General features: G+C 71.9%; 59 protein-coding genes (1 of these 59 cut by a window edge). 32 read left to right on the top strand and 27 right to left on the bottom strand.

Annotation, left to right across the window (positions count from 1 at the left end; genetic code table 11):
* Positions 1-713 carry the end of a DEAD/DEAH box helicase gene (locus ABCS02_RS19720; RefSeq protein WP_345837396.1) on the top strand. It extends 766 nt beyond the left edge of the window, so 713 of the gene's 1,479 nt are visible here — the last part of the coding sequence; the start codon falls outside the window, past its left edge; it ends in the stop codon at positions 711-713.
* On the opposite strand, the gene ABCS02_RS19725 is transcribed toward ABCS02_RS19720, so the two are convergent.
* Positions 710-1,582: a DUF817 domain-containing protein gene (locus ABCS02_RS19725; protein WP_345837397.1), complete on the bottom strand. Its 873-nt coding sequence runs from the start codon at positions 1,580-1,582 to the stop codon at positions 710-712. The two genes, ABCS02_RS19720 and ABCS02_RS19725, sit on opposite strands and share 4 nt — an antisense overlap.
* 58 nt (positions 1,583-1,640) lie before the next feature.
* Between ABCS02_RS19725 and ABCS02_RS19730 the strand changes: the two genes are divergently transcribed.
* Positions 1,641-2,102 (top strand): SHOCT domain-containing protein, encoded by a 462-nt coding sequence (locus tag ABCS02_RS19730; RefSeq protein WP_345837398.1) that lies wholly within the window; start codon positions 1,641-1,643, stop codon positions 2,100-2,102.
* A gap of 75 nt (positions 2,103-2,177) precedes the next feature.
* On the opposite strand, the gene ABCS02_RS19735 is transcribed toward ABCS02_RS19730, so the two are convergent.
* A complete protein-coding gene (locus ABCS02_RS19735; protein WP_345837399.1) occupies positions 2,178-3,047 on the bottom strand; it encodes a PHP domain-containing protein in 870 nt (289 codons plus the stop codon).
* Between the two features lie 64 nt (positions 3,048-3,111).
* Between ABCS02_RS19735 and ABCS02_RS19740 the strand changes: the two genes are divergently transcribed.
* Together ABCS02_RS19740 and ABCS02_RS19745 are read left to right on the top strand one after the other, a co-directional pair.
* Positions 3,112-4,125 (top strand): endonuclease/exonuclease/phosphatase family protein, encoded by a 1,014-nt coding sequence (locus ABCS02_RS19740; protein WP_345837400.1) that lies wholly within the window; start codon positions 3,112-3,114, stop codon positions 4,123-4,125.
* A gap of 21 nt (positions 4,126-4,146) precedes the next feature.
* Positions 4,147-5,547, top strand: a complete 1,401-nt coding sequence (locus ABCS02_RS19745; protein ID WP_345837401.1) for an aminopeptidase P family protein — start codon at positions 4,147-4,149, stop codon at positions 5,545-5,547.
* 25 nt (positions 5,548-5,572) lie between these two features.
* On the opposite strand, the gene ABCS02_RS19750 is transcribed toward ABCS02_RS19745, so the two are convergent.
* Positions 5,573-6,268: a general stress protein gene (locus ABCS02_RS19750; RefSeq protein WP_345837402.1), complete on the bottom strand. Its 696-nt coding sequence runs from the start codon at positions 6,266-6,268 to the stop codon at positions 5,573-5,575.
* 76 nt (positions 6,269-6,344) lie between these two features.
* Between ABCS02_RS19750 and ABCS02_RS19755 the strand changes: the two genes are divergently transcribed.
* Genes ABCS02_RS19755 through ABCS02_RS19765 form a run of 3 tightly spaced genes read left to right on the top strand, consistent with a single transcriptional unit; the run spans position 6,345 to position 9,305 of the window.
* Entirely contained in the window at positions 6,345-7,616 is a 1,272-nt protein-coding gene (locus ABCS02_RS19755) for a CBS domain-containing protein (RefSeq protein ID WP_345837403.1), read from the top strand.
* Positions 7,616-8,170: a DUF1003 domain-containing protein gene (locus ABCS02_RS19760; RefSeq protein ID WP_345837404.1), complete on the top strand. Its 555-nt coding sequence runs from the start codon at positions 7,616-7,618 to the stop codon at positions 8,168-8,170. Before ABCS02_RS19755 ends, ABCS02_RS19760 begins: the two co-directional genes overlap by 1 nt.
* Positions 8,160-9,305: a P-loop NTPase gene (locus ABCS02_RS19765; RefSeq protein WP_345837405.1), complete on the top strand. Its 1,146-nt coding sequence runs from the start codon at positions 8,160-8,162 to the stop codon at positions 9,303-9,305. The genes ABCS02_RS19760 and ABCS02_RS19765 overlap by 11 nt, the downstream gene beginning before the upstream one ends.
* Positions 9,306-9,680: 375 nt before the next feature.
* Here ABCS02_RS19765 and ABCS02_RS19770 read toward each other — a convergent pair whose 3' ends face one another.
* Positions 9,681-10,082 carry a Sec-independent protein translocase TatB gene (locus ABCS02_RS19770; protein ID WP_345837406.1) on the bottom strand — a complete coding sequence of 134 codons (402 nt, stop codon included), beginning with the start codon at positions 10,080-10,082 and terminating at the stop codon, positions 9,681-9,683.
* A gap of 84 nt (positions 10,083-10,166) precedes the next feature.
* Between ABCS02_RS19770 and ABCS02_RS19775 the strand changes: the two genes are divergently transcribed.
* Positions 10,167-10,802, top strand: coding sequence for a class I SAM-dependent methyltransferase (locus tag ABCS02_RS19775; RefSeq protein ID WP_345837407.1), 636 nt, complete (start codon positions 10,167-10,169; stop codon positions 10,800-10,802).
* Between the two features lie 54 nt (positions 10,803-10,856).
* On the opposite strand, the gene ABCS02_RS19780 is transcribed toward ABCS02_RS19775, so the two are convergent.
* Genes ABCS02_RS19780 through dapE form a run of 3 tightly spaced genes read right to left on the bottom strand, consistent with a single transcriptional unit; the run spans position 10,857 to position 13,335 of the window.
* Positions 10,857-11,027 (bottom strand): DUF3117 domain-containing protein, encoded by a 171-nt coding sequence (locus tag ABCS02_RS19780; protein WP_345837408.1) that lies wholly within the window; start codon positions 11,025-11,027, stop codon positions 10,857-10,859.
* Positions 11,028-11,071: 44 nt separating this feature from the next.
* Entirely contained in the window at positions 11,072-12,262 is a 1,191-nt protein-coding gene (locus ABCS02_RS19785) for a hypothetical protein (RefSeq protein WP_345837409.1), read from the bottom strand.
* 8 nt (positions 12,263-12,270) lie between these two features.
* The gene (gene dapE, locus ABCS02_RS19790; protein WP_345837410.1) at positions 12,271-13,335 is read right to left on the bottom strand and encodes a succinyl-diaminopimelate desuccinylase; all 1,065 of its coding nucleotides are present in this window, start codon (positions 13,333-13,335) and stop codon (positions 12,271-12,273) included.
* 38 nt (positions 13,336-13,373) lie between these two features.
* Between dapE and dapD the strand changes: the two genes are divergently transcribed.
* Entirely contained in the window at positions 13,374-14,330 is a 957-nt protein-coding gene (dapD, locus tag ABCS02_RS19795; RefSeq protein WP_345837411.1) for a 2,3,4,5-tetrahydropyridine-2,6-dicarboxylate N-succinyltransferase, read from the top strand.
* Positions 14,327-15,136 (top strand): polyphosphate kinase 2, encoded by an 810-nt coding sequence (ppk2, locus tag ABCS02_RS19800; protein ID WP_345837412.1) that lies wholly within the window; start codon positions 14,327-14,329, stop codon positions 15,134-15,136. Before dapD ends, ppk2 begins: the two co-directional genes overlap by 4 nt.
* 73 nt (positions 15,137-15,209) lie before the next feature.
* On the opposite strand, the gene ABCS02_RS19805 is transcribed toward ppk2, so the two are convergent.
* Positions 15,210-15,776 carry a helix-turn-helix domain-containing protein gene (locus ABCS02_RS19805; RefSeq protein ID WP_345837413.1) on the bottom strand — a complete coding sequence of 189 codons (567 nt, stop codon included), beginning with the start codon at positions 15,774-15,776 and terminating at the stop codon, positions 15,210-15,212.
* Positions 15,777-15,892: 116 nt separating this feature from the next.
* Here ABCS02_RS19805 and ABCS02_RS19810 point away from each other — a divergent pair, with 116 nt between their 5' ends.
* Positions 15,893-17,332 (top strand): MFS transporter, encoded by a 1,440-nt coding sequence (locus ABCS02_RS19810; protein WP_345837414.1) that lies wholly within the window; start codon positions 15,893-15,895, stop codon positions 17,330-17,332.
* An 18-nt stretch (positions 17,333-17,350) separates the two neighbouring features.
* On the opposite strand, the gene ABCS02_RS19815 is transcribed toward ABCS02_RS19810, so the two are convergent.
* The 5 genes from ABCS02_RS19815 to typA form a co-directional block, all read right to left on the bottom strand.
* Complete coding sequence (locus ABCS02_RS19815; RefSeq protein ID WP_345837415.1) at positions 17,351-18,646, bottom strand: citrate synthase; 1,296 nt, start codon at positions 18,644-18,646, stop codon at positions 17,351-17,353.
* Positions 18,647-18,773: 127 nt separating this feature from the next.
* The gene (gene dapC, locus ABCS02_RS19820) at positions 18,774-19,889 is read right to left on the bottom strand and encodes a succinyldiaminopimelate transaminase (protein WP_345837416.1); all 1,116 of its coding nucleotides are present in this window, start codon (positions 19,887-19,889) and stop codon (positions 18,774-18,776) included.
* Between the two features lie 13 nt (positions 19,890-19,902).
* Positions 19,903-20,226, bottom strand: a complete 324-nt coding sequence (gene fdxA, locus ABCS02_RS19825) for a ferredoxin (RefSeq protein ID WP_345836123.1) — start codon at positions 20,224-20,226, stop codon at positions 19,903-19,905.
* A 10-nt stretch (positions 20,227-20,236) separates the two neighbouring features.
* Positions 20,237-20,611 carry a DUF6113 family protein gene (locus ABCS02_RS19830; protein ID WP_345837417.1) on the bottom strand — a complete coding sequence of 125 codons (375 nt, stop codon included), beginning with the start codon at positions 20,609-20,611 and terminating at the stop codon, positions 20,237-20,239.
* Between the two features lie 35 nt (positions 20,612-20,646).
* Positions 20,647-22,557, bottom strand: coding sequence for a translational GTPase TypA (gene typA, locus ABCS02_RS19835; RefSeq protein WP_345837418.1), 1,911 nt, complete (start codon positions 22,555-22,557; stop codon positions 20,647-20,649).
* Positions 22,558-22,653: 96 nt separating this feature from the next.
* Between typA and ABCS02_RS19840 the strand changes: the two genes are divergently transcribed.
* On the top strand, positions 22,654-23,451 hold the full coding sequence (locus tag ABCS02_RS19840; protein WP_345837419.1) for a CPBP family intramembrane glutamic endopeptidase: 798 nt from the start codon (positions 22,654-22,656) through the stop codon (positions 23,449-23,451).
* A gap of 211 nt (positions 23,452-23,662) precedes the next feature.
* A complete protein-coding gene (locus ABCS02_RS19845) occupies positions 23,663-24,652 on the top strand; it encodes a hypothetical protein (RefSeq protein ID WP_345837420.1) in 990 nt (329 codons plus the stop codon).
* A gap of 108 nt (positions 24,653-24,760) precedes the next feature.
* Here ABCS02_RS19845 and ABCS02_RS19850 read toward each other — a convergent pair whose 3' ends face one another.
* Positions 24,761-25,942, bottom strand: coding sequence for a MarP family serine protease (locus tag ABCS02_RS19850; protein WP_345837421.1), 1,182 nt, complete (start codon positions 25,940-25,942; stop codon positions 24,761-24,763).
* Positions 25,943-26,032: 90 nt separating this feature from the next.
* Between ABCS02_RS19850 and ABCS02_RS19855 the strand changes: the two genes are divergently transcribed.
* The 7 genes from ABCS02_RS19855 to ABCS02_RS19885 all read left to right on the top strand — a co-directional run bounded on the left by ABCS02_RS19855 (position 26,033) and on the right by ABCS02_RS19885 (position 32,972).
* The gene (locus ABCS02_RS19855; protein WP_345837422.1) at positions 26,033-26,776 is read left to right on the top strand and encodes an NUDIX domain-containing protein; all 744 of its coding nucleotides are present in this window, start codon (positions 26,033-26,035) and stop codon (positions 26,774-26,776) included.
* 13 nt (positions 26,777-26,789) lie between these two features.
* The gene (gene nadA / locus ABCS02_RS19860; protein ID WP_345837423.1) at positions 26,790-28,118 is read left to right on the top strand and encodes a quinolinate synthase NadA; all 1,329 of its coding nucleotides are present in this window, start codon (positions 26,790-26,792) and stop codon (positions 28,116-28,118) included.
* Positions 28,115-29,698 carry an L-aspartate oxidase gene (gene nadB, locus ABCS02_RS19865; RefSeq protein WP_345837424.1) on the top strand — a complete coding sequence of 528 codons (1,584 nt, stop codon included), beginning with the start codon at positions 28,115-28,117 and terminating at the stop codon, positions 29,696-29,698. The genes nadA and nadB overlap by 4 nt, the downstream gene beginning before the upstream one ends.
* Positions 29,692-30,546: a carboxylating nicotinate-nucleotide diphosphorylase gene (gene nadC, locus ABCS02_RS19870; RefSeq protein ID WP_345837425.1), complete on the top strand. Its 855-nt coding sequence runs from the start codon at positions 29,692-29,694 to the stop codon at positions 30,544-30,546. Before nadB ends, nadC begins: the two co-directional genes overlap by 7 nt.
* Positions 30,547-30,550: 4 nt before the next feature.
* Positions 30,551-31,684 (top strand): cysteine desulfurase family protein, encoded by a 1,134-nt coding sequence (locus ABCS02_RS19875; protein WP_345837426.1) that lies wholly within the window; start codon positions 30,551-30,553, stop codon positions 31,682-31,684.
* Between the two features lie 110 nt (positions 31,685-31,794).
* Positions 31,795-32,757 carry a glycosyltransferase family 2 protein gene (locus ABCS02_RS19880; RefSeq protein WP_345837427.1) on the top strand — a complete coding sequence of 321 codons (963 nt, stop codon included), beginning with the start codon at positions 31,795-31,797 and terminating at the stop codon, positions 32,755-32,757.
* A gap of 26 nt (positions 32,758-32,783) precedes the next feature.
* Positions 32,784-32,972 carry a hypothetical protein gene (locus ABCS02_RS19885; protein ID WP_345837428.1) on the top strand — a complete coding sequence of 63 codons (189 nt, stop codon included), beginning with the start codon at positions 32,784-32,786 and terminating at the stop codon, positions 32,970-32,972.
* Positions 32,973-32,978: 6 nt separating this feature from the next.
* Here the strand turns inward: ABCS02_RS19885 and ABCS02_RS19890 are convergent, their stop codons facing one another.
* Positions 32,979-33,620, bottom strand: a complete 642-nt coding sequence (locus tag ABCS02_RS19890; RefSeq protein WP_345837429.1) for a DUF1345 domain-containing protein — start codon at positions 33,618-33,620, stop codon at positions 32,979-32,981.
* Between the two features lie 124 nt (positions 33,621-33,744).
* On the opposite strand from ABCS02_RS19890, the gene ABCS02_RS19895 reads away from it, so the two are divergent.
* A complete protein-coding gene (locus ABCS02_RS19895) occupies positions 33,745-35,244 on the top strand; it encodes a DHA2 family efflux MFS transporter permease subunit (protein WP_345837430.1) in 1,500 nt (499 codons plus the stop codon).
* A 39-nt stretch (positions 35,245-35,283) separates the two neighbouring features.
* On the opposite strand, the gene ABCS02_RS19900 is transcribed toward ABCS02_RS19895, so the two are convergent.
* From ABCS02_RS19900 to ychF, 8 genes are all read right to left on the bottom strand, one after another.
* On the bottom strand, positions 35,284-36,105 hold the full coding sequence (locus tag ABCS02_RS19900; protein WP_345837431.1) for a DNA-formamidopyrimidine glycosylase family protein: 822 nt from the start codon (positions 36,103-36,105) through the stop codon (positions 35,284-35,286).
* A gap of 42 nt (positions 36,106-36,147) precedes the next feature.
* Positions 36,148-36,531 (bottom strand): VOC family protein, encoded by a 384-nt coding sequence (locus tag ABCS02_RS19905; protein WP_345837432.1) that lies wholly within the window; start codon positions 36,529-36,531, stop codon positions 36,148-36,150.
* An 88-nt stretch (positions 36,532-36,619) separates the two neighbouring features.
* Positions 36,620-38,284 carry an ABC-F family ATP-binding cassette domain-containing protein gene (locus ABCS02_RS19910; protein ID WP_345837433.1) on the bottom strand — a complete coding sequence of 555 codons (1,665 nt, stop codon included), beginning with the start codon at positions 38,282-38,284 and terminating at the stop codon, positions 36,620-36,622.
* Positions 38,285-38,288: 4 nt separating this feature from the next.
* Positions 38,289-39,137 carry a transposase gene (locus ABCS02_RS19915; RefSeq protein WP_345837434.1) on the bottom strand — a complete coding sequence of 283 codons (849 nt, stop codon included), beginning with the start codon at positions 39,135-39,137 and terminating at the stop codon, positions 38,289-38,291.
* Complete coding sequence (locus tag ABCS02_RS19920) at positions 39,130-39,954, bottom strand: alpha/beta hydrolase (protein ID WP_345837435.1); 825 nt, start codon at positions 39,952-39,954, stop codon at positions 39,130-39,132. The genes ABCS02_RS19915 and ABCS02_RS19920 overlap by 8 nt, the downstream gene beginning before the upstream one ends.
* Before the next feature lie 21 nt (positions 39,955-39,975).
* A complete protein-coding gene (locus tag ABCS02_RS19925; protein ID WP_345837436.1) occupies positions 39,976-40,557 on the bottom strand; it encodes an alpha/beta fold hydrolase in 582 nt (193 codons plus the stop codon).
* A complete protein-coding gene (locus ABCS02_RS19930; RefSeq protein ID WP_345837437.1) occupies positions 40,554-41,018 on the bottom strand; it encodes a hypothetical protein in 465 nt (154 codons plus the stop codon). The genes ABCS02_RS19925 and ABCS02_RS19930 overlap by 4 nt, the downstream gene beginning before the upstream one ends.
* A gap of 61 nt (positions 41,019-41,079) precedes the next feature.
* On the bottom strand, positions 41,080-42,153 hold the full coding sequence (ychF, locus tag ABCS02_RS19935; protein WP_345837438.1) for a redox-regulated ATPase YchF: 1,074 nt from the start codon (positions 42,151-42,153) through the stop codon (positions 41,080-41,082).
* A gap of 110 nt (positions 42,154-42,263) precedes the next feature.
* Between ychF and ABCS02_RS19940 the strand changes: the two genes are divergently transcribed.
* Both ABCS02_RS19940 and ABCS02_RS19945 read left to right on the top strand, forming a co-directional pair.
* Complete coding sequence (locus ABCS02_RS19940) at positions 42,264-42,854, top strand: 3'-5' exonuclease (protein ID WP_345837439.1); 591 nt, start codon at positions 42,264-42,266, stop codon at positions 42,852-42,854.
* A gap of 55 nt (positions 42,855-42,909) precedes the next feature.
* Positions 42,910-44,136 carry a DNA recombination protein RmuC gene (locus tag ABCS02_RS19945; protein ID WP_345837440.1) on the top strand — a complete coding sequence of 409 codons (1,227 nt, stop codon included), beginning with the start codon at positions 42,910-42,912 and terminating at the stop codon, positions 44,134-44,136.
* Between the two features lie 4 nt (positions 44,137-44,140).
* Here the strand turns inward: ABCS02_RS19945 and ABCS02_RS19950 are convergent, their stop codons facing one another.
* Together ABCS02_RS19950 and glpX are read right to left on the bottom strand one after the other, a co-directional pair.
* A complete protein-coding gene (locus ABCS02_RS19950) occupies positions 44,141-44,359 on the bottom strand; it encodes a UDP-N-acetylmuramyl pentapeptide phosphotransferase (protein ID WP_345837441.1) in 219 nt (72 codons plus the stop codon).
* Between the two features lie 94 nt (positions 44,360-44,453).
* Positions 44,454-45,443, bottom strand: coding sequence for a class II fructose-bisphosphatase (glpX, locus tag ABCS02_RS19955; protein ID WP_345837442.1), 990 nt, complete (start codon positions 45,441-45,443; stop codon positions 44,454-44,456).
* Positions 45,444-45,599: 156 nt separating this feature from the next.
* Here glpX and fbaA point away from each other — a divergent pair, with 156 nt between their 5' ends.
* Positions 45,600-46,628 carry a class II fructose-bisphosphate aldolase gene (fbaA, locus tag ABCS02_RS19960; RefSeq protein WP_345837443.1) on the top strand — a complete coding sequence of 343 codons (1,029 nt, stop codon included), beginning with the start codon at positions 45,600-45,602 and terminating at the stop codon, positions 46,626-46,628.
* Positions 46,629-46,652: 24 nt separating this feature from the next.
* Here fbaA and ABCS02_RS19965 read toward each other — a convergent pair whose 3' ends face one another.
* Together ABCS02_RS19965 and ABCS02_RS19970 are read right to left on the bottom strand one after the other, a co-directional pair.
* A complete protein-coding gene (locus ABCS02_RS19965; RefSeq protein ID WP_345837444.1) occupies positions 46,653-47,228 on the bottom strand; it encodes a DUF6264 family protein in 576 nt (191 codons plus the stop codon).
* The gene (locus tag ABCS02_RS19970) at positions 47,225-48,286 is read right to left on the bottom strand and encodes a 4-hydroxy-3-methylbut-2-enyl diphosphate reductase (RefSeq protein WP_345837445.1); all 1,062 of its coding nucleotides are present in this window, start codon (positions 48,284-48,286) and stop codon (positions 47,225-47,227) included. The genes ABCS02_RS19965 and ABCS02_RS19970 overlap by 4 nt, the downstream gene beginning before the upstream one ends.
* Before the next feature lie 84 nt (positions 48,287-48,370).
* On the opposite strand from ABCS02_RS19970, the gene xseA reads away from it, so the two are divergent.
* The 8 genes from xseA to ABCS02_RS20010 all read left to right on the top strand — a co-directional run bounded on the left by xseA (position 48,371) and on the right by ABCS02_RS20010 (position 55,087).
* Entirely contained in the window at positions 48,371-49,702 is a 1,332-nt protein-coding gene (gene xseA, locus ABCS02_RS19975) for an exodeoxyribonuclease VII large subunit (RefSeq protein WP_345837446.1), read from the top strand.
* Complete coding sequence (locus tag ABCS02_RS19980; protein WP_345837447.1) at positions 49,699-49,938, top strand: exodeoxyribonuclease VII small subunit; 240 nt, start codon at positions 49,699-49,701, stop codon at positions 49,936-49,938. Before xseA ends, ABCS02_RS19980 begins: the two co-directional genes overlap by 4 nt.
* The gene (locus tag ABCS02_RS19985; RefSeq protein ID WP_345837448.1) at positions 49,938-50,576 is read left to right on the top strand and encodes a DUF4245 family protein; all 639 of its coding nucleotides are present in this window, start codon (positions 49,938-49,940) and stop codon (positions 50,574-50,576) included. Before ABCS02_RS19980 ends, ABCS02_RS19985 begins: the two co-directional genes overlap by 1 nt.
* A gap of 47 nt (positions 50,577-50,623) precedes the next feature.
* Positions 50,624-51,226 carry a carbonic anhydrase gene (locus tag ABCS02_RS19990; RefSeq protein ID WP_345837994.1) on the top strand — a complete coding sequence of 201 codons (603 nt, stop codon included), beginning with the start codon at positions 50,624-50,626 and terminating at the stop codon, positions 51,224-51,226.
* Between the two features lie 24 nt (positions 51,227-51,250).
* Complete coding sequence (locus tag ABCS02_RS19995) at positions 51,251-52,645, top strand: class II fumarate hydratase (protein ID WP_345837449.1); 1,395 nt, start codon at positions 51,251-51,253, stop codon at positions 52,643-52,645.
* Between the two features lie 20 nt (positions 52,646-52,665).
* On the top strand, positions 52,666-53,700 hold the full coding sequence (locus ABCS02_RS20000) for a HAMP domain-containing sensor histidine kinase (RefSeq protein WP_345837450.1): 1,035 nt from the start codon (positions 52,666-52,668) through the stop codon (positions 53,698-53,700).
* On the top strand, positions 53,697-54,353 hold the full coding sequence (locus tag ABCS02_RS20005; protein WP_345837451.1) for a response regulator transcription factor: 657 nt from the start codon (positions 53,697-53,699) through the stop codon (positions 54,351-54,353). Before ABCS02_RS20000 ends, ABCS02_RS20005 begins: the two co-directional genes overlap by 4 nt.
* Before the next feature lie 524 nt (positions 54,354-54,877).
* Entirely contained in the window at positions 54,878-55,087 is a 210-nt protein-coding gene (locus tag ABCS02_RS20010; protein ID WP_345837452.1) for a hypothetical protein, read from the top strand.
* Positions 55,088-55,172 lie beyond the last annotated feature (85 nt).

The raw sequence follows: 55,172 nt of genomic DNA on the forward strand, positions 1-55,172 counted from the left end.
CCCAGAAGCTCACGGACGAGCTCAGCGACCGCGGCTTCAACACCGCGGCGGTCCACGGCGACATGAGCCAGGAGGCGCGCGAGCGCTCGATGGCCGCCTTCAAGGCCGGCAAGAAGGAAGTGCTGATCGCGACGGACGTCGCCGCGCGCGGCATCGACGTCGACGACGTGACGCACGTCATCAACCACACGATCCCGGATGACGAGAAGACGTACCTGCACCGCGCCGGCCGCACCGGCCGCGCCGGGCGCACCGGCATCGCGGTGACGTTCGTCGACTGGGAGGACCTGCACAAGTGGGCCCTCATCGACCGCGCGCTCGAGTTCGGCCAGCCTGAGCCAGTCGAGACGTACTCGTCCAGCCCGCACCTGTACACGGACCTCGACATCCCCGCCGGCACGAAGGGCCGCATCCGCACCGCCCCGGTCGCGGAGCGCGAGCCCCGTCCCGCGTCCGCATCGGCGTCCGCCGAGGGCGAGAGCGGACCGCGCCGGCGCCGCCGGCGCGGCGGGAGCGGATCGGGCGCCGCGGCCGAAGGCGCCCCGAGCGTCGAGGCCGGCGATGTCACGGTCGCCACGGAGCGCACCCAGGGCGGCGGCACGCACGACGGCGGCGGGACCGAGCACCGCGACGGAACCGCAGCTCCCGCCCGCCGGCGTCGCCGGCGGCGTCGCCCGTCCTCGGGCGCGGCAGGCGCGACCGGGGTCGCCTAGCTCCGCCGTCGGCGCATCCCCGCGCTCGGCGGGCGGGGTGGGTAGACGAACGTCACGAGCACGACCGAGACGATCATCAGCAGGAACCACGACACGAGCTTCGTGATCGCGACCGGCTCCCATCCCCCGATCTGATCGGGATACGTCCACGCGCCGGCCCACGTGCCGATGTTCTCGGCGAGATAGATGAACACCGCAACGCCGGCGAAGGCGGCGAGGACCGGCATCCGGACCACTCGCCGCCAGGAGCGGGCGTACATCGTCGTCGGCGCCCAGAGCACCAGCACCGCGACGACGAGGATCCAGCGCAGGTCCCACCAGAAGTGGTGGAAGAAGAAGTTCGCGTAGATCAGCACCGCGACCACGATCGTGAGCCATCGGCGTGGGTACCGCGTGAACGACAGGTCGAACAGCCGGTACACACGCACCATGTAAGAGCCGACTGCGGCGTACATGAACCCGCTGAACAACGGCACCCCGGCGATGCGGAGGACGCCCTCGCCGTCGTATGCCCACGAGCCGACGTCGGTCTTGAACAGCTCCATCGCGGTCCCCGTCACGTGGAAGAGGATCACGACCCACAGCTCGCGACCGGACTCCAGGCGTCCGGCGAGCATCGCGATCTGGATGAGGACCGCTGCGATCGTCAGCGCATCGTTGCGGGCCAGCACAGCGTCGCCGGGATACCAGAGCCGCGCGGCGACGATCACCGCGAGCAGCAGCGCACCGAACACGCAGGCCCAGGCCTGCTTCGCGACGAAGACGCCCGCCTCGACGAGGAATCCGCGGACGCCCGTGGTCGGCGCGCGGGCGAGCCGACGGGAGGCGAAGAGGTCGATCCGCCGTTCGAGAGACGTCCGTTGCCGCACGGGACGAGCCAACGGGACTCAACCTGAGTGTTTGCCGAGGGGTTGGCTAGAGTAACGAATGCGCCGCACCTTCGCCGCGCTCCCTCGAGAGAAAGGCACGACCGTGCACCTCATTTCGACTGCGGTCGAGTACCAGGGATTCTGGGGCTCGTTCTGGGACTTGATCTGGTGGTTCCTCTGGATCTTCGTCTTCGTGGCGTACCTGTTCGCGCTGTTCGCGATCATCGGTGACCTGTTCCGCGACCACAAGCTCAACGGCTGGTGGAAGGCCGTCTGGATCATCTTCCTCATCTTCGTGCCGTTCCTGACGGCGCTGATCTACCTCATCGCGCGCGGCCGCGGCATGGCCGAGCGCAGCCAGAAGGAAATGCGCCAGGTCCAGCAGGCGCAGGATGACTACATCAAGCAGGTCGCCGGCGCGAGCCCGTCGGAGGAGATCGCGAAGGCGAAGTCGCTCCTCGACGCCGGAACCATCACGCAGGCGGAGTACGACCAGATCAAGGCCAAGGCCCTCGGTTGATCTGACCCCCACCGCGCGAGAACGCGCGTATGTCCTCGACACGCCGTGCGTGCAGGACATACGCGCGTTCTCGCGTTAGGGGTAGACCGGGGCCGAGCCCGTTCCGCGCTCGAGGATCCGCGCCACCATGGCGTCGGACGTCGTGTTCTCGCCGGGCAGGTTCGGCTTCCCGCGGCCGTGGTAGTCGCTCGACCCGGTCACGATGAGGTCGTGGCGCCGCGCTAACTCACGGAGGGTGCGCTTGCCGGCCTCCGTGTTCTCGCGATGGTCGATCTCGAAGCCCGCGAGGCCCAGCTCGACGAGCTCGGCCATCACGCCGAGCGGCATCATCCGGTCCCGTCCGCTGGTGGCCGGATGCGCGATGATCGGCACTCCCCCGGCCGCGACGACCAGCCGCACGGCGGTCCAGGGGTCGGGCGCGTCGTGCGGCACGAAGTACCCCTCACGCGGATGGAGGATGCCGGCGAACGCCTCGCCGCGGTCGCGCACGAACCCGCGCGCGACGAGCGCGTCAGCGATGTGCGGGCGGCCGACCGTCGCCCCGGCGGAGGTCTGCGCGAGGACGTCCTCCCACTGCAGGTCGTAATCGCGGGAGATGTTCGCGACGATGCGCTCGGCCCGCCCCACCCGGTCCTCGCGAATGCGCTCGGTCTCGGCGCGCAGCTCGGCGTCGTCGGGGTCGATCAGATAGGCGAGGACGTGCACGTTGCGCCATCCGTGCGCGGCGCTCAGCTCCATCCCGGGGATGAACGTCATTCCGAGCGAGGCGGATGCCTCCGCGGCCTCGGCCCAGCCGTCGGTCGTGTCGTGGTCCGTCAGCGCGATCGTGCGCAGCCCGTGGTCGTGCGCGGCCTGGACGACCATCTGCGGGGGCTCGGTCCCGTCGGAGCGGGTCGAGTGGAGGTGGAGGTCGCTCGGTCCCTCGAACCTGCGCCGCTCCTGCATCCTCTGAGGGTAGCGCGGGGTGCCACCGGCCGATCTCTCAGCCGCGTGTCCTAGAGTCGCCGACGTGCGGCGGCTGCTCGGGATCCTCGTGACGATCGTGGTCGCGATCCCGGCCATCATCCTCACCTGGCCCGGCTTCTTCCACCTCGAGCGCACGTTTCCGCTGGCCCAGATCATCTCGTTCCGCACGATCGTGGTGCTCGTGCTCGGCGCCCTGCTCGTCGTGTGCCTGCTGCTGGCGCTCGCCCGTCCGATGCGTGCCCTGATGCTTGCCTTCGCGGTCGTGTTCGCCGTCACCGCCGGCGTCGGCGGATTCATCCTTCTGCAGCGCGGCGTGGGATCGAATCAGCTGCCGAGCCCGACCGACACGAGCCTGCGGATCATGACGTGGAACACCGCGGGCACGGCCACGTCCGCCCAGGTGATCGCCCAGACCGCGGTCGCGATGAGCGCCGACGTCGTGACCCTGCCGGAGACCACGGTCGACACCGGCGAGGCCGTCGCCGTCGCGATGCGCAACCTCGGACGGCCCATGTGGGTGCACCACACGACGCTCGGTCCCTGGGCGGCCGACTCCACCACGATCCTCATCAGCCCGGAACTCGGCGACTACTCCGTCATCGAGTCGTCCGCCGACGGCTCCAGCAACACCTCGACCGTGCCGAGTGCCGTCGCCATGCCCATCGACGGCAAGGGCCCGACGATCGTCGCCGCGCACGCGGTGGCCCCGCGCCAGGAGGACATCCAGCACTGGCGCGACGACCTCCAGTGGCTCGCCGACCAGTGCGCCGGCGGCAACGTCATCATGGCGGGCGACTTCAACGCGACGCTCGACCACATGACCGGCCTCGGGACGGACGGTGGCACTCTCGGCGACTGCCGCGACGCGGCGGCCGCCACCGGCAACGGCGCCGTCGGCACGTGGCCGACGAGCCTCCCCGAGCTCGTCGGCGCGCCGATCGACCACGTCATGGCGACGCCGAACTGGAAGGCAACCGGATCCATCGTCCTGGACGCGCTCGACGACTCCGGATCCGATCACCGTCCGCTCGTGGTCCAGCTCGAACCCGCCGGATGACGCGCGTGCGACACTGAGGGGATGGACGACACTCAGGGGACGGACGACACCGAGCCGGTGACCCAGAACCGCCGCCAGCCCTTCCCCGCCGGGTTCCTCGCGACGATCTCCGAGGGCTGGGCGCCGCGCGACGACGTGTCCCCCGCTCCGCGCGACGGCGCCGCATCGGCCGCGCGCCGCCGCGACGCCGTCTCCGCCGCGTTCCCCGGCCGCCGCCTCGTGATCCCGGCCGGCGACCTGCGGCAGCGCAGCAATGACACGGACTATCCGTTCCGGCCGCACTCCGCCTTCGCGCACCTGACCGGATGGGGATCGGATGCCGAGCCGGGCGCCGTGCTCGTGTTCGAGCCCCGCGACGGCGCGGGCCACGACGTGACCCTCTACTTCCGCGAGCGCGCCGACCGCACTTCGCCCGAGTTCTACGCGAACGCCTCGATCGGCGAGTTCTGGATCGGCCCGCGCCCGGCGCTCGACGCCGTCGCCGCGGACCTCGGCATCGCGACCGCGCACGTCGACGCGTTCCGCCCCGGCCCCGACGACCTCCAGGTCGACCGGGATCCGGAGCTGACCGGGTTCGTCTCCGAGCTGCGCCTCGTGAAGGACGCCGACGAGATCGCGCAGCTGCGCCTCGCGGTCGAGGCGACCGCACGCGGCTTCGACGACATCGTCCGGGCGCTTCCGGAGGCGATCGCGCACCGCCGCGGCGAGCGCGTCGTGGAGGGCGTGTTCCACCGCAGGGCCCGCCAGGACGGCAACGCCGAGGGGTACGACACCATCGCGGCATCCGGTGCCCACGCCTGCTACCTGCACTGGACCCGCAACGACGGCGCCGTCGAGGACGGCGACCTCATCCTGATCGACGCCGGGGTCGAGGTCGACAGCCTCTACACGGCGGACATCACCCGCACGCTCCCGGTCTCCGGCCGCTTCTCGCCCGTGCAGCGGCGCGTGTACGAGACCGTGCGGGAGGCCGCGGATGCCGCGTTCGCGGCCGCCCGGCCGGGCGTGCCGTTCCGCACCGTGCATGAGGCGGCCATGGCCGTGATCGCCGCGCGGGTCGCGGAGTGGGGGCTCCTCCCGGTCACGGCCGAGGAGGCGCTCGACGCCGACCGCGGCGGACAGCATCGCCGGTACATGGTGCACGGCACGAGCCACCACCTGGGCCTCGACGTGCACGACTGCGCGCAGGCGCGTCGCGACATGTACTACGACGGGCTCCTGGAGGAGGGTATGGTCTTCACGATCGAGCCGGGCCTCTACTTCCAGGCCGACGACCTCACCGTGCCCGAGGAGCTCCGCGGCATCGGCGTGCGCATCGAGGACGACGTGCTCATGACGGCATCCGGCCCCGTGAACCTCTCCGCCGCGATCCCCCGCACGGCCGACGAGGTCGAGGAGTGGGTCCAGCGCCTGCGCGCCTGACCCTTGGCCCGCACCTCGGGCCGGACTACGGCGCGGAGTCGCCTCGGCGCGGGTCGGGCTCGTCGCCCGGCGAACCCGCGGAGTCCGGCGAACCCGGGGAGTCCGAACCCGAGTCCGGTGAACCCGGGGCCCCCGACGGCGGCGCGTCCTCAGCGGGCGGCGCGGGCCGCGCGGAACGGTCGGGAAGGCGCTCGCCGTAGCGGGGCGGCTCGTGCGCGGATGCGGGCGGGGCCGGGCGGGCAGGCGCCGCAGCGACGGGCCCGAGCACGTCACGGGCGCGCAGGACGTTCCCAGCGGAGACGTTCACCTCGTACCGGTCTGCGACGAACTGCATGACCGACGCGAAGTCGCGCCGGCGACGCAGGAGGACGTAGAGGAGAAGGTTGAACAGCATCCCAATCGCGATGCCGACGAACATCACCCCGAGAAAGACCTGGATCTGCACGTTCGGGCTGCCGAGCACGAAGAACGCGGAGAGGACGAGACCGAGCAGCACACCGTTCACGGCGCCCGCACGGGCCGCGGACGCGTAGCCGAGGCGTCCGGTCACGCGCTCGACGGAGCGGATCCCGATGCCGACGATCACGATCTCGCGCGCCGGGATCTCCCCCGCGATCAGCGCCGAGACCGCCTTCTGCGCCGCCTCGTACGTCGGGAACGCGGCCACGGTGTGCCCGACATCGCTGGGTCCGGGCGGGAATGCTCCGCGCGGCATGCTCATCCGTCCATCTTGCCACGCGCCTCGCGAAGCCCGACGTCCCCGGCCGCAGGGAGGGGCGCGGACTACGCTTAGTCGAGTGAGCACGCAACGGGTCTTCATCGCGCGCCTGGCCGGATGCGGGGTCTTCGATCCCGCGGGCGATCGCCTCGGCCGAGTGCGCGACGTCGTCGTGATCTATCGGCGAAGCGACGCGCCCCGCGTCGTCGGACTCGTGATCGAGATCCCGGGCAGACGCCACGTGTTCGTGTCGATCGGGCGCGTGACCTCGATCGCCGCGGGGCAGGTCATCACGACCGGTCTCATCAACGTGCGCCGCTTCCAGCAGCGCGGCGGCGAGGTACGCGTGCTCGCCGAGATGCTCGGTCGGCGCGTGCAACTCGTCGATGGATCCGGCCAGGCCGTCATCGAGGATGTCGCGATCGAGCGCAACCGCGTCGGCGAGTGGGATGTCGGGCAGCTGTTCCTCCGCCGCCCCAAGACGAGCGCGTCCCCGTTCGCGAAGGGCCCCACGACGTTCGCGGAGTGGTCGGACGTGCGCGAGGTGCAGGATCCCGCCTCTCCCCAGACGGCCGAGCTCCTCGTCGCGAGCTTCTCCGAGCTCAAGCCCGCCGACCTCGCCACGACCCTCCTCGACCTCCCCGAGCACCGGCTCATCGAGGTGGCGGAGGAGCTCTCCGACGACCGGCTTGCGGACGCGCTCGAGGAGATGCCGGAGGACGAGCAGGTGCACATCCTCAACCGCCTCGGCGACGAGCGCGCCGCCGACATCCTCGACGCGATGGAGCCCGACGACGCCGCCGACGTCCTCGGTCAGCTCCCCGAGGGCCGACTCGAGGCTCTGCTCGAGCTCATGGAGCCCGACGAGGCCGACGACGTCCGCGCCCTGCTGAAGTACGAGCCCGACACTGCCGGCGGCCTCATGACGCCGGAACCGATCGTGCTTGCGGCCACCGCGACGGTCGCCGAGGCGCTCGCCGTCATCCGCCGCCACGAGCTGCACCCGGCGCTCGCCGCGTCGGTGTTCATCACGCTGCCGCCCTACGAAACGCCGACGGGACGGCTCCTCGGCACCGTGCACTTCCAGCGGATGCTGCGCTACCCGCCGCACGAGCGGCTGGGCACGATCATCGACGACACGCTCGAGCCGGTGCCCGCGGACACTCCCGCCGCGGAGGTCGCGCGCATCCTCGCGAGCTACAACCTCGTCTCCCTCCCCGTCGTCGACCAGGCGCACCGGCTCGTCGGCGCGGTCAGCATCGACGACGTGCTGGACTACCTGCTGCCCGAGGACTGGCGCTTCGGCGGTGACGAGCACGATACGCCCGCTCCCGCGGGAGCGTCCTCGTGATGGCGCGGGCGACGCGGTACGAAGGGTTCGACGCACCCCGGGGACTCCGCCGCAGGGGCCTCGGCCTGAGCCGGGGCGCGCAGCCGTCGAGAGACCGGTTCGGCCGGTTCTCTGAGGCGTTCGCCCGCGCGATGGGCACCTCCGGCTTCATCCTCGGCATGACGGTGTTCGTCGCTGCCTGGCTGCTGTGGAACATCTTCATGCCGCCCGAGTGGCAGTTCGATCCCGCCGCGACGAACTTCACACTGCTGACGCTGATCCTCTCCCTGCAGGCGTCGTATGCCGCTCCCCTCATCCTTCTCGCGCAGAACCGGCAGGACGACCGCGACCGGGTGCAGATCGAGCAGGACAGGCAGCGCGCCGAGCGCAACCTCGCCGACACCGAGTATTTGGCCCGCGAGATCGTGGCGCTGCGGATGACCCTGAACGAGTTCTCCGGAGAGGCCGTGAACCGCGACTACCTGCGACAGGAGCTGAGGGCGCTGCTCGAGGACATCCAGGATCCCGACGGCGCGAAGAAGCGAGAGCGGAAGCGCCAGCGCAATGAGTCCTGACACCGTTCCTCTCGAACGCGCCGTTCGCGACGCGGTCGGCGCCGTCTCCGATCCGGAGCTCCGCCGACCCCTGTCCGAGCTGGGGATGCTGCGCGACATCACGGTCGACGGGACGCATGCCCGCGTCGGCATAGCCCTCACGATCGTCGGATGCCCCGCCGCCGACCGGATCGAACGCGACGTGCGGGAGGCGGCCTTCTCCGTCGACGGCGTCGACGCGGTCGACGTCGAGGTCACGGTGATGACGCCGGAGGAGCGGGCCGCGCTGACCGCGCAGCTACGCGGGGGCCGCGGCATCCCGTTCACTCCGGACTCGCTCACGCGCGTGATCGCCGTGACGAGCGGCAAGGGGGGCGTCGGGAAATCCACTGTGACCGCGAACCTCGCGGTGGCGCTCGCGCGGCAGGGGCTGCGCGTCGGGCTCGTCGACGCCGACGTGCACGGGTTTTCGATCCCCGGGCTTCTCGGGCTCGTCGACGCCGACGGACACACCGCGCGGCCGACGCGGATCGACGCGCTCATCGTGCCGCCGGTCGCGCACGACGTGAAGACGATCTCGATCGGGATGTTCCTGCGCGAGGGCGAGGAGCGGTCCGCGGTCGCCTGGCGCGGGCCGATGCTGCACCGGACGATCGAGCAGTTCCTGCGCGACGTGCACTTCGGCGACCTCGACGTGCTGCTCGTGGACATGCCGCCCGGGACCGGCGACGTCGCGATCTCGGTCGGCCAGCTCCTTCCGCACGCCGAGGTGCTCGTGGTGACGACCCCGCAGTCGGCCGCCGCGGACGTCGCGATCCGCAGCGGACTCGTCGCGCGGCAGACCGGCCAGCGCGTCGCCGGGGTCGTGGAGAACATGGCGCCCCTCACGCTGCCGGACGGCACCGTGCTCGACCTCTTCGGCGCGGGCGGCGGAACCGCGGTCGCGGCGGCACTGTCGGAGCCGGATGCCGCGGTGCCCCTGCTCGCCTCGATCCCGCTGAGCCCCGCGCTCCGCGCGAGCGCGGACGCCGGCATCCCCGTGGTCGTGGCCGAGCCCGAGGACCCCGCAGCGCAGGCGATCACCGCCCTGGCCGCGGCCCTCGCCCGCTCCCCGCGGGACCTCCCCGGCCGCCCCCTCCCCCTCCACGTCCGCTAACCCGCTCGCCCGCGAGCCGCCCCTTCCCCCAGCCCCGCGAGCCCACCTCCTCCTCGCGAGCCCACCCGTTCATCGCGCGCTGAAGGGGTGGTCTCGCGAGCAGCACGTGGGCTCAGGACGGCCCGGGCTCCGGCGAGGGGCCGGGCTCGCGCGGGGGGCGGGGGGCGGGTCAGATCGCCTCGGAGTCGTGCGGGGTCGTGCCCGCGCCTCTCCCTGCTCGCGGGGCCCGCGCGCCCAACCCCCAGCCCACCTCCTCGTCGCGAACACACCTGCTTATCGCGCGCTGAAGGGGTGGTCTCGCGAGCAGCACGTGGGCTCGGGCCGAGGGCCGGGGGTCGGGGCTCGGGGAGGCCGGGCCTTACGCCTCGGCGGGGATCAGGTCGCCTCGGAGTCGTACGGGGTCGCGCCGGGCGTCGGCGAGGTGGATGCCGCGGCACCCACCGCACCCGCCCCCGACCCGGCACCGCCCGCACCCGTACCCGTACCCGTACCCGCACTCGCGCGGAGGGTCGCGGGGGGCGGGTCGTCGAGCAGGGCCTCGCGGATGATGCGACGCGGGTCGTACTGCCGCGGGTCGAGCTTGCGCCAGTCGACCTCGTCGAACTCGGGGCCCATCTCGTCGCGCATCCGGCTGCGGGCGCCCCGCGCCATGTCGCGAGCGCGCTGCGTCAGCCGGGCGAGACCCTCCGCGTAGCGCGGCAGGCGTTCGGGGCCCACGAGGAGCGCCGCGATCACACCGATCAGCAGCAGCTTCTCGATGGTGAGCCCGAAGATCATGCCGTCAAGGTTACCGCCGCGCCTCAGCGGCGACGGGCCGGCGGACGCCTACGCTAAGGGAGGTCTGAGGGAGGAGCGCAGCCGATGAGCGATCATGCCGCGAACGCACGGTTCGCCGAGGAGGCGACCGTCGAGCCGGACTACCTGGTCCGCGCGCGGATGCACGCTCTCGAGCTCGGCGCCGAGCCGATCAGCGCCGCCGTCGGCGCGCAGCTCGCGGTGATCGCGGCCGCGACGCACGCCGCGAGCATCGTCGAGATCGGCACGGGCGGTGGCGTCTCCGGGCTGTGGCTGCTCCGCGGCGCGCCGAGCGCGATCCTCACCACGATCGACAGCGAGCCCGAGCACCTCGCCGCGGCCCGACGCGCGTTCACGGATGCCCGCATCCCGTCGACCCGCCTCCGCTACATCACCGGCCGCGCGGGCGACGTCCTGCCCCGCATGAACGAGGCCTCGTACGACATCGTGCTGGTGGATGCCGACCCCGCGGGCGTCATCGAGTACGTCGAGCACGGGCTGCGTCTCGTGAAGCCCGGCGGGATCGTGCTCGTCCCGCGTGTCCTCCGCGGAGGCGCGGTCGCCGATCCCACGCGGCGCGACGCCGTCACGGTCGCGTACCGCTCGCTCATCCAGGAGACCCAGGCGTCACCCGCCGTGATCGGCGCGCTGTCGACGACCGGCGAGGGCCTCCTGCAGCTCGCGGTCGCGGCATCCGACTGATCCGGACACGCGAGTGGCCGGTCCCCTGCAGGAACCGGCCACTCGAAGCCAGAGTCAGACGTTCACGACGCCACTGAGGACGTCGTAGAGCTCCTTCGCCTCCGCGTCATTGACGGAGACGACGAGGCGTCCGCCGCCTTCCAGGGGGACGCGCACGATGATCAGGCGCCCCTCCTTCACGGCCTCCATCGGACCATCTCCGGTTCTCGGCTTCATAGCTGCCATGGCGGCCCCCTTCGCTGTCACGTTCCTGAGTAGCAAGTTTATCGTTACGGGATCTGCCAGTACGTGTTCCCCAGGCCGTACATGTTGTAGATCCACCACCACTGCCCGAGCAGGCACACGACCAGCACGCCGATACGCCACGCGCGCGAGCGCGGCACCGCCAGCGCCCCGAACAGCGGCGATACCGGAAGGAGCAGCCGGAACACGCTCGACTGCGGGAAGAACACGGCGAGCAGGTACAGCAGGTAGCTCGCCGTCCACAGGCGCAGCTCGATCCCGAGCTTCCGCACGTGCGGCTCGAACAGGAGCAGGGCCGCGACCCCGAGGATCAGCGCGCCCAGCACGATGTAGCCGACCACCGGGCCGGGGCCCCAGGCCGTGAACCAGAACCGCACCCCCTCGAGGAACCCGTCGAACGGCAGGAACTGGGTGCCGGAGTCGGGGATCCAGTTCCGCCGCCACGCCAGCTCCGTCACGAGGTAGGCGCCGGGGTCCCCCGTCGCGATCCCCGCGATCCACTGCCACGCGAACCCGAGCACCGCGGCCCACGCCGCGGCCGCGCCGAGCAGCACCGCCTCGCGCACGGGGAGCGCCTCGCGGCGCCGGCGCACGACCCGCCAGAGGAGGAGGAGCCCCAGCATCAGGGCGAACGCGAGCACGCCGGGCCGCGTGAACGCCATCAGCGGGATGAGCAGGAACAGCCACGCGTATCGTCGCCGCATCACGAGCCACAGCCCGAGGAAGAGCCAGAGCAGCGCCAGCGACTCGGCGTACGCGACCTGGAACATGGCCGCGAGCGGACCTGCGGCGAAGAAGACGACCGCCCACGCCGAGGCCGCAGCCGGCAGGCGCATCCGCAGCATCCGGTACAGCACGAGGCACGACAGGTAGCCCGCGACGAGCGAGACGAGGACGCCGCCGACGCCCCAGGAGCCGAACGGGGCGCCGACGGCGGCCGATAGGTACGAGTACAGGGGCATGAAGGCCCACTGGTTCTCCGCGACAGCCCCGGTCTGGGTCAGCGGCAGGCTCGACGGATAGCCGTTGACCGCGGTGAACCAGTACCACTGCGCGTCCCAGCCGAGGAACAGATCACCGAGCGAGGGTCGCGCGCCGAATCGCGAGAGGGATGTCGACGCGTTCGCCGCGAGCGCGAAGAACCCGGTCGTGACGAGCCGCGACAGGACGTAGACGATGCCGATCCACAGCCACGGCGTCGCTCGCAGGCGCCGCACGAGCGCGCCTAGGCGCCCGTGAGCCACGTGCGCAGGCCCCGCTCGACGGCCTCGATCTGCGCGACGGGCACGCGCTCGTCGTCGTGGTGCGCGAGCATCGGGTCGCCCGGCCCGTAGTTCACGGCCGGGACGCCCATCGCGGAGAACCGGGCGACGTCCGTCCAGCCGTACTTCGGCTTCGCGACGCCGCCGACGGATGCCACGAACTCCTGCGCGAACGCCGCGTCGAGCCCGGGCCGCGCGCCTTCGGCGAGGTCGAGGAGCTCCACCTCGAAGCCGTCGAACACGTCGCGCACGTGCTGCTCGGCCTGAGCCCCGGAGGTGCTCGGGGCGAAGCGGTAGTTCACCTCGATCTCGGCGAGGTCGGGGATGACGTTCCCCGCGATCCCGCCGCGCATCCGCACGGCGTTGAGGCCCTCGCGGTAGTCCAGACTGTCGACGGTCACGGTGCGGGCCTCGTACACGGCGAGGCGCGCGAGGATCGGCGCAGCCTTGTGGATCGCGTTCTCGCCCACCCACGAGCGTGCACTGTGCGAGCGGCGTCCGTGCGCGCGGACCATGACGCGGAGGTTGCCGTTGCAGCCGCCCTCGACCTCGCCGTTCGACGGCTCGCCGAGGATCGCGAAGTCCCCGGCGAACAGGTCCGGTCGCGTCCGCGCGAGGCGCGTCAGGCCGTTGCGCTGCGCGTCGACCTCCTCGTGGTCGTACCACATCCACGTCACGTCGTAGCGGGGCGCCTCGAGATCGGCCGCGAGCTTGAGCTGCACCGCGACCCCGGCCTTCATGTCGACCGTGCCCCGCCCCCAGAGCTCGCCGCCGACCAGGGTCGTCGGGAGGTTGCCGTTGATCGGCACCGTGTCGATGTGCCCCGCGATCACGACCCGGTGGGGGCGCCCGAGCTCGGTGCGGGCGACGATCGTGTCGCCGTCGCGGAAGACGGACAGGTGCGGTAGCGCACCGATCGCGTCGTGGATGGCATCGGCGAGCGGGGTCTCCTCGTCGGAGACGCTCGGGATGTCGCAGATCGTGCGGGTCAGGTCGATCGAGGACTCGGTGAGGTCCAGACGCGGCATCCCCCGAGTCTACCGAGCGGGTTCGCTAGCCTGGAGAGATGAGCGACGAGCGTTGGGCCTGGGGCGAAGGCCTCGCGACGGCGACCGAAGACGGCACGGTCCTGGACACGTGGTACCCGGAGCCGAGTCTCGGGCGCCTCCCCCAGGGGTATGCGGCCGACCGGCCGCCGGCGACCCTCGAGCGGCTCGCGGTCGCGGACGTGCGCCGCGCCGTCGTCGTCGACACCGTCGTCGTGGAGATCGACCTGGACGCGCCGCCGGCCTCCACCTCCGACGCGTACCTGCGCCTCCACGCCCTGTCGCACCGGCTCGTGCGCCCGAACGAGGTGAACCTCGACGGCATCTTCGGGCATCTCCCGAACGTGGCGTGGACGAACGCGGGCCCCATGCACCCGGACGACGCGACGCGCCTGCGACCGCTGTTGCAGCGCGACGGCATCCAGATCGTCTCGCTCGACAAGTTCCCGCGGCTGCTCGACTACGTCACGCCTCCCGGCGTTCGGATCGGGGATGCCGCGCGCGTGCGCCTCGGCGCCCACCTGTCCCCCGGCACCACGGTCATGCACGAGGGCTTCGTGAACTTCAACGCCGGCACGCTCGGTGCGAGCATGGTCGAGGGCCGCATCTCGCAGGGCGTCGTCGTCGGCGAGGGCACCGACATCGGCGGCGGCGCGTCCATCATGGGCACCCTCTCCGGCGGCGGCACGCACCGGATCTCCATCGGCGCCCGCACGCTCCTCGGCGCGAATGCCGGCATCGGCATCTCGCTCGGCGACGACTGCGTCGTGGAGGCCGGGCTCTACGTCACGGCCGGCTCGAAGGTCGTGGTCGCCGACGCTCCGCTCGGGCCCGACGGGGCGCGCCCGGTCGTGAAGGGGTCGGATCTGTCCGGCGGCGACGGCATCCTGTTCCGCCGCAACTCCCTGACCGGCGCGATCGAGGCGCTCCGGCGCACGGGCCACGGCGTGACCCTCAACGAGGCGCTGCACGCATGACCCGGCGGATGCCGAAGAAGCTCTACGAACAGGAGCTCAGCATCCTGCAAGCCCGCCTCGTCGACATGCAGGCCTGGGTGCAGGCGACCGGCGCGCGCGTCGTCGTGATCTTCGAGGGCCGCGACGCCGCCGGCAAGGGATCCACGATCAAGCGCGTCTCGGAGTACCTGAACCCCCGTGTGACGAAGATCGTGGCCCTCCCCATGCCGACGGAGCGGCAGCGCACGGAGTGGTACTTCCAGCGCTACGTGCCGCACCTTCCCGCGGCCGGCGAGATCGTCCTGATGGACCGCTCCTGGTACAACCGCGCCGGCGTCGAGTGGGTCATGGGCTACTGCACGCCCGCGGAGTACCAGCGGTTCCTGCGGCAGGTGCCGATCTTCGAGCGGCTGCTCGTGGAGGACGGCATCCTGCTCCTGAAGTACTGGTTCAGCATCTCGGACGCCGAGCAGGAGGCCCGGTTCCGCTCGCGGGCTGCGGACCCCATGCGCCGCTGGAAGCTCAGCCCCAACGACGTGTCGTCGATCACGAAGTGGGAGGACTACTCCCGCGCGAAGGACACGATGTTCACGCAGACGAACATCCCCGAGGCGCCCTGGTTCGAGGTCGACAACGAGGACAAGCGCCGAGGACGGATCAACATGATCCATCACCTGCTGTCCCGCGTGCCGTACGAGACCCTGCCCTACCAGGAGATCGACATCCCGCCGCGGCCGGCATCCGGCGGCTACGAGCGGCTTCCTCGCGACCCTGCCACGCTCGTGCCCGACCACGCGGCCGACCTCGGGCATCACGACCCCGCGTAGCCGCGCCCGTTCGAGCTATCGTTCCTCGCTCGCGCGCCGCGAATACATGTGGCGTCTGCGAGAAACGGGCGCGTCAGCGGTGGATGCCGCGGAGGGCCGCGGCCAGCACACGGTCGCGCTGCGCGTCGTTCTCGTAGGCCGCCGCGGTCACCCCCGCCACGAGACGCACGACGTCGCTGATCGTGAGGTCGGGGTCGGCGTCGCCGGACTCCTGGGCCCGGGTCAGCAGCGGCTCCCCCGACGCGTACATCGTCGCGCGGCACTGCGCCATGACGTCGGAGTCGCGCGTGAGCCCCTCGACGAGGGCGCGCTTCGTGCCGATGTACTGGACGAACCGCGCGAGCCATCCGTCCAGCCCCTCCCGCGGCGACAGGCTCTGGAGCTCCTGCCCGGCCTCGGCGAGCGCCACCACCTCGCGGACGTAGAGGGCCTCGATGAGGTCGTCCCGCGTGGGGAAGTTGCGGTACAGGGTGCCGATGCCCACGCCGGCGCGGCGGGCGACGTCCTCGAGCGCGGCGCCGGAGCCGTGCTCCGCGAACGCGGTGCGCCCGGCGTCGATCAGGGCGTCGTAGTTGCGGGCGGCGTCGGCCCGACGGGGCCGCCGGACGTCCGGCACACCGGTGCTCTCCGCCACGCTCATCGGATCTCCTGCCCACGCGCTTGCTGAGCGGAGCCATCCTCCGCTATTCTCTGAACCGGAGGAATCCTCCGATCACCCATCATACGCGTGCATCTGCACGAGGGAAGGTCGTCCTTTTGCCCCGCCGGCCCACGCCCAACAGCGCCTTCGCCGCCCTCGCCATCGGCGTGGCGTCACTCGCGCTCCTCCAGAACCTCGTCATCCCGGTCATCCCGATGATCCAGCACGAGCTCGGCGTCACCGCGGAGGCGGCCTCGTGGACGATGACGGCGTGGCTCATCGCAGCCGCCGTCGCGACCCCCGTCCTGGGCCGCGTCGGCGACCTCTACGGGCGCAAGCGCACGTTCCTCGCCGTGCTCGCGGTGGGCGCGCTCGGTGACCTCCTCGCGGCGCTCTCGCCGAGCCTGGAAGTGCTGATCGCGGCCCGCGTGCTGCAGGGCGTCGGCGGTGCGCTCTTCCCGCTCGCGTTCGGACTCATCCGCGACCTCATGCCCGCGCGCCGCATCACCGGCGCGATCGGCGCGATGAGCGCGATCATGGCGATCGGCGGAGCGGCCGGCAGCGTGCTGGCCGGCCCCATCGCCGCGGCGGTCGGCTGGCGCGGCCTCTTCCTCGTGCCGATGGCGATCAGCATCGTCGGTCTCGTCCTGACCGCGCTGCTCGTCGGCCGGACGGGACCCGCCGCGCGGGGCCGGATCGCGGTCCTGCCCGCGCTCCTCCTCTCCGGCTGGCTCGTAGCGCTCCTCGTGCCGCTCAGCTCCGGCGCCAGCTGGGGCTGGTCGAGCCCCCTCACGCTGGGCCTGTTCCTCCTCGCGGCGATGCTGTTCGCCGCGTGGATCGTGGTGGAGCTCCGGGCCCGCCAGCCGCTCGTCGACATCCGGATGCTCCTGAGCCCCGCGATCTGGCCGACGAACGTCGCGAGCATCCTGGTGGGCGCCGCCGCCTTCGGCTTCTGGGGCTTCCTCCCGCAGTTCCTCGAGGTCACGGCCGCGACCGGCTGGGGCCTGGGCCTCGACACGCAGGCCGCCGGACTCGTGCTCCTGCCGCTCCTCATCGGCGTGAGCGCGATCGGGTTCGTGACCGGATCGCTGTCGCGCGTCGTCCCGCTGCGCGCTCAGCTCGCCGGCGGCGGCCTCCTCATGGGCGCCGCGGCCGTTGCCGCGGTCCTCTTCCACGAGGCCGCGTGGCAGCTCGCGATCGCGGGCGGCGTCTTCGGGATCGGGATCGGCCTGTCCTACGCCGCGGCCGCGAGCATCATCGTGCAAAGCGTGCCCGCGGACCGCGTCGGCGTCGCGACCGGCATGAACGCGAACCTCCGCACGATCGGCTCCGCCATCGGCTCGGCCCTGACCGCGACCCTCGTCTTCGGCGGCGTCGCCTCGGCATCCGCCCCGCCGGAGAGCGGGTTCGCCGTGGCGTGGATCACGACCGCCTGCCTGGCTCTGGCCGGAGGCATCCTCGTCGCGGTGGTCCGCCCGCCGCGCCGCGGCTCCGCGGACTCGGCCGAGGCCCGCATCGCGGCCGAGGAGGCCGTCGTGATCGCCGAGGCCCCCTGACCCGAGGCCCTGCCGGCGTCAGGCGCCGGGGTAGGTGCGCTCAGGGGCGCCAATGTAGAGCTGCTGCGGGCGGCCGATCTTGGTCTGCGGGTCGGCGTTCGCCTCGCGCCAGTGCGCGAGCCAGCCGGGCAGGCGCCCGATCGCGAACAGCACCGTGAACATCCGCAGCGGGAAGCCCATCGCCTTGTAGATGACGCCCGAGTAGAAGTCGACGTTCGGGTACAGCTTGCGCTCGACGAAGTACGAGTCGCTGAGCGCGATCTCCTCGAGCTCCTTCGCGAGGTCGAGGAGCGGGTCGGTGACGCCCAGCTCGGCGAGCACCTCGTCGGCCGACTCCTTCACGAGCTTCGCGCGCGGGTCGTAGTTCTTGTAGACCCGGTGGCCGAAGCCCATGAGCTTGACGCCGTCCTCCTTGTTCTTCACGCGCTCCACGAAGCGCTGCACGCTCTCGCCGGAGTCGCGGATCCGCGCCAGCATCGCGAGCACGGCCTCGTTCGCCCCACCGTGCAGCGGCCCGTAGAGGGCGTTGATGCCGGCCGAGATCGAGGAGAACATGTTCGCCCCCGTCGACCCGACGAGGCGGACCGTGGAGGTGGAGGCGTTCTGCTCGTGGTCCTCGTGGAGGATGAGGAGGCGCTCGAGCGCGCGGGACATGACCGGGTTGATCTCGTAGGTCTCGGCGAAGACACCGAAGTTGAGCTTCAGGAAGTTGTCCACGAAGCTCAGGCCGTTGTCCGGGTACAGGAATGCCTGCCCGATGCTCTTCTTGTGCGCGTACGCCGCGATGACCGGCAGCTTCGCCAGCATCCGGATCGTGTTGAGCTCGACGTGCTCGGGGTTGTGCGGGTCGGACTCGTTCTCGTAGTAGGTCGAGAGTGCCGACACGGCGGACGAGAGCACCGACATCGGGTGGGCCGTGTGCGGGAGCGCGGAGAAGAAGCGCTTGAGGTCCTCGTGGACGAGCGTGTGATGGCGGATGCGCGCGTCGAAGTCGGCGAGCTCGCTGGCCGTCGGTAGCTCGCCGTAGATGAGGAGCCACGCGACCTCGAGGTAGGTGGAGCTCTTCGCGAGCTGCTCGATCGGGTAGCCGCGGTAGCGGAGGATGCCCTGCTCGCCGTCGATGAAGGTGATCGCCGACTTCGTGGCGGCCGTGTTCACGAACCCGTAGTCGAGAGCCGTGTGCCCGGTCTGTCGCGTGAGCGACGCGATGTCGATGCTCGGAACGCCGTCGGTGCCCCGGAGGACCGGCAGCTGTGCGGTTCGATCTCCGACCGTCAGAATGGCCTGGTCCTGATCCGCACGTGCATCACTCACGGCGCCTCCTTGCGATTCTTGGTCGAGGGGGGTCGGGATCGCGAAGCGCGACCGCATCTACAGCCTACTGGGCGTCGCGGCCTATGATGAATCCCGCCAAACAAGGCGAGCATTCACGTGAGGATGCCTACGAAACGGTCGATGCGCGCAGACGCTGGGCGGCCGCAGCGGTCCGCTCGTCGCTCGCGGTGAGCGAGAACCGCACGTGCTGCGGGTGGAACGGCCCGTAGAAGTGGCCGGGACCGGCGAGGATGCCGAGCTCGGCGAGCCGGCCCATCGACTCCCACGCGTCGCGGCCCTCGGTGGCCCAGAGGTACAGGCCCGCCTCGCTGCCGTCGATGCGGAAGCCGGCGGCCTCCAGCGCCGGCCGAAGCAGGTCGCGGCGCCGCCGGTAGCGCTCCTTCTGCTCCGCGACGTGCGCGTCGTCGGCGAGCGCGGCCGTCATGGCCGCCTGCACGGGCGCGGGCGGCAGGAGGCCGAGATGCTTGCGCGCCGTGAGCAGGCGGGCGATCAGCTCGGGGTCGCCTGCGACGAGCGCGGCGCGGTAGCCGGCGAGGTTCGACTGCTTGCTCAGGGAGTAGACCGCCAGCACGTTGTCAGTCGAGCCGTGCGTGACCCGCGCGTCGAGGACGGACGGGATCGGCTCTCGGTCCCACGGCGCCTCCCAGCCGAGCTCCGCGTAGCACTCGTCCCCCGCCAGCACGGCACCGAGTTCGCGCGCGCGCGCGACGGCGGTGCGCAGGGACGCGGCATCCCACACGCGTCCGTCCGGGTTGCCGGGCGAGTTCAGCCACACGAGCCGGGCGCCCTCGGGCCATTCGGCGGGATCGTCGCTCGCCACGGGCGTGGCGCCGACCAGCCGCGCGCCGACCTCGTACGTCGGGTAGGCGGCGCGCGGATGCACCACGACGTCGCCCGGGCCGAGGCCGAGCAGGAGCGGGAGCAGCGCGACGAGCTCCTTCGAGCCGATCGTCGGCAGGACGTGCGCGGGGGTCAGCCCGTCGACGCCGCGACGGCGCCGGAACCAGTCGACGATCGTCTCGCGCAGCGCCAGCGCACCGACCGTCTGCGGGTAGCCGTGCGCGTCGGCGGCCGCGGCGAGGGCCTCCTCGACGACCCGTGGGGTCGGATCCACCGGTGAGCCGACCGACAGGTCGACGATGCCGCCCGGATGCTCCCGGGCGCGCTCCGCGTAGGGGACGACGGCGTCCCAGGGGTAGTCGGCGAGGTCCCGGACGCTCACGCGCGGGGCCGGCTCAGTGCTCGCCCTGCGGGGGGAGCGCCGCGATCAACGGGTGGTCCTTGTGGATCACACCCACCTTCGCCGCCCCACCCGGGGAACCCACGTCCTGGAAGAACTCCACATTCGCGGTGTAGTAGTCCGCCCACTCCTCCGGAACATCGTCCTCGTAGTAGATCGCCTCCACCGGACACACCGGCTCACACGCCCCACAATCCACACACTCATCCGGATGGATGTACAACGACCGCTCACCCTCGTAGATGCAATCCACAGGACACTCGTCGATACACGCCCGATCCTTCACATCCACACACGGCAAAGCGATCACATACGTCACGCCAGCAAGTCTAAACGTCCGCGCGCGGACGGCTGCGGACGCCCGACGGCCACGCGATGACGAGCACGATGATCAGCGCCAGGGCGACCGTCCAGATGAGGCTGAGCACGTCGTTCGGCATCACGACCGATCCCCCGGGCCCCGTCCCGCTGAGGATGTAGGTCACGACACCCATCCCGACGCCGGCCGCGAGCGCCGCGATCCGGTCCCCGGTGAGGAGCCGGATGGCGAGGAGGAGCGCTGCGCACCCGACGAGCGCGAGAATCAGCCCGACCGGGACGACACCCCACAGAGAGGCGTGCGTGATCGTGCCCGCGACGCCGAAGACGCCGCCGACCGCGAGCGCGATGATCCACGCGACGACGCGGCCCCACGAGAACGACATGCGCTGAGTCTAGGCGCGTGCGCCTGGGCGCCCGCTCAGGCGTTGGCGTCCTGGCGCTTGAGGCGGGAGGCGGCGCGCCCGCGCTCGGTGGCGTCGAGCACCACCTTGCGGATACGGACCGTCTCGGGAGTCACCTCGACGCATTCGTCGTCGCGGGCGAACTCGAGGCTCTCCTCCAACGACAGCTGCCGCGGCGGCGTCATCGACTCGAACGAGTCGGAGGTCGACGCCCGCATGTTCGTGAGCTTCTTCTCCTTCGTGATGTTCACGTCCATGTCGTCGGCGCGCGAGTTCTCGCCGATGACCATGCCCTCGTAGACCTCCTGCGTGGGCTGCACGAAGAACGACATCCGCTCCTGCAGGCCGATGATCGCGAACGGCGTGACGACACCCATGCGGTCGGCGACGATCGAGCCGTTCTGACGCGTGGTGATGTGGCCGGCCCACGCCTCGTATCCGTGCGAGATCGCGTTCGCGATCCCCGTACCGCGGGTCGTGGTGAGGAACTCCGTGCGGAACCCGATCAGGCCGCGCGAGGGGACGATGAACTCCATCCGCACCCACCCGGTGCCGTGGTTGGTCATCCCGTCCATCCGGCCCTTGCGGTTCGCGAGGAGCTGCGTGATCGCGCCGAGGTACTCCTCCGGCGCGTCGACCGTCAGGTGCTCGAACGGCTCGAACGTCTTGCCGTCGACCTTCTTCGTGACGACCTGGGGCTTGCCGACCGTGAGCTCGAAGCCCTCGCGGCGCATGTTCTCGACGAGGATCGCGAGCGCGAGCTCGCCGCGGCCCTGCACCTCCCAGGCATCCGGACGCCCGATGTCGACCACCTTGAGCGACACGTTGCCGATGAGCTCACGGTCGAGGCGGTCCTTCACCATGCGTGCGGTCAGCTTGTGACCCTTGACCTTGCCGACGAGCGGCGACGTGTTCGTGCCGATCGTCATCGAGATCGCCGGGTCGTCGACCGTGATGGCCGGCAGCGGCCGGACGTCCTCCGGATCGGCGATCGTCTCGCCGATCGTGATCTCCTCGATGCCGGCGATCGCGACGATGTCGCCGGGGCCGGCCTCCTCGGCGGGGTAGCGCTCGAGCGCCCGGGTCTTCAGGAGCTCGGTGATCCGAGCGGTGGAGTGCGAGCCGTCGTGGCGCACCCACGCGACGGTCTGGCCCGTCTTCAGCGTGCCGTTGAAGACGCGCAGGAGTGCGAGGCGGCCGAGGAACGGGCTCGAGTCGAGGTTCGTGACCCACGCCTGCAACGGGGCCTCGTCGTCGTACGACGGCGCGGGGACGTGCTCGAGGATCGCCTCGAACAGCGGCTCGAGGTCGTCGTTGTCGGGCAGCGAGCCGTTCTCGGGGCGCGTGCGGGATGCCGCGCCCGCGCGACCGGACGCGTAGACGACCGGCACGTCGAGCAGCGCGTCGACGTCGAGATCGGGCACGTCGTCCTGCAGGTCGGATGCGAGGCCGAGCAGCAGGTCGTGGCTCTCCTCCTCGACCTCGGCGATGCGCGCGTCCGGACGATCCGTCTTGTTGACGAGCAGGATGACGGGGAGCTTGGCCTCCAAGGCCTTGCGGAGCACGAAGCGCGTCTGCGGGAGCGGGCCCTCGCTCGCATCCACGAGGAGCACGACGCCGTCCACCATCGACAGGCCGCGCTCGACCTCGCCGCCGAAGTCGGCGTGCCCCGGGGTGTCGATCACGTTGATCGTCACGGGCACGTCGGTGTGCGCCCCGTTGTAGGTGATCGCGGTGTTCTTCGCGAGGATCGTGATGCCCTTCTCGCGCTCGAGGTCGTTCGAGTCCATCGCGCGTTCCTCGACGTGGGCGTGCTCGCCGAAGGAGCCGGTCTGCCGGAGCATGGCATCCACGAGGGTGGTCTTGCCGTGGTCGACGTGCGCGACGATCGCGACGTTGCGGAGGTCGGGACGGAGGGCGTGCGCCATTCACGTGTCCTTGCGCTGAGGGGATACATCGGGAATTCCGACATTCCAGGGTATCGCAGGCATTCCGGCCCGACCTTGACGTGGCACGCTGTGGGGATGACCTCCCCCGCTGCGGCGCCCCCCGCGCTCACCCGCGAGGGGCGCACCCGGCTCCTCTGGGAGGTCTCGCTGGTCCTGGCGGTGACCGTCGGACAGTCGGCGCTGTACTCGGTGCTCGCCCTTATTCGCGCCTCGTTGCGCACGACGCCGATCTCGGAGCAGCAGACGCAGCTGAACCCCACGGTCGACACCGAGGCCGCGTGGAATGTGGTCTACCAGTTCCTCGACGTCTTCTTCTCGCTCGCCCTGGTCGCGCTGGTCGTCTACCTGTTGTGGGAGCCCGGCCAGAACGCGCTGCGCCGGATCGGCCTGGATTTCCGGCGGTTCGGCCAGGACCTCGGCCGCGGCCTCCTTCTCGTGCTCGTGATCGGCATCCCGGGCCTCGCGCTGTACGTCGTGGGCCGGATGCTGGGGATCACGGTCACCGTCGTCGCCTCGCCGCTCGACGCCGCGTGGTGGACGATCCCCCTCCTCGTGCTGTCGGCGCTGCGCGCCGCGCTGACCGAGGAGGTCATCTTCGTCGGCTACCTCTTCGACCGGCTCCGGCGTCTCGGCTGGTCGTGGTGGGGCATCATCCTCGCGACCGCCGCGCTGCGGGGGGCGTATCACGCGTACCAGGGGCTCGGTGCGATCGTGGGCAACTTCGCGATGGGCGTGGTCTTCGGCTGGTGCTACCGCCGCTGGGGCCGCATCATGCCGCTCGTGATCGCCCACACCCTGATCGACGTGTTCGCCTTCGTGGGGTATCCCCTCGCGGTGGCGTGGTTCCCCGGCGTCTTCGCCCCGCCCTCCTGACCCCGCGCCCCGGCCCGGGCGCGCCCGGTCTCCCACCCGTGAGACTGCATGTGCACTCCGAGAGTGCAGGGGGCGCCTGCGGTCTCGGAGTGCCAATGCAGTCTCGCGGAGAGGCGGGGCAACCTCTCCACAGAGGGGTGCGGGGGCGCGCACGCACCCCAGATGCGCCGGAAGGGACCAGAAGGCCCGGCGGGGCGGACAGAGTCGACGCATGCGTCAGGACACGCTTACCGCGACGACCATCGTCCCCTGCCCGGTGCCGCTGCTGCGCGCGCGAGACGTCACCCATCCGGACCGCTGGCTCGGGCGGGGCGAGATCGTCCGCGTCGCCCGAGGGATCTATGCCCCAGCCCCGTTGTGGCGAGCACTCACACCGTGGGACCGCTATCTCGCTCGCGTGCACGCAGCTTCGCTGACCTATCCCGATGCGGTGTTCTGCCATGAGGCCGGCGCCGCGCTCCGCGGTCTGCCGGTGTTCGGAGAGCCTGCCTACGTCCACCTCATACTGGCGAAGGACGCGACAGCGCGAGTGGTCGGCGACGTTCGGATTCATACCGCCGTCATCCCGCGTGACGCTCCGGAACAGAACGGACTGCTGGTGAGCGCGGTCGCCGACATCGCGGTCGACCTGGCCCGCAGCCGGCATCCAGCCATCGGGCTTGCCGTCGCCGACGCCGCTCTGCGGGTCGATCCGTCGCTCACCCGCGAAACGCTCATGGGAGTCAACGAGGAACGGACGAGCAGCCGCGGTCGCCGCCTCGCGCGGTGGCCGTTGGCCCGGGCCACACCGGAGGCGGAATCGCCGTTCGAGTCGGTCAGCCGGGCTGCCGTGGAATGGCTGGGCTTTCCCTCCCCCGTGCTCCAGGCGTCCTTCGTGGGCCCTCACGGAAAGGAGGATCGCGTCGACTTCTGGTGGCCGGACGAGCGCGTGGCCGGTGAGGCCGATGGCGACCTCAAGTACGACGGGAGGTTCGGCGAGCCCGTCGAGCTCCTGCGGGGGCGGCGCCAGCGCGACGTTCGGCTGCTCGAGTACGGGATCCGCGCGACGGCCCACTGGGCATGGCGCGACGCTCTCGCGGGGGATCCCCTGCGAGCGGCACTGGGCGCCGCGGGCCTGCGGCCGATCCGGCCGGCGGAGCCAGGCCAGCTCTACGGCCTCCGCCGCCTCGGCGCCGAACCACATCCCGCGAGACTGCACTAGCGCTCCGAGACTGCGGGCGTCCACCGCAGTCTCGGAGCGCACGTGGAGTCTCGCGGGAGCCGGGACCCGGCCAGAGCGCCGGGACCGGGCCGGGGACCAGGCCGGGGGTCAGGGGGTGCAGGGGCCGGTCGAGACCGGGGTGGAGGAGGCGGATGCCGCCAGGGCCGGGGCCAGGTCGGCGGCGGTCAGGGCGAAGCCGATGTTGTCGTCGGTGTCCGACCGGGCGAAGACCACGCCCGCCACCCGGCCGTCAGGCGTCAGGAGCGGGCCGCCGGAGTTCCCGGGCCGCACGACGGCCGCGAGCGTCGCGATCTCGCGCGGCGGCGCCGGTCGGTCGTAGATGTCGGGAACGTTCGCAGGCCCCACGGACAGCACCCGGGCGGCCCCCGTCGTGAACGGGCCGCCCCACGGATAGCCCTGGACGACGGCATCCGACCCCGGCGCCGGCGTCGGCACGACCGGCAGCGGGGTGGCGTCGAGCCCGTCCACCGCGATCACGGCGAGATCTCCGGTCGGATCGAAGTACACGACACGGCCCTCGCGCCCGGCCTCGCCGGGCAGCTCGACGAGCGGGGTCTCCACGCCGGCGACGACGTGCGCGTTTGTCACGATCCGGTCGGGGGTCACGGCGAAGCCCGAGCCGCTGGATCCCTTGCCGCACGCGAACGCGACGCCGCTCACCCGCGCGACGGACTGCGCAGCCGCGTTCAGCGCGGGGTCGTCGAGCGAGACGTTCGGCGCGGCGTACGTGTTCGGCGGCGCGAGCAGCGCATCGAGCTTCGGGATGCCGTCATCGATCAGCGCGCCGCGCACCTGCGCGAGCGCGGTCGCGATCGGACGGGGCGTGATGTCCTCGATGACGCGCAGCACCGTGGACTGGCTGACCGCGGTGGACACGACGGGGATGCCGAGGAGGCTCACGCTCTGCCCGACGAGCGAGACGGCCAGGGCCGCGACCACGACGCTCAGCACGCCCCCGAGCACCCGGTCGACAGGGCGGAGGCGCACGCGATCGACGCCGCGGCGGAGGAACGCGCCGAGCACGCCGCCGGCCGCCGTCAGCAGCGCGATCACGAGCACCGCACCGGCGACCGTGACCACCCCGCGCCACGCCGGCCACGGCCAGAGCGCGGCAAGCAGCGGCACGAGCGCGTAGGCCGCCACCGCCCCGACCGCGAACCCGACCAGGGCACCGAGGCTCGCGACGAGCCCGCGCCGGACCCCGGCGATCCCCGCGAGGATCAGGACGAGGACGACGATGACCTCGACCACGATGCCCGCTGCGTCCACCTCCCCAGCCTAGGCAACGACGCTGCCCGTCCGCCGAGAAGGATTTGCCCTTCGTGTCAGGAGGACACTAAGATCGCCGTCGGAGCACTTATGGTCACCACGACTCAACCAACGACGGCCCCCACGGTCTCGGGCGAGGACATCACCCGCGTCGCCGTGTCGACCGTCATCTTCACGCTCCGTCGCACGCCGCGCACCGACGGCTCGGCCGTCGCGATCCCCCTGGTGCGTCGCACGCGCGACCCCCACGAGGGCCTGTGGGCGCTCCCCGGCGGTTGGCTCGACGTCGCCGAGAGCCTGGATGCGGCGGCATCCCGCACCCTGGAGGAGACGACGGGCCTCACCCCGAGCTACCTCGAGCAGCTCTACGCCTTCGGCGCCACCGGCCGCTCCACCACCCGCGTCGTATCGATCGTGTACTGGGCGCTGCTGCGCGCGGACGAGGTCGACGCGCAGGTCTCGGCGCACGAGATCGCCGGCGATGCGCCCGAGAACGTGGAGTGGTTCGACGCAGCATCCCTCCCGCGGCTCGCGTTCGACCACAACGAGATCGTCGACTACGCCCTGTGGCGGCTGCGCAACAAGGTGGGCTACAGCCGCATCGCGGCCGGCTTCCTGCCGGATGCCTTCACCCTCGCCGACCTGCGGGAGGTGTACGAGGCGATCCTCGGCAAGCGTCTCGACCCCGCCAACTTCCGCCGTCAGGTGGAGAACGCCGGCGCCCTCGTGCCGACCGATCTCTTCCGGACGGGCAGCCACCGCCCCGCCCGGCTCTACCGCCACAACCAGGACATCGAGCTCGCCGAGCGCGGGCCCCTGTCCACCCGTCACTGAAATCAGGACCTCCATGTCTGCCACGCTCCTGACCCTGGGTCCGCGCCCCGCGGATCCGTCCGTCGACCACGAGATCCAGGCGATCGTCGCGGGATCCGCGGAGGGCTCCACCTGCACGACCGACCTCGCCGACTCGCCGTGGGACTTCGACACGCGCCCCGGGTACGGACCCGGCGCCTCGATGGGCGACGTCATCCCGACCGGCGCCCCGCGCCAGGGCGAGCTCCCCCGCGCGTACCGCGAGGCGAGCGAGGAGGAGCTGGATGCCCGCATCCGCGCGGCGAAGGAGACGCTGGGCGACCGCGTCGTGGTGCTCGGCCACTTCTACCAGCGGCAGGAGGTGGTGCGGCACGCGGACTACGTCGGCGACTCGTTCCAGCTCGCGCGCGCCGCGAAGGGCCGCCCCGAAGCCGAGGCGATCGTGTTCTGCGGCGTGCACTTCATGGCCGAGACCGCGGACCTCCTCTCCGGCCCCGACCAGGCCGTCATCCTCCCCAACCTCGCGGCCGGCTGCTCCATGGCGGACATGGCCGACATCGACCAGGTCGAGGAGTGCTGGGAGCAGCTCGAGGACGTGCTCGGCGACCTCGAGACCCCCGACGCGGAGGGCCTCCTCCCGGTCATCCCGGTCACGTACATGAACTCGTCGGCCGCCATCAAGGGCTTCGTCGGCCGCCACAACGGCATCGTGTGCACCTCGTCCAACGCGCACACGGTGCTCGAGTGGGCGTTCGCGCACGGGCGCCGCGTCCTCTTCTTCCCCGACCAGCACCTCGGACGCAACACCGCGAAGGCGATGGGCGTCCCCCTGGAGCGGATGCCGATGTGGAACCCGGCGCAGGCGCTGGGCGGAAACGACCAGCAGGCGATCGAGGACGCGCGCGTCATCCTGTGGCACGGCTTCTGCTCCGTGCACCGCCGGTTCACCGTCGACCAGATCGACAAGGCGCGGGCGGAGCACCCGGGCGTGCGCGTGCTCGTGCACCCGGAGTGCCCGATGCCGGTCGTCGACGCGGCGGACGGGGTCGGCTCGACGGACTACATCCGCAAGGCGATCGAGGCGGCCACCGAGCCGACGACGTTCGCGGTCGGCACGGAGATCAACCTCGTGCAGCGGCTCGCGGCCGAGCACCCGCAGCACGAGATCTTCTGCCTCGACCCCGTCGTGTGCCCCTGCTCGACCATGTACCGGATCCACCCCGGATACCTCGCGTGGACGCTCGAGTCGCTCGTCGCCGGCGAGGTCCCCAACCGCATCACGGTGTCCGCGGACGTCGCGGAGCCCGCTCGCGTCGCCCTCGAGCGGATGCTGGAGCAGGCCCCCTCGGGGAGCGCGGCGTGACGAGCGTCCTGGTCGTCGGCAGCGGCATCGCGGGGATCACCGCGGCGCTGGCCGCGCAGCGCGCGGGCGCCGAGGTCGTGCTCGCGACGAAGGGCGAGCTCGCGGAGGGCAACACGCGCTACGCCCAGGGCGGCATCGCCGTGGCCCTCGGGACGGACGACTCCCCCGCCCTCCACGCGGCCGACACGCTGACCGCGGGCGCCGGGCTCGCGGACGACGCGGCCGTCGACGTGCTCGTCACCGAGGGGCCGGCGCGCGTGCGCGACCTCCTCGCCGCGGGCACACCGTTCGACCGCGACGAGGAGGGCGAGCTCGTACGGGGCCTCGAGGCGGCGCATTCCGCCCGACGCATCCTGCATGCCGGCGGCGACGCGACGGGGGCCATGATCGAGGAGACGCTGGTCGCGCAGCTGCGCGCGTCCGGCATCCGGATCCTCGAACACGCCTATCTGGTCGACCTCCTCCGCGAGAACGCGCCTATGTCACGTTCTAACGGCGTGTCTGTGACACAAGCGCGTTCTCACGTGGTGGGGGCGCGCGTGCTCGTCGGGGGCCGGGAGCGGGAGATCCGGGCGGATGCCGTGGTGCTCGCGACCGGCGGCATCGGGCAGCTCTACTCCCACACGACGAACCCCGCCGGTGCGACCGGCGACGGGATCGCGGCCGCGATCCGCGCGGGAGCGGCGGTCGCGGACCTCGAGTTCGTGCAGTTCCACCCGACCGCGCTCGCCGCCGGCGACGCGTTCCTCGTGTCCGAGGCCGTGCGCGGCGAGGGCGCGGTCCTCCTCGACGAGGACGGGCGCCGGTTCGCGTTCGACGCGCACCCCGCGGGCGAGCTCGCCCCCCGCGACGTCGTGGCGCGGGCGATCCACCGCCAGATGGCGACGCAGGGCGGCCGGCCGGTCGACCTGGACGCGAGCGCGTCGGGCGCCGCGTTCCTCGCCCGCCGCTTCCCCACGATCGACGCCGCGGTGCGGGAGCGCGGGCTGGACTGGTCGCGGGGGCCCATCCCGGTGACCCCCGCCGCGCACTACCTCATGGGCGGCATCGCGACCGACCTCGACGGGCGCACCAGCATCCCGGGCCTGTTCGCCGCCGGCGAGGCCGCACGGACGGGCGTGCACGGCGCGAACCGCCTCGCCTCGAACTCGCTCCTGGAGGGCGCGGTCTTCGGCGCCCGCGCCGGGGCCGCCGCAGCCCACCTCGCCCACGCGACCGGACCGGCGGCCGCCGCCCCGGCTCGCGCCAGCCAGCCGACGCACCCGTTCGGCGCGACCGGCACCGGCGCGGCCGAGTTCACGCGCGCGGCGCTGCAGGACCTCATGTGGACGCACGCGGGGCTCGAGCGCGACGAGCGCGGACTCGCGCACGCCGCAGACGTGCTCGCCGGATGGCGGGAACGGATGCCGCGGCCACGCACGCCGCGCGAGCACGAGGACGCGAACCTCCTGACCGTGGCCGAGGCCGTCGTCGCGGCGGCCCGGGCGCGGTCGGCATCCGTCGGCGCGCACTTCCGACGCGACGACGACCGGATGCCGAACCCCGACGATGCCGCGGCGCTGGCGAGTGTCGCATGCTGACCCGCACCGAGATCGACCGCGTCGTCACCGCGGCCCTCGCGGAGGACGCCCCCTGGGGCGACCTCACGAGCGAGGCACTCGTCCCCGAGACCGCGACCGCGCACGCCGAGCTCGCTGCGCGTGAGCCCGGGGTCTTCGCCGGCGCGGCCGTGTTCGTCGCGGCGTTCCGGCTCACCGACCCCCGGGTGGAGGTCGAGCTCCTCCTGGCCGACGGCGACCGCTTCGGCACCGGCGACGCGATCGCCGTCGTGACGGGCCCCGCCCGGTCGGTCCTCACCGCGGAGCGGATCGGCCTCAACTTCACGCAGCGGATGTCCGGCATCGCGACCGCAACCGCGCGCTACGTCGACGCGGTCGCCGACACGCGGGCGCGGATCGTCGACACGCGCAAGACGACGCCGGGGCTCCGGGCGTTCGAACGGCACGCCGTCGCGGCGGGCGGCGGCCACAACCACCGCTTCTCCCTCTCCGACGCGGTCCTGGTGAAGGACAACCACCTCGCGGTGCTCCTGGCGTCGGGCGTGTCCGTGACCGAGGCGCTCCGCGACGCGAAGTCCCGGCTGCCGCACACCGCGCACGTCGAGGTGGAGGTCGACCGCCTCGACCAGATCGAGCCGGTCCTCGCAGCCGGGATCGACACGATCATGCTCGACAACTTCTCCCTCGACGACCTCCGCGCCGGAGTCGCCCAGGTCGCCGGTCGGGCGCTGGTGGAGGCATCCGGCGGCGTGACCCTCGACACCGTGCGGGCGATCGCCGAGACCGGCGTCGACCTCATCTCGGTCGGCGCCCTCACCCACTCGGCCCGGGCGCTCGACCTGGGGCTCGACATCCGCATCGCAGGCTGAGCGGATGCGGTACCTCGACAACGCGGCGACCACCCCGGTGCGACCCGAGGTGCTCGAGGCGATGCAGCCGTACCTCACCCGGTGGTTCGGCAATCCGTCGAGCCATCACACTGCTGGCGAGGCCGGAGCCGAGGCGCTCGCCGACGCGCGGGCCCGGGTCGCGGGGATCCTCGGGATGCGCCCGGGCGACGTCGTCTTCACCTCGGGCGGTACGGAGGCGAACAACCTCGCGGTGAAGGGGATCGCGCTCGGCGCGCTCCCCCGTGGCGCGCGGCACGTGATCACGACGCCGATCGAGCACGAGTCGATCCTGGAGTCGACCGCCTACCTCGCGCGCCTGCACGGGTTCGAGGTGACGCTCCTGCCGGTGGACGGATACGGACGGATCCACCCCGAGGACCTGCGTGCGGCCCTCCGCGCGGACACGGCGCTCGTCTCGGTCGGCTACGCGAACAACGAGGTCGGCACGGTGCAGGATGCCGCGGCCCTCGCCGCGGTCGCGCATGAGCGGAGGATCCCGTTCCACCTCGACGCCGTGCAGGCCGCGGGCTGGCTCCCCCTGTCGGGCACGGGTGCGGACGCGCTCGCCCTCGCGGGGCACAAGCTCGGCGCTCCGAAGGGCACCGGGGTGCTGGCGGTGCGCGGGCGGATCCCGCTCGAGCCGCTGCTCCATGGCGGCGGCCAGGAGCGGGGCCGCCGCTCGGGCACGCAGGACGTCGCGGGCGCCGTCGGCTTCGCGACCGCCCTGGAGCTGGCGGAGGCCGAGCGCGACGAGGCCGCGGTCCGGGTCCGCGCCATCCGGGACTCCTTCGTGGCCGAGGTGCTGCGGCTCGTCCCGAGCGCCCGACTCACGGGCGACCCCGTGCATCGCCTGCCGGGCACCGCGAGTTTCACCTTCGCCGGCACGAGCGGCGAAGCGGTCCTCCTCGAGCTGGAGCGGCGCGGGATCATCTCGTCGAGCGGCTCCGCCTGCGCGGCCGGCAGCGACGAGCCCTCGCATGTGCTCGTCGCGATGGGGATCCCGCCGGAGGAGGCGCAGACCGCCGTGCGCGTGACGCTCTCCGCAGCGCAGCGCGAGCCCCTCGACGACGTCGCCCGGTCCCTGGCCGAGTCGGTCGCCGCCGTCCACCCCGCCTGACCCCCACCTACGTGAGAACGCGCGTATGTCATAGACACGCCGCACAAACATGACACAAGCGCGTTCTCACGTACGTGGGGGCACGGATCGGGCGGAGGTACGATCCGGGGATGAGCAGAGCAGCGGTCACGGTGATCGTTCCGGGGTTCGACGTCGCGGCCTACGCGGAGGACGCGCTCGCGTCGCTGCGCGCGCAGACGCTCCCGGACTGGGTCGCGATCCTCGTCGACGACGCGTCGACGGACGCCACCGGGGAGATCTTCGCGCGGGCGGCCGCGGCCGATCCGCGGTTCCGGGTGGTCCGGCTTCCCCGCCGCAGCGGCCTGGGCGCCGCCCGCAACGCGGGGCTCGACCTCGTCGAGACCCCGTTCGTGGGGTTCCTCGACGCGGACGACGTGCTCGTGCCGGACGCGCTCGAGCGCCTCACGACGACGCTCGACGCGAGCGGCAGCGACTTCGTCGCGGGAGCGTACGTGCGCCTGCGCCCGAACGGCGACGGCGGGTACGCGACCGGCGACGTGCAGCCCTGGGTCGCCGCGGCGACCGACCCCGCGCGCACCGGGACGACGATCGAGGAGCACCCGGAGGCATCCGCGAACATCGTCGCGTGGTCGAAGCTCAGTCGCCGGGAGTTCTGGCACCACAACGCCCTCCGCTTCCCCGAGGGCCGGCTGTACGAGGACCAGGTCGTCGCCCAGCTCATGTACGCGCGGGCCCGGCGGTTCGACGTCGTGCCGCACGTCGTGGCGCACTGGCGGGTGCGGGCGGACGGCACCTCGATCACGCAGCGCGAGGCCGAGCCCGAGGTGCTGCGCGAGTGCCTCGAGGCCATGGATGCCGGGCTCCGCGTCCTGGAGACGACGGGGCATCCGCGCGCCGCGCAGGCGCGCGTCGGGCAGATCCTCGCGATGGACCTCCCGCGCCTGGCCGAGATCGCGCGCGCGCATCCGTCGGACGCATACCGCCGTACGCTCGGGACGTTCGCCCGATCGATGTGGGACCGCGCCGACGCGGCGCGCGTCGGGCTCGACGACCGCGCGAACGCCGTCGGCGCCGCCGCTCGACTGTGGTGACGGCATCCGGCCGCTATCGTGAGGGCATGAGCGCGCAACTCCCTCCGCACGTGCCCGAGAATGAGCCCCTCGAGGAGCTCGAGAGCAAGACCGCGGACGAGTTGATCACGCCCGAGGAGGACGTCTTCCGACGGTTCTCCGACCCGCGACCCACCGACGCGATCGGCTCGGAGGGCGGGGACCGTCCGGTCGACGAGGAAAAGCTCGACGACTGACGCCGGTCAGCCGCCGAGGCCCGCGAAGAGGTTGACCACGCTCGCGAGGATGACCGCACCGAACAGATACGACAGGAGCGTCTGCCCGATCACCATCCGGCGGATCTCGTTGCTGCCGACGTTGCTGTCGGAGACCTGATAGGTCATGCCGAGGCTGACCGAGAAGTACGCGAAGTCGGTGTACATCGGCAGCTCGATCTGGTTGAAGTCGATCCCCCCGATCGGATCGCGGTAGTACACCCGTGCGTACCGGAGCATGTAGTCGGTCTGGATCAGCGCCCACGATGTCGCGACCGCGAGCAGTGCGATCGCGGCGAGGATGAAGGACGTCGGACGCGTCTCATTGCGCGCCTGGAGCAGTACGAAGCCGACCGCGCCGAGGCTCGCGAGGCTGCCGATGACCGAGACGAGCCGGGCGCCTTGCCGGCCAGGATCCTCCTCCGTCGCGTGGGCGCGCGTGTCGAGGGCATCCATCCGCCACGTCAGGACGAGCGCCCACACGACAAGGACGCCGGCGAAGCTCGCCCAACCCGCGAGCAGGCCCGCCGCGAGGCCGAGCGCGAACGTGACCGCGACAGCGATGAGCACGCCGGCGACGATCGCGACCGACACCCGGAGCACGAACGGCACACGGCGACGCGGACTCACCCCCGAATCGTGTCACGGCGATCGGGAATGCCGTGTCGGACACGACCGTTATCCTGGACGTCTGCTGCCCATCGGGCGGCGTGATCCCCCCATTTTTCTGCTTTCCGAGCCCGAGGAGACACGCATGGCCACCACGGACGCGACCAGTACGGGAAGCGTGCCCGAGGCCGCCCCGGCCGAGATGACCCGCGACCAGAGCCGCGTCATGTGGCTCCTCCTGGCGGCCGCCTTCGTCGCCATCCTCAACGAGACGACGATGGGCGTGGCGATCCCGCACCTCATCGGCGACCTCCACATCTCGGCGCTCCAGGCCCAGTGGCTCACGACCGCGTTCATGCTCACGATGGCGGTCGTGATCCCGGTCACCGGCTTCCTCCTGCAGCGGTTCACGACGCGTGCGATGTTCGTCGCGGCGATGAGCCTCTTCTCCCTCGGCACGCTGCTCGCGGTGCTGTCGCCCGGCTTCGAGATGCTCGTCGTGGCACGCGTCGTGCAGGCGTCCGGCACGGCGATCATGCTGCCGCTGCTGATGACGACGATCATGACGGTCGTCCCGCCGCACGCGCGCGGCCGCATGATGGGCCGGGTGAGCCTCGTCATGGCGCTCGCCCCGGCGATCGGCCCGACCGTCTCCGGGCTCCTCCTCGACACGCTCGGCTGGCGCTGGATCTTCGGCGTCGTGCTGCCGATCGCGCTCGTCGTGCTCGCCGCGGGCATCCGGTGGCTGCCGAACCTGGGCTCGACGCGCAAGGCCCCGATCGACGTGCTGTCGGTCATCCTCTCCGCGTTCGGCTTCGGCGGTCTCGTCTACGGTCTCAGCCAGCTCGGCGCCGCGGGGCACGGCAGCACCGGCGCGGAGGCCGCGACCGGCATCACGCTGGCGATCTCCTTCGGCGTGGGCGGGATCGCCCTCGCGCTGTTCGTCTGGCGGCAGCTCATCCTTCAGCGGAAGGACAACGCGCTCCTCGACCTGCGCGTCTTCCGGGCGGCGAACTTCACGCTCTCAGTCGTGTACTTCATGATCATGTCGGCGGCGTTCTTCGGCGCGATCACCGTGCTCCCGCTCTTCCTCAACCAGGCACTCGGGGTGAGCGCGCTCAACACGGGCCTGCTGATCCTCCCCGGCTCGCTCGCGATGGGCTTCGCCGGCCCGCTCGTCGGCCGCGTCTACGACAAGTGGGGCACGCGGGTTCTGCTCGTACCCGGTGCGATCCTGACGAGCGGCACGCTGTGGCTCTACACGACGTTCAACGCGCAGACCCCGATCTGGGTGGTCGCGATCGTGCAGACGGTGATGATGATCGGCCTGGCCCTGTCGTTCACGCCGCTGTTCACGGCCTCGCTCGGCTCGCTCCCGCCGCGCCTGTACTCGTACGGCAGCGCCGTGGTCTCCACGGTGCAGCAGGTCGCGGGTGCCGCCGGCATCGCGCTGATGTTCACGGTGATGGCGGCCGCGTCCGCGTCGGTGCAGGAGACGGGTGGCAGCGCGGCGGATGCCGCGGCCGCCGGTGCGCACGGCGCGTTCCTCGTGGCGGCGATCCTGTCGCTGCCGCTCCTGGTGGGCGCGTTCCTGATCCGGAAGCCGGCGGACTCGATCGGCGAGGGCGCCCCCGCGGCGCACTGACCCCCACGCGTAACCCGGGGTCAGCCGAGGTCATGACACTCAGCTGAGGACGACACCGCCGGTCTGGCACGCGGGACAGTACTGCGCGGCACCCTTCGACCCGGGGACGTCGGCCACGGTCCCGCCGCAGTCGGGACAGGGCCGGCCCGTCCGTCCGTGCACCCACATCGCCGCGACCTTCGCGGCCTTGAGCTGATCGATGGGGATGCCGCGGCGCGCCACGATCGCGTCGCGGACCACCTTCATGGTCGAGGCGACGAGCCGACCCCGCGCGGCGTCGTCGAGGTCGGAGGCCCGCGCGACGGGCGAGATGCGCGCGTCGTAGAGGATCTCGTCGGAGTAGGCGCCCCCGATCCCGGCGAGGGTCTCCTGCTCCTGCAGCAGCGCTTTGACCTGCTTGCGGCGGCCGAGCGCCGCGCGCAGGCTCGCCGGGTCGAACGCCGGATCCGCAGGATCGGGCCCGAGCTTCGCGATGCTCGACACCTCGGTGGGGTCGTTCACGACCGAGACCCCGGCCGACACCCAGTCGCCCGCGTCGGTGAGCTCCAGGGCGGACGCGTCGTCGAGGTCGAACCGGACGAGCGTCGGCGGGCCGTCGGCCTCGCCTCCGGCCCCGGTGCCCCACCGCACCCAGCCGTGCCGCCCCAGCGAGACGACGAGATGACGCGAGCCCAGGGCGATGTCGAGGTGCTTCCCGATCCGACCCACACCGGTGATCTCCGCGCCCGCGAGCGATTCCGGAGGTGTCGCGTGCGTCTTGATCGCCCGGAACTCGACGACGTCGACCCCCGCGACGTGCCGGCCGGTCAAGCTCTCGTCGAGGAACTCGGCGAGCGCCTGCACCTCCGGGGACTCGGGCATGCCCTCATCCTGCCATCCGCCCCCGACACCGGGGACGGACGGTCAATTGCGCTGGCTGAGCGCGAGAGCGTTGCCCTCGGTGTCCTCGAACCAGGCCGAGCGCTGGCCGCCGAGGTCGGCGATGCCGTCGACCGTGGTGAGCCCTGGGAAGTCGTAGTCCTTGAAGACCACGCCCTTCTCCCGCAGCGCCGCCATGTCCCGCTCCAGATCGTCCGTCTCGACGGCGAAGACGGTGTTCTGCGCCGTCCCGGCATACGTCGTCCGGTAGACCATCAGCGGAACTCCGCCCAGTCGGTAGAACACCGCATCGTCGTCGGGGGGCATGTCGTCCGTGGGTGTCAGACCCAGGACCCCCTCGTAGAACGACCGGGCACGGTCCAGATCGGATGCCGCAATCACGGCGGCACCGCGTGCGTCTTCGAACACGGTCAGCACCTCTCTTCAGGTTCGACGGGTCTCATCGCTGACCATACGCCGACCGCCCCCGGCCCGACAGAGCCCCCGCGCCGGCGGGTCAGAGCTCGGTCACGCGCCCGGCGTCGACGCGCCACTGGCGGTCGGTGTGCACGGCCTGCAGCATCCGCCGGTCGTGGGTCACGAGCAGCAGGCATCCCTCGTACGACTCCAGGGCCTGCTCGAGCTGCTCGATGGCCGGCAGGTCGAGGTGGTTGGTGGGCTCGTCGAGCACCAGCACGTTCACGCCGCGGGCCTGCAGCAGCGCCATGCCGGCGCGCGTGCGCTCCCCCGGGGAGAGCGCGTCGACCGGCCGGGTGACATGGTCGGACTTGAGCCCGAACTTGGCGAGGAGCGTGCGCACGTCCGCCGCCGCCATCTCGGGCACGAGCGCCTCGAACGACGCCACGAGCGGCGCGGATCCCGCGAGCTGCGAGCGCGCCTGGTCGATCTCGCCGATCTGCACGGCGGCCCCGAGGCTCGCCGTGCCCTCATCGGGATGCTGGGTGCCGAGCAGACCCCGCAGCAGCGTCGACTTCCCCGCGCCGTTCGGGCCGGTGATGCCGATGCGCTCCCCCGCGTTCACCTGCAGCGAGACGGGACCGAGCGTGAAGGAGCCCTGCCGGAACACGGCGCCGCCCAGCGTCGAGACCACGGAGCTCGACCGCGGGGCGGACCCGATCGTGAAGGCGAGCTGCCACTCTTTGCGGGGCTCCTCGACCTCGTCGAGCCGGGCGATCCGGCTCTCCATCTGCCGCACCTTCTGCGCCTGCTTCTCGCTGGACTCCATGGATGCCTTGCGCTTGATCTTGTCGTTGTCGGGCGCCTTCTTCATCGCGTTGCGGACGCCCTGGCTCGACCATTCGCGCTGCGTCCGCGCCCGGGCGACGAGATCGGCCTTCTTCTCCGCGAACTCGTCGTACTTCTCCCGCGCCTGGCGGCGGAGGGTCGCCCGCTCCTCCAGGTAGGCGTCGTATCCGCCGCCGTACACGCGGTTCGAGTGCTGCGCGAGGTCGAGCTCGAGGACGCGCGTGACGCAGCGGGCGAGGAACTCCCGGTCGTGGCTGACGAGGACGACCCCACCGCGCAGCCCGCGGACGAACGCCTCGAGCCGCTCCAGCCCGTCGAGATCGAGGTCGTTGGTCGGTTCGTCGAGCAGCACGATGTCGAAGCGGCTGAGCAGCAGCGCGGCGAGCCCGACGCGGGCGGCCTGCCCGCCCGAGAGTGAGGTCATGAGGGCCGCGTCGGCCGGGATGCCGCCGAGGTCGAGCCCCAGCTCCGCGAGCACGATCGGCAGCCGCTCGTCGAGGTCGGCCGCGCCGCTCGCGAGCCACCGGTCGAGCGCGGCGGAGTACACGTCCGCCGGGTCCGCCCCGGATGCCGCGAGCGCGGGGTCGCCGAGCGCTGCGGCAGCGGCATCCATGTCCTGCGTCGCCCTGGCGCACCCCGTGCGGCGGGCGATGTACGCGGCGACGGTCTCCCCCGCGACGCGCTCGTGCTCCTGCGGCAGCCAGCCGACGAAGGCGTCGGCCGGGGCGAGTGCGACCGTGCCCGCCTGCGGCTCGTCGATCCCCGCGAGGAGGCGCAGCAGCGTCGACTTTCCCGCACCGTTCGCACCGACGACGCCGATGACGTCCCCGGGCGCGACCGTGAGCTCGAGTCCGTCGAACAGCGTGCGGTGGCCGTAGCCGCCGGCGAGGTCGTGGACGACGAGCGTGGCGGTCATCCTCTCAGTCTGTCATCGGCTCCCGGGCCGCCGAGCGCGCACGGGCGGCCTCGCCCGCCGCCGCCTCGGCCCGGGATGCCGCCGCACGGTGCTCGTCATCGAGTCGCGCGAGGTCCGCGTCGGCGGCCTCGGCGTCGCGGAGGACGCGGCCGAGCTCGGCGCGAAGCTCCTCCGCACGCCGACCGAGGACGTCGGCGTGCTCGCGCACGGTCCGGCGCCGGGCCTCGATCCGCACCCGCGCACGCTCCGCCTCGGATGCCTCGTGCTCGGCGGCGCGCACCGCCGCCTCGGCCGCCTTCCGCGCACGCCGCGCGACGAGCTCGTCGCGCGAGCGCGGCGACGGCGCGGACGGGGCCTCCGGCCCGGGTCCCGCGACGAACGCGCCCAGGTCGATGCCGTCGAGGTCGCCCGGCTCCAGCGGCGCAAGCAGGCGGCCGGTCGCGACGAGGGCAGCCGCGCGCTCGTCGAGGACCGCCGCGTTGATCGTGGTCGACACGGCCTCCCGGGCGGCCGGGCTGAGGGTCGCGCCCCGCTCGCGCGCGAGCTCGGCGGCCCGCCGCGCGAGCGCCGCGACCAGCTGGCGCCGCTGACGGCCGAGCTGGGTGAGCTCCTCCGCGCTCAGCTCCTCCTGCGCGGTCCGCAGCGCCGCCGCGAGCTCCAGCGCCCGGCCGAGCTGCCCGTCGCGGACGAGCAGGTTCACCGCCCAGGCCGCCACCACGGGCTTGCGCAGGCCCGTGATCCGCGTCGCGAGCTCCGGCGTCGCCCCCGACGCGCGCGCGGTGCGGGCGGCGATGAACTCCGCCGGCGGGAGGCCGTAGAGCTCGTCCGCGACCGACGCGAACGCGTCATCCATCTCCGTCGAGCCCGCGCTCCTCGATCCACCCGAGCACGAGGTCGGCGACGTCCCGCCAGCCCGCGTCCATCGTCAGCGAGTGCCCACGGCCCTCGACCGGGAGGAAGTCGGTGCGCGAGGGGCCGTCCGCGTAGAGCTTCACGACCGCCTCGGTGACCTTGAGCGGCACGGTGTGGTCCTCGGTGCCGCTCATCAGCAGCAGCGGACCGCGCACGGCGTGGTGGGTGTCGACGGCGGCGGGCGAGTCGCGCACGAACGTCGCCGTCGCATCCTCGAACAGCGGGCGGCCGGGGCCCGGGATCGTCCACGCCGCGTGCAGCGCATCCGACTCCTCAGGGGTCAGGGTGTTCCCGAAGCCGTAGCGGAACTGCTCCGCGGTGAGCGCGACGGTGCGCTTCCGGTTGGCGGGGTTCCCGAGCACGGGGAACGCGGACCGGATCTGGGAGAACGGCAGGATCCGGACGCCCTTCACGGGCGCGGGATCGATCGCGACGGCCGCCGCGGCGTAGCCGTTCGCGAGCAGCTCCTGCGCGATCAGTCCGCCGAACGAATGCCCGATCACGATGGGTTTGACCGGCATCGCGTCGATCAGCTCGGCGTAGTGACGGCAGATCTCGCCGATGCCGACCTCGTTCAGCGCGTCCGGATGGTCGCGTGTCGCCTGGACCGTGTCGCCGTCACCGGGCCAGCCCGGCGCGGAGGTGAGGTATCCCTGGGCCTCGAAGAGGTCCTGCCACGGGCCCCACGCGGACGCATGGATCCAGAGACCGTGGATGAAGAGGATGGGGAGGGGCCGGGTGGGAGTGGTGTCCGACATGACCGAAGTATGGCGGATCCGTCAGTCCCAGTCGAGGTAGTCCTCGATCGCCCACGATGTCGCGCCGACGTGCGTCGCCGGGAAGCGGTGCCCGCCGCCCTCCACGCTCACGACGCTCACGAGTCCGGGAGCGGATGCCTGCAAGGCCTCGCCGTTCGACGGCGGCGTGACGGCATCCTCGGTGCCCTGGATCACGAGCACCGGCAGGCCGTCCGCGAGCGCGGGGAGCTCCCGCGGCGCCGGCCCGTCCGGTCCCTCGACGCCCAGGAGCACGACACCGTTCACGCGAGCGTGGTGATCGCGCGCCACGATCCGCGCGACGGAGCCGCCAAACGCGTGGCCGCCGACCCAAGCCTCCTCGATGCCGAGGTGATCCAGCACGTCGACGACGTCCTGGGCGAGGTCGTGCAGGGAGACGGCGGCCGCGGCGCGCCAGCCGATCCGCACGATGCGGAAGTCCTCGGTCACGAGCGATGCGGCCAGCGCCGTGAGGGACGCGATGTCGTCGCCGACCGCCGGCATCAGCACGACCGTCGGTCCGCGGCCCTCGTCGGTGTAGGGGATGCCCCGGCCGTCGGGCTCGAAGAACCGAGTCTCGGTCACTTCGCGGCGGCTCGGCGCAGCTGCGATCCGCCGATCACGAAGAACGCGCCGAGGCCCGCGACCAGAGCGCTCACGCCGTACGCGAGCACCGAGGTCATGAGCGAGGTGCGCAACGAGGCCGCGGTCGACAGCGCCGCGCTCTGGTTGCGCAGCACACGCGCCTCCTCGCTGCTCCCGTCGACGCCACGGAGGGCGTCGCTGATGTCGGCGAACGTGCGCCCGCCCGCGCCGCGCTCGGCATTCCCCTTGATGACGTGCGCCTCGACGTAGGCGGTCACCGGACCCTGCACCGGCTTTCCCGCGAGCACCGGCGCGTTCCCCGGCACCGTGATCTTCTCGTCGCGCAGCTGCTTGGTGACGGTGAACCACGCTGCGGAGCCGACCGTGAGGAACAGCCAGCCCGCGGCGACCGCGAGGCCGCCGACGCGGCGAAGGGCGGGGACAGGAGGCAGCGAGGTCATCGATGGTCCTTTCGCAGGGGGGAGGGTGTGCAGAGAATCCTCGCAGGCCGGTTCATCCGAGTCATCCCCCGATGCGGAACTCGACGACGTCGCCGTCCTGCATGACGTAGTCCTTGCCCTCCATGCGGGCGCGACCGCGGGCGCGGGCCTCCACGACGGAGCCGGCGTCGAGCAGATCGTCGAACGAGATGACCTCGGCCTTGATGAACTTCTTCTCGAAGTCGGTGTGGATCACGCCGGCGGCCTGGGGAGCCTTCCAGCCCTTGCCGATCGTCCAGGCGCGCGCCTCCTTCGGGCCCGCCGTGAGGTACGTCTGCAGCCCGAGGGTGTCGAAGCCGATGCGGGCCAGCTGATCCAGCCCGGACTCGTCCTGACCCGTCGCGGCCAGCAGTTCCGCCGCGTCCGCCGGGTCGAGGTCGACCAGCTCGGACTCGATCTTCGCGTCGAGGAATACCGCCTGGGCCGGCGCGACGAGGGCGGCGAGCTCCGCCTTCCGCGCGGCATCCGTGAGCACGGCTTCGTCGACGTTGAAGACGAAGATGAAGGGCTTCGCGGTCAGCAGGCCGAGCTCGCGGATCGGCGCGAGGTCGAGATCCGACGCGGACAGCAGGATGCCGCGCTGCAGGGCGTCCTGGGCGGCGAGCGCGGCCGCGAGCACCGACGGATCCGTCTTCTTGCCCTTGACCTCCTTCTCGTACCGCGGGATCGCCTTCTCGAGCGTCTGGAGGTCGGCGAGCTGCAGCTCGGCGTTGATCGTCTCCATGTCGCTCGCCGGGTTCACGGCGCCCTCGACGTGTACGACGTCGGAGTCGGCGAAGCCGCGCACGACCTGCGCGATCGCGTCGGCCTCGCGGATGTTGGCGAGGAACTGGTTGCCGAGCCCCTCCCCCTCGGAGGCTCCGCGGACGATCCCGGCGATGTCGACGAACGACACCGTCGCCGGTAGGGTCCGCTCGCTGCCGAAGACCTCGGCGAGCCGGTCGAGCCGGGAGTCCGGCAGGCTCACGACCCCGACGTTCGGCTCGATCGTCGCGAACGGGTAGTTCGCCGCGAGCACCTGGTTGCGGGTAAGGGCGTTGAAGAGGGTCGACTTCCCGACGTTCGGGAGGCCGACGATGCCGATCGTGAGAGCCACGACCGTCAAGTCTACGTGCGCGGATGCCGCGAGCCGATTGCCCGGCGCGATCGACCCGGGTTGCGGCGCGCCTCGCCGCGGAGGGCCGGGGGCGCCGGGAGGCTGAGCGCGTGGCCCTGGACTTCACCGCGATCGACTTCGAGACGGCGAACGCCTCCAGTGCGTCGGCCTGCGCGGTCGGCCTCGTGCGGGTGCGCGACGGGCGCGTCGTCGCCCGTGCCGGGTGGCTCATCCAGCCGCCCGCGGGCCACGACCGGTTCTTCGAGTTGAACATCGGGATCCACGGGATCCGTCCGGAGGACGTCCGGGACGCGAAGACCTGGGCGGACCAGCTCGACGACCTCGCCGCGTTCGCGGGCGCCGACATCCTCGTCGCGCACAACGCCGGCTTCGACATGGCCGTGCTGAAGCGCGCGTGCGAGGCGACCGGGCAGGCGTGCCCGCCCTACCGCTACGCGTGCAGCCTCCAGGTCTCGCGACGCACGTACGAGCTGCCGTCCTACCGGCTGCCGTCGGTCGCCACGGCCGCCGGCTTCGGCCCCTTCCCCCACCACGAAGCCACCGCCGACGCCCTCGCGTGCGCCCACATCATGATCGACGCCGCCCGCCGCGCGGGCGCCGCCGACCTGGACGCCCTGACGACCCAGCTCGGCCTGCGCGTCTCGCACATCGAGGCCGCCCCGCTCGAGCGCGTCGCCTGACCCGCGCGCGCCCGCGGCTCCGCTCGCGTCCGGAGGGATGTCGGAGGGGCGGGGCATGCTTTCGGGCATGGACCTACTCCTCGCCTTGATCCTCGTCGCCGCGGGTGTCCTCGTCGGTGGCGTGCTCGGTGTGCTCGCGGCGCGGGCACACGGCGGCGGCGAACGGGCGGCCCTCGCCGCGGCCGAGGCGCGCGAGGGCGCGCTGCGCGACGAGCTCGACCGACAGCGCGAGCTGCAGCGCGAGGCAGGGCTGCGCGACCGGGAGGAGCGTGCGCTGCGCGACGAGCGGGACCGCCGCGAGCAGCACGTGCTGCGGGCCCTGGCCCCCGTGCGCGACACCCTGCAGGCGATGCAGGAGAAAGTCGACGCGATCGAGCGCGACCGGGAGCGTCAGTACGGCGCGCTCGGGGAGCAGCTGCGGCGGGCGCAGGAGTCCGACGAGGCGCTGCGCAACACGACCGAGGCGCTCGCGAGCGCGCTCCGCTCCGGCTCGACCCGCGGCGTGTGGGGGGAGACGCAGCTGCGGCGCGTCGTGGAGGCGGCGGGCCTCACACGGTACGTCGACTTCGAGACGCAGACCGCGATCACGAGCGATGCCGGGGCGGGGCGGCCCGACATGATCGTGCGGCTCCCGGGGGGCCGCGCGCTCGCGGTCGACGCGAAGGCGCCATTGGACGCCTACCTCGAGGCGAGCGCGATCCCGCTGACCGCGGGCGGCGAGGAGGGCGCGCGGCGCCGGGCACTGCTGGAGCGGCACGTGAAGGCGGTGCGCGCGCACGTGGATGCGCTCGCGAAGAAGACGTACTGGGCGGGCTTGGCGGCGAGTCCCGAGTTCGTGGTGTGCTTCATCCCCAGCGAGTCGCTGCTGGCGGCAGCGCTGGAGGAGGATCCCTCGCTCCTCGACTACGCGTTCGGCCGTCGTGTGGCGCTCGCGTCGCCCGTCAACCTGTGGGCGGTGCTCAAGACCGTCGCCTACACGTGGACGCAGCAGGATGTCTCGGTGGAAGCACGGGCGCTGTTCGATATCGGCACGCAGCTGTACGAGCGGCTCGGCGCCCTCGCTGGCCACGCCGACGAGCTCCGCCGGGCGATCGAGCGGACGGTGGAGAGCTACAACCGGTTCGCGGGCTCGCTGGAGTCGCGCGTCCTCGTGACGGCGCGGAAGTTCCCGGGCATCGACGAGACGAAGCTCGACGCGCTGCCCGCGCCGGCGCCGCTCGACGCCACGACCCGTCGGCTGACGGCGCCCGAGCTGGTGGACACGGGCACGGCCGGCGGCTGAACGGTCAGGCGCCGCCGGGGATGAAGCTCATGAGCGCGATGACCGCACCGGAGACGACGAGGAACGCGCCGATCATCCACCACGGGTTCGGAGCCCGACCCGCTTCCCCGCGCACGCGGAACAGGACGTCCGGGCGGCGCGCAGGATCGGTCGCGTCGGCGACGACGGCGTGAGCCCCTGTCTGGGTGGTCGGTCCGGTCGCCGGTCCCGTGGATGCGTTCATCTCGCCCCTCCGTCGTCGCGCGTGCGCCGGCATCCATTCTGCCACCGCCCTCCGCGTGCTCCCAGACGACGGAACGCCCCGCGCGTCGCCGGGGTCAGAGCCACTTGGAGACGAGGTGCTCCGAAGAGATGCGGCGGAGGGTTCCGGAGGCCCCGCGCAGGACCACGCTCTCCGTGTAGACGTAGTCGCCCTCGCGCCGGACACCGGCCACGAGCTGTCCGTCCGTGACGCCGGTCGCGACGAAGATCGTGTTGCGCCCGCGCACCAGTTCGTCGGCCTCGTAGACGTAGCCGTCGAGCTTCAGGCCCGCGTCGATGCCCTTCTGCTTCTCCGCGTCGTCGCGCGGCCACAGGCGGCCCTGGATGTGCCCGCCGAGCGCCTTGATGGCGCACGCCGTCACGATCCCTTCCGGGCTTCCGCCGATGCCGACGCACATGTCCGTGCGAGCGTCGTGCCGGGCGGCGTTGATGCCGCCCGCGACATCGCCGTCGGTCATGAGCCGCGTGCCGGCCCCGGCCTCGCGGATCTCGGCGATCAGCTGCTCGTGCCGCGGGCGGTGCAGCACCGAAACGACGATCTCGTCGACGGGCTTGCCGAGCGCCTGCGCGAGGCGGCGGATGTTCTCCCCCACGGGAAGCCGGATGTCGACGACGCCCACGCCGGCTGGGCCGGTGACGAGCTTGTCCATGTAGAAGACCGACGAGGCGTCGAGCATGGTGCCCTGGTCGGAGACGGCGATGACCGACAGTGCGTTGTTGCGCCCGGCCGCTGTGAGGGACGTGCCGTCGATCGGGTCGACCGCGACGTCGCACCGCGGGCCGCGGCCGTTGCCGACGCGCTCGCCGTTGAAGAGCATCGGCGCGTGGTCCTTCTCGCCCTCCCCGATGACGATCGTGCCGTCGAAGCTGACGGTCGTGAAGAAGGCGCGCATCGCGTCGACCGCGGCGCCGTCCGCGGCCTCCTTGGCACCCCGGCCGATGAACGGCACGGAGCGGATCGCGGCCGCCTCCGTCGCGCGCACCAGCTCGAGGGCGAGGTTCCGATCGGGCTGCAGAGGACTCAGGTCGGCGGTCAGACTCACCATGCCCCCACCCTATCGATCGGGCTGTCGCGATCCGCGGAGTTTCGGCCCTCCGAGGCGGAAGGAATCGCGATTCTTTCACCCCCGGGAACACCCCCGAAAAGCAGGCTTCGCTAGAGTGACCGGTGGAACCACCCGTCCCACGCAAGGAGCTTACCCATGCCCGTCGCCACCCCTGAGCAGTATGCCGAGATGCTCGACCGCGCGAAGGCCGGTGGCTTCGCCTACCCCGCGATCAATGTGTCGAGCTCGCAGACGATCAACGCCGTCCTGCAGGGGCTGACCGAGGCGGGCTCCGACGGCATCATCCAGGTGACGACGGGCGGCGCCGACTACTTCGCCGGCCAGAGCGTCAAGGCCCGCGCGACCGGCGCCCTCGCGATGGCGCGGTTCGTGACCGAGGTCGCGAAGAGCTACCCCATCACGGTCGCCCTCCACACCGACCACTGCCCGAAGGACGCGCTGCCCAGCTTCGTCCTCCCGCTCATCGAGGCCTCCGAGGAGGAGGTCCGCGCCGGTCGCAACCCGATCTTCCAGTCCCACATGTGGGACGGCTCGGCCGTGCCGCTCGACGAGAACATCGAGATCGCGGCGGAGCTCCTCCCCCGTCTCCACAACATCAACGCGATCCTCGAGATCGAGGTCGGCGTCGTCGGCGGCGAGGAGGACGGCGTCAAGCACGAGGGCACGAACGACGCCCTCTACACGACGGTCGGCGACGTGACGAAGGCCGTCGAGGCGCTCGGCCTCGGCGAGAAGGGCCGCTACATCTCGGCCCTCACGTTCGGCAACGTGCACGGCGTCTACAAGCCCGGCAACGTCAAGCTGCGTCCCGAGCTCCTCGGCGAGATCCAGGACGGCATCCAGCAGCGCTTCCACACCGGCCCGAAGCCCCTCGACCTGGTCTTCCACGGCGGCAGCGGCTCGACGTCCGAGGAGATCGCGACGGCCGTGGCGAACGGCGTCGTGAAGATGAACATCGACACCGACACGCAGTACGCGTTCACGCGCTCGGTCGCGGGCTTCATGTTCGCCAACTACGACGGCGTCCTGAAGGTCGACGGCGAGGTCGGCAACAAGAAGGCGTACGACCCGCGCGCATGGGGCAAGATCGCCGAGGCGGCGATGGCCGCCCGCGTCGTCGAAGCGACGCAGCAGCTCGGCTCGCACGGCCAGAGCCAGTCCTGACGCGAGTCCGGCTCCGGTGCGGGATCAGCCCGCGCCGGAGGCCGACAGGATCGCCGACCGCACGCCGGGGTCGCTCAGCAGCGGGATGCTGACGAGCACCCCCGTTGCGAGGTTCGCGACGACACCGATCACGAGCGGGATCCACCAGGCGATCCGGCCGCGGCGGATCCGCAGCCAGGACAGGGATGCCGCGGCCAGCCAGAGCACGATCATGACGGCTGCCGCGGCGATGCCGAAGCCGCGCGCCGCGTCCGGGTCGGAGAGCTGTGCGTTGACGCGGATCACCGAGAGCAGCTGGCTCGTGTACGCGCTCATGTCGAGGAGCGCGGGGACCGAGGTGACCACGGTCACGAGCCCGTAGGCGAGCAGGCCCACGGTCACGACCAGGTCGACCGGATGCCGCCGCGCCGGTGCCCTCGTCGCGGCCTGCGGAATCGGCCGCGGGGCCGGGGCGAGCGGGGGCGCGACGGGCGGGGAGGCCGGCGGATACGCCGGCTGCTGGATCCGCGCCCGCTGCTCCTCGGGTGTCGCGTATTCCCCGTACTGCGGCCGCGGGTGCGGCTCCCGCGGCGGCTCGATCGGGGCGTCCGGATCGCTCACGCGCGACTCCGGCCGCCGAGCGCGCGCTCGTCGTGCCGCCCCGCGGCATCCTGGCGCAGCTCCTTCGGAAGCGAGAACAGCAGGTCCTCCTCGGCCGTCCGCACCTCCTCGACGTCGCCGTATCCGGCGTCGGCGAGCACCTCGAGCACCTCCTGCACGAGCACCTCGGGCACGGATGCCCCGCTCGTGACGCCCACGGTCGCGACGCCGTCGAGCCACTCCTGGCGCACCTCGTCGGCGTAGTCGACGCGGTAGGCCGCGGTCGCGCCGTGCTCCAGGGCGACCTCGACGAGTCGGACGCTGTTCGAGGAGTTCGCCGAGCCGACGACGATCACGAGGTCGGCATCCTTCGCGACCTTCTTGATCGCGACCTGGCGGTTCTGCGTCGCGTAGCAGATGTCGTCGGACGGCGGATCCTGCAGCTCCGGGAAGCGGGCGCGCAGGCGTCCGACGGTCTCCATCGTCTCGTCCACCGAGAGCGTGGTCTGCGAGAGCCAGACGACCTTGCTCGGGTCGCGGACCTCCACGCGGTCGGCGTCGTCGGGCGAGTTCACGACCGTGACGTGCTCGGGGGCCTCGCCCGCCGTGCCCTCGACCTCCTCGTGCCCGAGGTGGCCGATCAGGAGGATCTCGTAGTCGGCCCGCGCGAAGCGCACGGCCTCGCGGTGCACCTTCGTCACGAGCGGGCAGGTCGCGTCGATCGCCTGCAGGCCGCGAGCGGATGCCGCATCCACGACGGCCGGCGAGACGCCGTGCGCGCTGAAGACCACGTGCGCGCCCTCCGGGACGTCGTCGACCTCGTCCACGAAGATCGCGCCCTGAGCTTCGAGCTCGCGCACGACATGGATGTTGTGCACGATCTGCTTGCGCACGTAGACCGGGGATCCGAAGCGCTCGAGCGCCTTCTCCACCGCCACGACCGCGCGATCCACACCCGCGCAGTATCCACGGGGAGCGGCCAGCAGCACCTTCTTGGCCCCACCGACGGGCTTATCCTGAAGGCGTCCGCGCCGCACCGGGATCCGGGGAACGGGCAGGTGGACAGCGGGCGAGCTCACGATCACCGAGTCTACGGGCGTGCCCTGGGCGCCGGCCCGATGGATCGATGGCCCGATGGATCGAAATGTGAGGAGAAGCCGCGGATGACGACGTTCCAGCCCGCGTCGGTGCCCGGAGAGGCGCCGCCGCCGGACTCGGTGCATCCGCGCGAGTCGTCGTCGCAGGCCCCGACCTCGGTCGCCCGGCTGAACGACACGATCCGCGACTTCGTGGAGCGGTGGGGCTCGGTCTGGGTCGAGGGCGAGATCACGACGTGGAACGTGCGGGCCGGCAACGTCTTCGGGCGCATGAAGGACCTCGATACCGACGCGACGATCGCGTTCCGGATCTGGTCGTCGACGAGGCAGCGGCTCGGCCGCGAGTTCGCGGTCGGCGACCGGGTGATCGGATGCGTCAAGCCCGACTACTTCGTCAAGACCGGCGACTTCAGCTTCGCCGTGTCGGCGCTGCGCCACCTCGGTCTCGGTGACCAGCTCGAGAAGCTCGAGCGGCTGCGCGCGACGCTGCGCGCGGAGGGTCTGTTCGACCCCGCCCGGAAGAAGCCCCTCCCCTTCCTCCCGCACGTCATCGGGCTCGTCACAGGCGAGCGGTCGGATGCCGAGAAGGACGTCCGGCGCAACGCCGAGCTGCGCTGGCCGCATGTGCGGTTCCGCACCGAGTACGCGGCCGTGCAGGGCGAGCGTTGCGTGCCCGAGACGATCGCGGCCCTCGCGCGCCTCGACGCCGACCCGGAGGTCGACGTCATCATCGTCGCGCGCGGCGGCGGCGATCCGCAGCAGCTCCTCGGGTTCAGCGACGAGCGGCTGGTCCGGGCGGCGGCCGCGACCGCGACGCCGATCGTGAGCGCGATCGGCCACGAGAACGACCACCCCCTCCTCGACGACGTCGCCGATCTCCGCGCCTCCACGCCGACGGATGCCGCCAAACGCGTCGTCCCGGACGTGTCCGAGCAGCGCGCGCTCGTGCAGCAGCTGCGGGCGCGCCTGACCGGCCGGCTCTCGATTCGGGTCTCGCACGACATCGCACAGCTCGAGCAGCTCCGCTCGCGGCCCGCCCTGCGGATGCCGGCGCTCATCGTCGACGACCGGGCACGGGAGCTCGACCACCTGCTGACGCGCGCCCGCGGCGAGCTGGACCGGCGATGGGAGGGCGCGCACCAGCAGACGCGGCAGCTGCGCGCGTCGCTCCGGGCCCTCTCCCCGGCCGCCACGCTCGACCGGGGCTACGCGATCGCCCTGGCGGCCTCGGGAGCCATCGTGCGGGATGCTGAGCAGGCGCCGGCCGGCACCGCCGTCACGGTGACCGTGGCCCGCGGCTCGTTCGCGGCGCGGTCCGAGGGTGAGCTGCTCGAGTCCGCCGCCTCCGATCCCGCTCCCGAAGAGCTCCCCTCGCGCTCGAATAGGATGAACTCATGACGTCGCCCGAGGCAGCCGTGCCCGCGCCCGGCGATGTCGCATCCCTCTCGTTCGAGGATGCGCGCGACGAGCTCATCCGCGTGGTCGCTCGACTCGAGCAGGGCGCGCCCACGCTGGAGGAGTCCCTGACGCTGTGGGAGCGCGGCGAGGCCCTCGCCGCGCGCTGCGAGGAGTGGCTCGCGGGCGCCCGTCGGCGGCTCGACGCCGCCCGCGTGACGGACGGGAACGCGGAGTGATGGCACGCGGACCCCGGGTCGTCGCCGAGCTCGGCCGTCCGGAGACCCCGGAGGAGACCGCCGACCGCAAGGCGGAGTCCTCCCGCGTCTACCGCTCCAGCCAGACCTTCCGCAATCTCATCGCGGCGCTCCTCGTCACCCTCGCGGTGGTCGTCGTCGTCGTGCTGGGCGTCCCGCGCGGAGATCTGGCGCCGACGCCCACGATCGACGTCGCGCAGGCGGCGCAGTCCGCGTCCACCGACATGGGCCGCCCGATCCTCGTCCCCGACGTCTCGAGCACCTGGCTGGTGAACGGCGCGGCGGTGGCCGGCGCGGAGCAGCCGGTCTGGACGATCGTGTACGCGACGGACGGCAACGCGTTCCTGCGGGTCTCGCAGGCGTTCGGGGCGGGTTCGGACTGGGCGCTGACGACGCTCGCCGGGAAGCGGCCGGCCGGCACCACGACGATCGACGGCGTCCCGTGGGACGTGTGGCGCATCTCCGATGTGCAGTCCGCGGGAAACGTCTCGTTCGCGCTCGGCACGCAGGCCGGTCCCGACTACGTCCTGGTCTACGGCAACGCCGACGAGGCGACGACGACCGCGCTCGCCTCGGGCCTGACCGGCCAGATCCGCGGGCTCGAAGGAGGAGCACGGTGACCGAGCCCGTCGACGAGCAGGCCACGCCCGGTGCCGCCTGGGCCGCGATGCTCCGCGGCAACGCGCGGTTCGTGACCGGCGCGCCCAGTCATCCGCGTCAGGACGTCGAGCGCCGGAACGAGCTCGCGGCGGCCCAGCGGCCGCGAGCCGCGCTGTTCGGCTGCTCCGACTCGCGCCTCGCCGCCGAGATCATCTTCGACCAGGGACTCGGCGATCTGTTCGTCATCCGGAACGCTGGCCAGGTCATCTCCGACTCGGTCGTCGGCAGCCTCGAGTACGCGGTCGCGGTGCTGGAAGTGCCGCTCATCGTCGTCCTCGGCCACGACGAGTGCGGCGCCGTGCGCGCCGCGATCGACAGCACCCTGCCGGATGCCCCGACCCTGCCGCCGAAGATCTGGCGCCAGATCGCGCCGATCGTGCCCGCCGTCCGTCGTGTCGCCGCGGTCGACGGCCCGACCCCGGGCGGGATCGACGCCGAGCACGTCGGCCGCGAGCACCTGCGTGACACGGTCGGCGAGCTGCTGCGCTCGTCCGAGCTGATCTCCGACGCCGTCGCGGCGGGCCGCCTCGCGATCGTCGGCGCGAACTACCGCCTCGCCGAGGGCACCGCCGTCCCCGACCTCGTCGTCGGCGTGGTCGACGAGTCCTGACCCCTTTCGATTCCAAGGAGCGCAATGTCCGAGACCGAGTACCGCATCGAGCACGACACGATGGGAGAGGTGAGGGTGCCGGCGTCCGCGCTGTACAGCGCGCAGACGCAGCGCGCCGTCGAGAACTTCCCCATCTCGGGCACGGGACTCGAACACGCTCAGATCGCCGCGCTGGCCCGGATCAAGAAGGCCGCGGCTCTCGCGAACAAGGAGCTCGGCACCCTCGACGCCGGGATCGCCGACGCGATCGCCGCCGCCGCGGACGACGTGGCCGCGGGCGGCTTCGACGACCAGTTCCCGGTGGACACGTACCAGACCGGCTCGGGCACGTCCTCGAACATGAACATGAACGAGGTGCTCGCGACGCTCGCGACGCGCCGCCTCGGCTCGCCCGTGCACCCCAACGACCACGTCAACGCCTCGCAGTCGTCGAACGACGTCTTCCCGACCTCGGTGCACATCGCCGTGACCCAGGCGCTCATCGAGAGCCTCGTCCCCGCCCTCGACCACCTCGCGGTGTCGCTCGAGAAGAAGGCGACGGAGTGGAGCGGGATCGTCAAGTCCGGCCGCACGCACCTCATGGACGCGACGCCCGTCACGCTCGGCCAGGAGTTCGGCGGCTACGCGCGGCAGATCCGTCTCGGCATCGAGCGCGTGCAGTCCGTGCTCCCCCGCGTCGGCGAGGTGCCGCTCGGCGGCACGGCCGTCGGCACCGGCATCAACACGCCGCTCGGCTTCCCGCAGAAGGTCATCGCGCTGCTCGTGGCGGAGACCGGCCTGCCGATCGTGGAGGCCGCGGACCACTTCGAGGCGCAGGGCGCCCGCGACGGCCTCGTCGAGGCATCCGGCGCGCTCCGCACGATCGCCGTGTCCCTCACGAAGATCAACAACGACCTGCGCTGGATGGGCTCGGGCCCGAACACGGGCCTCGGGGAGCTGCACATCCCCGACCTGCAGCCGGGCTCCTCGATCATGCCGGGCAAGGTCAACCCGGTCATCCCGGAGGCGACGCTCATGGTCGCCGCGCGGGTGATCGGCAACGACGCGACGGTCGCGTGGGCCGGCGCCTCCGGCGCGTTCGAGCTGAACGTCGCGATCCCCGTCATGGGCACGGCGCTGCTGGAGTCGATCCGCCTCCTCGCGAACGCGGTCCGGGTGCTCGCCGACAAGGTGATCGACGGACTCCAGGCGAACGTCGCGCGCGCCGAGGCGTACGCGGGGATGTCGCCGTCGATCGTGACGCCGCTCAACAAGGTCATCGGCTACGAGGCGGCCGCGAAGATCGCCAAGTACTCGGTCGCGGAGGGCATCACGGTGCGCGACGCGGTCCTCGCGCTCGGCTACGTCGACCGCGGTGAGATCTCGCTCGACCTGCTCGATGAGAAGCTCGACCTGCTCTCGATGACGCATCCGGGCTGAATCCGCAATACTCTCGGCTCGTGGACCAGCCGCGCAGGGGGGCCTCGACACGTGCCCGTATGTGGGGCGCGATGCTCGTCGTGGCCGGCGCGGGGGTCTTCGTCTTCGCCGTCGTCCTGTTCGCGACGGAGACGATCGTGTTCGGCCTGGCCTCGACCGCAGCGCTCGCGCGCGTTCCCGGTTACCTGATCGCCGCCGTGATGGCGGTCGCCACGATCGCGGTCGGCACCTGGATCGCGGTCGCCCGGCTGGCGCCGCGGGCGCCGGCAGCGGCTCCGGAACCCGCGGGCGAGTCGGACGAGGGCGAGCCGGACGAAGGCGCCGACGAGGCATTCGAGCGGCAGCGGCAGCTCCTCGACGACGTGCGGCACGAGCTCAAGACCCCGATCACGATCGTTCGCGGATACCTGGAGACGATGGACGCCGACGACCCCGTCGACGTCGCCACCACCCGGGAGATCGGCATCTCGGAGCTCGACCGGATGAACCGGCTCGTCGAGGACATCGAGCTCCTCGCCTCCGTGGAGGCCGCCGAGCACCTCACGCCGAGCGCCGTCGACCTCCGCACCCTGACCACACGGATCGGCGAGCTCGTCGCGGTGATCCCGGACCACCCGTGGCGCGTCGTCGCGCACGGCGACGCGGTGCTCCACGCGGATCCGGATCGTCTGCTGCAGGCCTGGCTCCAGCTCGCGGACAACGCGGCCAAGCACACGCCCGCGGACTCGCCGGTCGAGATCGGCAGCGACGTGGCGGGCGATCGCGCGCATCTCTGGGTGCGCGACCACGGTCCCGGCGTCCCGCCCGCGGCGCGGCACCGCATCTTCCGGCGCGCGGGCCGCGTGCAGCCGCACCGCGGCGTCGAAGGATCGGGGCTGGGGCTCGCGATCGTCGACGCCATCGCCCGCGCGCACGACGGCGGGTGCGCGGTCACGACGACCGACGGCGGCGGCGCGACGTTCACGATCGACCTTCCGATCGGACGCGCGACCCCGTCGGCCCCGGCGCCCATTCGCGCCGAGGATGTCGTGCTCCAGAGGCAGGCCGCGCGATGAGCCGGATCCTCATCGCGGAGGACGAGCCGCGCATCTCCGCGTTCGTCCAGCGGGGCCTCGAGTCCGCCGGATACACGACGGACGTCGTGGCCGACGGCCAGGACGCGCTCGACCTGGCCCTCGACGGCTCGATCGACCTCGTCCTGCTCGACGTCGGGCTGCCCTCTCTCGACGGCTTCGAGGTGCTGCGCCAGCTGCGCGGGCAGGGCTCCAGCATCCCGGTCATCATGCTGACAGCCCGCACGAGCACGAACGACACGGTCGAGGGCCTGGATGCCGGCGCCAACGACTACGTGCGGAAGCCGTTCAAGTTCGACGAGCTGCTCGCCCGGATCCGCTCGCGCCTGCGCGAGACCGGCACCGCGGCATCCACGACGGTGACCCGCGGCGACGTCACGCTCGACCTGCTCGGGCACCGCGTGCTCGTGGGCGGCCGGGAGATCGAGCTCTCACGCCGGGAGTTCGCGCTCGCGGAGCAGTTCCTCCGCCACCCCGGACAGGTCCTCAGCCGCGAGCAGCTGCTGAGCCGCGTGTGGGGCCTCGACTTCCACCCCGGCTCGAACGTCGTGGACGTCTACGTCGGGTACCTGCGCACGAAGATGGGCACGCGCCGCATCCGGACCGTGCGCGGCGCGGGCTACCGCTGGGAGTAGCCCGTCCGGAAACGGAGGAGCCCCCGGTGCTGGGGGACACCGGGGGCCGTCTCTCGGGCGAGAGCCTTCTGGGGGGAGAAGACCCGCGCCGCCGCGGGCTACCGGGGGGAATCTCGCGACTGCGCTCTGCCTCCCCCATGCTCACGCCCCCACGTGAGAGCAGCCTCACACCCCCATGAGAAACCTCTCATCCCCGGCCGCCCGGGCGCGGCCGGAGCCCGCCCTCACCCCCGTGAGAACGCGCTTGTGTCATGAAAACCGTCGGTTTTCATGACACAAGCGCGTTCTCGGCGGGAGGTGGCCCGGCGGGTTCGCGCGATGCCACGTTGGCATCATCCATTTGGACCAATTCCGAGAAATCCAAACGCACTTGGTTTGCATGGCGAAACCCGCCGATGATCAGCAATTCTGCGCGGCAAACGGATCCAGCTGGACCTGTGAGGTGATCCTCGCTTCGCCCGACCTGTGTGTTGCGATGGCCCCGAGCAGGCTCCGCACGGGAGTCTCAGAGATCGGAGTGTGATATGAAAAGCAACCACTGGAAGCTGGCCGCCCTCTGCATCGCCGCGGTAACTGCGGCCACAGTCATGACCGGCGGATCGGCTACAGCCGCCACCTTTGCGCCAAACCCGGGACCCACCGTGGCCACTCAGCCGCTGACCGTGCTCGGCTATGACGAGGAGGTGGCGTCGGCAAACGGATTCGAGATCGTCACGTATCCCGACGGGTCGTAGGAGTCGGTAGCGATCACCGACGCAGCGAAAGCGATCGTCAGTGAGTACGGCTCCGAACGTGAGTACCCACGGGAAGTAACTACGG

This window comes from Microbacterium sp. X-17 (assembly GCF_039615055.1).

Bases quoted from the DNA above. Each gene is read 5' to 3' on its own strand.
- ABCS02_RS19775 (WP_345837407.1), top strand. From the start codon at position 10,167: ATGAGCGATCATGCCGCGAACGCACGGTTCGCCGAGGAGGCGACCGTC.
- ABCS02_RS19875 (WP_345837426.1), top strand. From the start codon at position 30,551: ATGCGGTACCTCGACAACGCGGCGACCACCCCGGTGCGACCCGAGGTG.
- ABCS02_RS19895 (WP_345837430.1), top strand. From the start codon at position 33,745: ATGGCCACCACGGACGCGACCAGTACGGGAAGCGTGCCCGAGGCCGCC.
- ABCS02_RS19885 (WP_345837428.1), top strand. From the start codon at position 32,784: ATGAGCGCGCAACTCCCTCCGCACGTGCCCGAGAATGAGCCCCTCGAG.
- ABCS02_RS19840 (WP_345837419.1), top strand. From the start codon at position 22,654: ATGACCTCCCCCGCTGCGGCGCCCCCCGCGCTCACCCGCGAGGGGCGC.
- ABCS02_RS19855 (WP_345837422.1), top strand. From the start codon at position 26,033: ATGGTCACCACGACTCAACCAACGACGGCCCCCACGGTCTCGGGCGAG.
- ABCS02_RS20005 (WP_345837451.1), top strand. From the start codon at position 53,697: ATGAGCCGGATCCTCATCGCGGAGGACGAGCCGCGCATCTCCGCGTTC.
- typA (WP_345837418.1), bottom strand. From the start codon at position 22,557: ATGGCGCACGCCCTCCGTCCCGACCTCCGCAACGTCGCGATCGTCGCG.
- ABCS02_RS19880 (WP_345837427.1), top strand. From the start codon at position 31,795: ATGAGCAGAGCAGCGGTCACGGTGATCGTTCCGGGGTTCGACGTCGCG.
- glpX (WP_345837442.1), bottom strand. From the start codon at position 45,443: ATGGTGAGTCTGACCGCCGACCTGAGTCCTCTGCAGCCCGATCGGAAC.
- ABCS02_RS19805 (WP_345837413.1), bottom strand. From the start codon at position 15,776: ATGAGCGTGGCGGAGAGCACCGGTGTGCCGGACGTCCGGCGGCCCCGT.
- ABCS02_RS19730 (WP_345837398.1), top strand. From the start codon at position 1,641: ATGCGCCGCACCTTCGCCGCGCTCCCTCGAGAGAAAGGCACGACCGTG.
- ABCS02_RS19990 (WP_345837994.1), top strand. From the start codon at position 50,624: ATGCTCCGCGGCAACGCGCGGTTCGTGACCGGCGCGCCCAGTCATCCG.
- ABCS02_RS19745 (WP_345837401.1), top strand. From the start codon at position 4,147: ATGGACGACACTCAGGGGACGGACGACACCGAGCCGGTGACCCAGAAC.
- ABCS02_RS19945 (WP_345837440.1), top strand. From the start codon at position 42,910: ATGCTTTCGGGCATGGACCTACTCCTCGCCTTGATCCTCGTCGCCGCG.
- ABCS02_RS19770 (WP_345837406.1), bottom strand. From the start codon at position 10,082: ATGATCTTCGGGCTCACCATCGAGAAGCTGCTGCTGATCGGTGTGATC.
- ABCS02_RS19995 (WP_345837449.1), top strand. From the start codon at position 51,251: ATGTCCGAGACCGAGTACCGCATCGAGCACGACACGATGGGAGAGGTG.
- ABCS02_RS19900 (WP_345837431.1), bottom strand. From the start codon at position 36,105: ATGCCCGAGTCCCCGGAGGTGCAGGCGCTCGCCGAGTTCCTCGACGAG.
- dapD (WP_345837411.1), top strand. From the start codon at position 13,374: ATGAGCGACGAGCGTTGGGCCTGGGGCGAAGGCCTCGCGACGGCGACC.
- ppk2 (WP_345837412.1), top strand. From the start codon at position 14,327: ATGACCCGGCGGATGCCGAAGAAGCTCTACGAACAGGAGCTCAGCATC.
- ABCS02_RS19980 (WP_345837447.1), top strand. From the start codon at position 49,699: ATGACGTCGCCCGAGGCAGCCGTGCCCGCGCCCGGCGATGTCGCATCC.
- xseA (WP_345837446.1), top strand. From the start codon at position 48,371: ATGACGACGTTCCAGCCCGCGTCGGTGCCCGGAGAGGCGCCGCCGCCG.
- ABCS02_RS19910 (WP_345837433.1), bottom strand. From the start codon at position 38,284: ATGACCGCCACGCTCGTCGTCCACGACCTCGCCGGCGGCTACGGCCAC.
- ABCS02_RS19830 (WP_345837417.1), bottom strand. From the start codon at position 20,611: ATGTCGTTCTCGTGGGGCCGCGTCGTCGCGTGGATCATCGCGCTCGCG.
- ABCS02_RS19765 (WP_345837405.1), top strand. From the start codon at position 8,160: ATGAGTCCTGACACCGTTCCTCTCGAACGCGCCGTTCGCGACGCGGTC.
- ABCS02_RS19845 (WP_345837420.1), top strand. From the start codon at position 23,663: ATGCGTCAGGACACGCTTACCGCGACGACCATCGTCCCCTGCCCGGTG.
- ABCS02_RS19780 (WP_345837408.1), bottom strand. From the start codon at position 11,027: ATGGCAGCTATGAAGCCGAGAACCGGAGATGGTCCGATGGAGGCCGTG.
- ABCS02_RS19915 (WP_345837434.1), bottom strand. From the start codon at position 39,137: ATGGATGACGCGTTCGCGTCGGTCGCGGACGAGCTCTACGGCCTCCCG.
- ABCS02_RS19950 (WP_345837441.1), bottom strand. From the start codon at position 44,359: ATGAACGCATCCACGGGACCGGCGACCGGACCGACCACCCAGACAGGG.
- nadC (WP_345837425.1), top strand. From the start codon at position 29,692: ATGCTGACCCGCACCGAGATCGACCGCGTCGTCACCGCGGCCCTCGCG.
- ABCS02_RS19735 (WP_345837399.1), bottom strand. From the start codon at position 3,047: ATGCAGGAGCGGCGCAGGTTCGAGGGACCGAGCGACCTCCACCTCCAC.
- fbaA (WP_345837443.1), top strand. From the start codon at position 45,600: ATGCCCGTCGCCACCCCTGAGCAGTATGCCGAGATGCTCGACCGCGCG.
- ABCS02_RS19760 (WP_345837404.1), top strand. From the start codon at position 7,616: ATGGCGCGGGCGACGCGGTACGAAGGGTTCGACGCACCCCGGGGACTC.
- ABCS02_RS19920 (WP_345837435.1), bottom strand. From the start codon at position 39,954: ATGTCGGACACCACTCCCACCCGGCCCCTCCCCATCCTCTTCATCCAC.
- ABCS02_RS20010 (WP_345837452.1), top strand. From the start codon at position 54,878: ATGAAAAGCAACCACTGGAAGCTGGCCGCCCTCTGCATCGCCGCGGTA.
- dapE (WP_345837410.1), bottom strand. From the start codon at position 13,335: ATGCCGCGTCTGGACCTCACCGAGTCCTCGATCGACCTGACCCGCACG.
- ABCS02_RS19930 (WP_345837437.1), bottom strand. From the start codon at position 41,018: ATGACCTCGCTGCCTCCTGTCCCCGCCCTTCGCCGCGTCGGCGGCCTC.
- nadA (WP_345837423.1), top strand. From the start codon at position 26,790: ATGTCTGCCACGCTCCTGACCCTGGGTCCGCGCCCCGCGGATCCGTCC.
- ABCS02_RS19985 (WP_345837448.1), top strand. From the start codon at position 49,938: ATGGCACGCGGACCCCGGGTCGTCGCCGAGCTCGGCCGTCCGGAGACC.
- ABCS02_RS19750 (WP_345837402.1), bottom strand. From the start codon at position 6,268: ATGAGCATGCCGCGCGGAGCATTCCCGCCCGGACCCAGCGATGTCGGG.